This is a genomic window from Secundilactobacillus similis DSM 23365 = JCM 2765 (assembly GCF_001311075.1).
GTDB classification, from domain to species: Bacteria; Bacillota; Bacilli; order Lactobacillales; family Lactobacillaceae; genus Secundilactobacillus; species Secundilactobacillus similis.
This window is the reverse complement of sequence record NZ_BBAD01000004.1, coordinates 1-57,671: the sequence shown is the minus strand read 5'-3', so window position 1 is coordinate 57,671 and position 57,671 is coordinate 1. Positions and strand designations below refer to the sequence as shown.

The following is a 57,671-nucleotide window of genomic DNA, read 5'->3' as shown; positions in this document are numbered from 1 at the left end:
CGCTCACGCTATCGCACTGGGCACCACAAGCCGCTACGGGCTACCACTACCTTGGTTCGCTCACCACACCGCCACTTACCGAGGGCGTTGAATGGCTGGTGATCACTAACCCGGCCCTAACAGTAAGTGCCGAACAAGTGCAATGGTTCAAAACCCACTTCGGTGCTAATCAACGCCAACCACAAAATCGAGCTGATCGGCCAATTATTTATTACGGCGCATGATCAATGATTGACATGTCCTCAAATCCGAATAAGTTAAACATAACGGCCACGGTATAACCCACACCATACCCGCTAGAATAACCAAAAGGAGTGTTTTTCATGGCAATTGTTGAAACTGATTTTCAAAAAATTCTGACTAGTCGTCATGCTACCCGGCAATTTGATACCAGCGTTACGATCAGTCGCACCGAAATGTTACAAATGCTAGACGAGGCAATGACCGCCCCTTCGGCATTAAACCGTCAACCTTGGCGCGTTGTTGTTATCGACAGTGACGATGCCCGCAAAACCCTCAAGCCACTCATGGGGACTAACGGGACGCAAAACCCAACTGCTTCCGCCTCGTTTTATTCCTGGCAGATCTCAAGACAAGTGAACACATCGGTTCCGTTTTTGACGCTGCCGTTTCTGCAGATAAAATGAGTCAAGCTGCTAGAGACCACCTTGAACCCATCATTAATAAGATCGAACAAGCCTCACCGAAACCAGCTTTGCAAGCCGCATTATCCATGGATACCGCTTTGGCAATCATGCAGTTTATGCTAGTTGCTCAAGAACACGGCTACGATACTGGCGCAATGACTGGCTTCGACCATGATCATATCGTCAGTGCGTTAGATTTAGACGCTAACCGTTACGCCCCCGTGATGTTGATTGCAGTTGGTAAGGCCGTTGGTCAATTAAGCGCTTCTTACCGGGAACCAGCTAGTCAGATTACGACGTTTAAGTGATGATTGACTAAATACGACTGGCTTCCAAGTCTTGCTGGTCACGTGATAAAGCTCGGGACTCGACCAGATCAACGACCTGCCTTCTGCCACGCTTAGGCGCACTCTGGCATCGTTTGTTTCGGCTCGGTTTTAACTTTTTTAATTCCAGTTAACTTATACCCAGTGAAGTTTGGTACTTAACCGATTTCGGGCTGCCACGCCGAAACGTGGGAAATAGCGCAGATTCCGGCCATATAACTAAATAACGCAGTAGCTCGCCGGTTTTTGGCGAGCTACTGCGTTATTTAGTTATATTCTGGAATCTAACCGCGCTATCTGCCACTCTCTATTAAAAACCAGTCCGAACATCACATCCGGGCTGGTCATTAATTTACAGATTTCATTAATAGCATAACATTATCATAGCACTTTTTGACGGATTCGCCAAATGGTAACGTGCTAATGACGTTATTTAACGATTAATTGGTTCAAATCACCTAAGCGTAAGATCAATTGAGCTAATTGGCTCAATTGGCTTAAGCGGTTGTTCTTGACCTTTTCATCGTCAGCCATGACCATCGTTGCTTCAAAGTAAGCGTTGATAGCTGGTTTCAACCCAGCTAAGGCGTTGTAGTAGGCTGGAATGGCTAAACCGGCTGCTTTGGCAGCAACTTCGTTAACGGCGTCATACAAGCCCTTTTCACTATCGTTTTCAAACAGTGCTGGATCAACGGCAGTCACCTTATCAGCATCCGCTTTTTGGGCAAGCCGCAAGACCCGGTTCAAGGCTTCAATCGTACCCTTGAAGTCGTCATCGGTTTGGTGATCACTCAAGACTTGCGCAGCAGTGAAGTTATCCAGCAAGTCGGTGTTAGGCCCTTCAATCACGGCATCAACCACGTCATGCTTAACCTTTTCACCCAACAATGTAACTTTGATTCGATCCTTCAAGAAGGCTTCAACGGCACTTACTTGAGCGGCTTGATCAAGTTTAGGGGCAACGTTAGCGGCCGTTTCAGCAGCAATCGCAGCGTTCACCAAATCTTGATCAAAGTGCCAGTCATTGGCGCGAATGATCCGAACGATCCCGGTTGCTTGACGACGCAAGGCGTATGGGTCGTTTGAACCGCTTGGTACCATGCCGGCAGCGAAGAAGGTCAAGATACTATCCAACTTATCGGCAAGGGCTAAAACAGCACCTTCCGTTGAAGCTGGCAAGTCGCCATCAGCTGAAATTGGCATGTAGTGTTCCCGAACGGCTTGCGCAACGGCAGGGGTTTCACCGTTTAACAAGGCATACTTTTCACCCATGACCCCTTGAAGTTCAGCAAATTCACCGACCATCCCAGTCACCAGGTCAAACTTGTAGATTTGAGCAGCTCGCGTAACGTCCTTCAATTGGGCCTCAGTTAAGCCAAGCGTTTGACCCAACTTGCCAGCAATTGCGGTGACCCGTTGCATCTTCTCGTACATCGTGCTGATCTTGTCGTGGAAGCTAACCGTCTTCAACCGTTCAACGTAATCGTTGATGGTTTGCTTTTGGTCTTCTTCATAGAAGAACATGGCGTCTGACAACCGAGCTGCCAACACCTTTTCGTTCCCAGAGATCACGTTTTCCAAGTGGTTATCGTTCCCGTTACGAACTGAGATGAAGTGTGGCAACAACTTGCCGGCTTTGTCTGAAACGTAGAAGAAACGTTGGTGATCACGCATTGAAGTAATCAGTACTTCGTCAGGAATTGCTAGGTATTTGTCATCAAAACCACCCGCGAAGGCCGTTGGCCATTCAACTAAGTTGGTGACTTCTTCCAACAGGTCTTCGTTGATCTTAACGACCCAGTTGTTGTCAGTAGCTAACCGGTCGATTTGCGTCCGGATCTCGGCTTTACGCTTAGCAGCGTCCGCGATCACAAATTCACTCGTTAAAGCGGCTTCGTAATCGGTGGCCGTGTTCAAGGTCACAGTCTTGCCCAAGAACCGGTGGCCGCGAGTTTCACGATCAGTGGCTACGTCCAAGATTTGGAATGGAATCACTTTGTCGTCCAACAAAGCCACCAACCATTTGATTGGGCGGATATATTCAAAATGGTAACTGCCCCACTTCATCATCGTTGGGAAAGTCATCCCAGTGATGACGTCCTTTAAGCCGGCAAGCACTGATTCAACGGGTTGACCCGCGATGTGCTTGTTGACGTAGACGTATTCAGTCCCCTTCAATTCCTTGAAGGTAATGTCGTCAACGGTGACGCCTTGACCGCGAGTAAAGCCTTGAGCAGCCTTTGACCAGTTGCCGTCTTTATCCAAGGCGATCTTCTTAGCTGGGCCCTTCACTTCTTCGTCAACGTCGGGTTGCTTATCAGCTAAGCCCGTCAATTGAATGGCCAAACGGCGTGGCGTTGAAAATGACTTGATGTCATCAAACTGATCCGTTCGTCCTTCAGGTATTTCTTGGTCTTTTGAACTAATTGTTTGATGCTGGGCGTGACCACGTGCGCCGGCATTTCTTCCAATCCGATTTCGAGTAAAAAGGTGTGTGCCATTATTTCTCGTCCTCCCCGTCTGCTAATAATGCTTGTCGCTTAGCTTCATCTTTAATCAATGGGAAGCCAAACTTCTTTCGTTCAGCAACAAAGGCCCGCGCGATACTCCGTGCCATGTTCCGGATTCGTGATAAATACCCGGCCCGTTCAGTAACGGATACGGCACCACGCGCATCCAACAAGTTAAAGGTGTGTGAACACTTCAACACGTAGTCGTAAGCTGGGTGCACGAGGCCGTTAGCGATTTGCTTTTTAGCTTCAGCTTCGTAATCGTCAAACATCTTCAACAACATCGCTTGATTGCTTTCTTCAAAACTGTAAGTTGAGTGTTCAATTTCAGGTTCACGGAAGATATCACCGTAAAGCACACCGTCGCCCCATTCAAGGTCGAACACGTTATCAACGTCTTGGATGTAAGAAGCCAGTCGTTCCAGACCGTAAGTGATTTCTGAGGTCACTGGGTCAACTTCAAGACCACCGACGATTTGGAAGTAGGTAAATTGGGTAACTTCCATCCCGTCAAGCCAAACTTCCCAACCAACACCGGCACAACCCATTGATGGGTTTTCCCAGTTATCTTCAACGAATCGGATATCATGTTCCAAAGGATCGATGCCGAGTTCCTTTAAACTGTTTAAGTAAAGTTCTTGGATGTTTTCAGGTGATGGCTTCATGACAACTTGGAATTGGTGGTGTTGGTATAACCGGTTAGGGTTTTCCGCGTACCGACCATCGGCTGGCCGACGTGAAGGTTCCACGTAAGCAGCGTTCCAAGGTTCTGGTCCAATTGCCCGCAAGAAAGTGTAAGGACTCATGGTCCCGGCACCCTTTTCAGTATCGTAGGCCTGCATCAACATGCAACCCTGTGCGGACCAATATTGTTGCAAGGTCAGAATAATTTGTTGCATTGACAATTTCTTGGTCATAAAACAAGTTCCTCCTAAGATAATGTGACGGGTAAGAAAGTCAGGGGTAAACCAACAAAAAAACGCCCCTATGTAGTCTCGTCGACTCACATAGGGACGAAAAAATTTTCGCGGTTCCACCCTACTTCTGGGTGACCCCAGCAGCTTCGTTTGATTCAGCTCTAAAAGTGCCAATCAATTCACCGTTTTCTCCGGCTTACACCAACCCCGGAGTCGCTAATAAGCGGTTGAACTGACCCTCTTTTTTCAATGCCAATCACTATTCAATTCTGTTTTATCATAAGCGTTGCGGGAGGGGTTGTCAAGGCAGAGCGTGGAAAGAAGCGATTAGGGAGCGGCACATAAGTGACTTCTGCCAGAATCCCCGGTCTTGGGGGATTGTGGTAGAAGGTCCTTATGTGCAGTTCCCTGCTTCTTTCCGCGCGTTTCGGTGCGGTAGCCAAAAAGTACCGGGATGCCAAGTTGGCCCAATTACAGAAAAGCCAAGAAGACTAATTGACCTAGCGCCGAAATTTGTTGCCTACACGCACAAGGTGTGGAGAAAAACGTGCATCTTTCAGTTTTTTCAGAACACATTTATCACTCCCGCTTCTCCGCAATCAACCGGTTCAACTGCCGCACCCGCCGTTTCGCCTGCCACATAAATAAACACCATAATGCCACGTAGATTACTGCCAATTCAACCGTATAGCTCAATAGCCACATCAATTTCAGCGGAAACCAGCCAGCCAGTATAGCTAATGGCGTGAATAACAGAAAAGTCAGTCCAGCATGGATACTGGTTTGCTGGACAATACTCAACCGTTCCGCTTCAAACACAACGGCCGAACCGCTGAAAACAACGCCCATTAAAAACCACAACCCGGCCGAAGATACCGTTGCCCATAAATTCGTACTAAATTCTGATACAAAAGATGGACTAGAAGGCATAAAAACGTCTGCACCATAGCCTACTGAAAACGCCAACGCCATCATAAATCCAATCGCGATACCAATGATGCCTCCTGATACTAGTCTTGTCAGCCATTTCATCATTTCAAAAACGCCTCCCGAATATTTTTCATATACCGCCGCGATGTATACGTTGCATCTCCCGTAATCAGGTGAATTTGATAGCTCCCTTGTTTGGTCAGCGAAAAAGATTCAATTGCCGTTTTGCTCACGATTTCAGAGCTAGAAATGGCGATGAACGACACCCCCGAAAGTCGGTCACGTAGTTCGTACAACCGTTCCCGCATCCGATAAACCCCATCCGCCGTTTCACACATGACCACCCTAGACTGCGTGTAGAACCGAATGACCCGGTACAGCGGGACCACGATTCGTTGTTCTTGCTGATAACCAATTAACGTGGTTTGATTCACCAATCGATCAATTGAGACCGCTAATGTTACTAAATCAGGTGTTTTTTCCGATGCATTGATCGTAATCATCGGTTCCGTGAACCGTTGTGCAATGTTAAAAAGAATGTTCATGTGGCTCCCCCCTATCTCTGACTAAAGTGTACCTAATTTCTAACTCGTTAACTAGGCTGGTAAACTAACTGGTCGTTTTTGGTGACCAATCGGCGCTAGCCCGTTTTAAAGCGCACACGTAAAAGCACCAAATAACGGGCCTCATCTTGCCCTTTACTTGGTGCTCCTACGTGCATTTTTCAGTTTTTCAAATACCTTTAATCACATCATCAACGAATTCAGTCTAAGGACTAATCCTCATCGTGTTTCCGGCGACCAACACCCAAGGCACCCAAAGCACCCAAGATACCCAGTCCCAACGCAGCCCACGCACTAGGCGTTTGTTCATTAGTTTGTGGCAAGGTCTTAGCAGCGGCCTTGTTTGAAGCCTGTTGCGTTGCGAGCCGTGGTTGTCGCACTGGCGGTTGATTCACTTTCCGATGTAGCAGTGGCGTTCGCAGAAACCGTCGTCGTAGTCGGCTCAGTCGCTGTTGCTGCTGACTGACCAGTGACTTGTGGTTCGGTTGCTGTAACTGCGTGACTTGCCTTCGACTCATCGGTCGTTACCGCTGGCGTTGTCCCGGTCTTACCAGTCTCTGAGGTTGTTCCAGTTTCCGGTGTTGTTGCCACCGTATTTTCCGGCGTGGTCGTCGTGGTTGTCTCCGGCGTGGTTTCAGGAGTGGTCTCCGGTGTAGTTTCAGGTGTCGTTTCTGGCGTCGTTCCCGGATTGTCAGTCCCACCATTGCCGTTATCGCCACCGTTACCCGGATCAACAACTGCATTTGCTTGGTAGTAAATGGTTGTTGCGCTATCCGCTGGCGTTGCCACTGGTGCTGGATAATCAGCCGCAACCTGCGCCGTCAATGGTGTGTAACCCGTTACCGTTGGTGCAGTTTGTTCACCGTATGGTTGTTGCGCCGTGGCAACTTGTTGGTGGGTCACTTGATCCGTTGTAACCGCCCAAGTGATCGTCTGAGTGGTTGCCTCGTGAACCGGCGTGGTCGTGCCGGCAACCCAGTAGTTGATCGTCCGGGTCGTGGTAACCGTGTCGTGAGTCAGTTCATGGGTCAAATGCACGGTAATGGCATCCGCATCCCCAGGTTTAAAGGTGTACGCAACCGTAGCAGACTGGCCGTCACTCAGTTGATAACCGGCCGGCACCACAACGGTGTACGTCCCGGTTTCATCGGTCTTACCTTGCAGCGTATCCGCTAAGTCGGTGAGTGGTTGTTTCGTCACATCATCTACATAGCTCACAGTCAAGTCCTGTGGGTCAGCTTGGTAGTAGATTGTTGCCGTGCTATCCTTCAACTGATCAGTCGACCCTTGAAGCGCACCCGGATAATCAGACGTGACACTGGTTGGGGTTGCCGTGTAGCCTGCCACGCTTGGCGCAGTGACTTCAGCGTAACTCGTTTGTGGTGTCATCACTTGATTACCAGTCACATCATCGGTTGACACATTCCAGTTAACCGTTTGAGTCGTCGCATCATGAACCGGCGTTGTGGTTCCATCAAGGTAGTAGTTGATCGTCCGCGTGGTGGTAGCCGTGCTGTGAGTGATCCCGTGAGTTAAGTGAACGGTAATCCCATCCGCGTCACCAGGTTCAAACGTGTAGTCAACGGTAGCAGTTTGACCATCACTAAGTTCATAACCGGTTGGTACGACCACTGCATAAGTTCCAGTTTCATCGGTCTTACCTTGCAGCGTATCTGCCAAATCTGTGAGCGATTGTTTCGTCACATCATCAACGTACGTTACACCAATGGTCTGTGGATCAGCTTGGTAGTAAATCGTTGCCGTACTATCGGCTAATTGATCAACTGAGCCTGAGCAGCACCTGGATAGTTAGCATCGATGCTAGCTGGCGTTGCCGTGTAGCCCGTTACACTTGGTGCAGTTACTGCGGCGTAACTCGTTTGTGGCGTCATCACTTGATCACCGGTGACATCGTCAGTTGAGACATTCCAGTTAACCGTTTGAGTCGTGGCGTCATGGACTGGTGTCGTTGTGCCGTCAAGGTAGTAGTTGATTGTTCGCGTGGTGGTAGCCGTACTGTGGGTCACGCCATGGGTTAAGTGAACGGTAATACCATCTGTATCACCGGGTTCAAACGTATAGTCCACTTCAGCAGTTTGACCATTACTAAGCTCATACCCGGTTGGTACAACAACCGTATAAGTCCCAGTTTCATCAGTCTTACCTTGTAGCGTATCTGCCAAGTCCGTCAGTGATTGTTTCGTTACGTCATCCACGTAAGCCACGTTGATGGTCTGTGGATCAGCTTGGTAGTAAACCGTTGTGGTACTATCTGCCAACTGATCAACCGAACCATGAATTGCATCTGGATAACTAGCAGCGACACTGGCTGGCGTTGCTGTGTAGCCCGTTACGCTTGGTGCAGCTACTGTAGCATAACTCGTTTGGGCCGTCATCACTTGATCACCCGTCACATTGTCAGTTGAAACGTTCCAGTTAACCGTCTGAGTCGTGGCGTCATGAACTGGCGTTGTGGTCCCGTCAAGGTAGTAGTTGATTGTCCGCGTAGTGGTAGCCGTACTGTGAGTGACGCCGTGAGTTAAGTGAACGGTAATATCGTCTGCATTTCCGGGTTCAAACGTGTACGCAACTGTCGCTGGTTGATCATTACTCAAGACATACCCGGTTGGCACAACCACCGTATAGGTCCCAGTTTCGTCCGTCTTACCAGTCAATGTCGTCCCTAAATCAGTTAATGGTTGCTGAGTAGCATCATCACGTAGGTCACAGCCAAATCTTGAGCAGTTGGTGTATACGTCACCGTCCGACTTTGATCAGTTGGGGCAGTCGTGGTGGTGTCAAATGCAAATACTTGGTTGCCAGCATCAGCTGTGTAACCAGCCACCGTTGGGACGTTAACCGTTACCGTGGTCTTCGATGGCGTGTAAGTGATCACTTGGGTCACTTCATCTTGATCCGCCGTCCAATCTACCGTACCGGAAGCCGTAGCCACCGCTTTATCAGCTGGTAAGCCCACGTAGTTGACCGTGTAATTGGTCGTCTTCGAATCCGCCACCGTATGCTTATGAACGAGGTGAATCGTAATCGCATCCGAATCATCTGCCGTCAACGTGTAGGCCACGCTGGTTGCTTGATTAGTTGCGAGGTCGTAAGTCGTTGGGTATTTAGTTGCATCAACTTGGTACGTGCCGGTTTCGCCAGCAAAGTCAGCAGTCGTTTCATCTTGACCTACAACAGCCTCAGCTGCATCATCATCCACGTAAGTGACGTTTGCCGTATATTGATTTTCTGCAAGTTCGAATTGCAACGTATCGCCGTCAAAGTAGTACTGCGACACATCGCCGACCGTTGCTGTGCCGTTTGGTTCGTTAGTCCCGTAGTCACCGTGGGTTGAGTTAACAACCGTTACAACCGGTGCGCTGGTGCTATCGGTTACCACGTGATACCCGTCTGGAATCAATGCTTGATCATCGTCAGTTAACGTTGGTACGGTCAACGTGTCTTTATTGTCCGTTAACGTTTGGGTCAAATCAGGCAGCGCAATCGTGTGGTCGTTGCCATTCCGGTCAGTGTAGTGGTATTGGGCCGCTACTGTTGAGGTACTGGTCAAGGTAAGACTAGCCGTTTGGTTAGCAATCACCGGTGCGCCATCGTTGGCGTAGAAGTTGGTTTGCAAATACCCAACCTTGCCACTTTGCGCAATGAAGTCTGACGTTGTCCCGGTCATTTTGATTCGACCAGAAGTACTGTTCACTTCAAGGTTACCCGCTTCAACGATCACTGACTGGATCGTTGACCAATCCGTAACCTGATCTGCGGTGACATAACCGGTTGTATCGATGGCCGTAGTACCTTGGCCGTTATACCGAGTTGTACCGTACAACACCGTCGCGTCAATTGGTTGACCAGTGCCGCCAGCAACCGTTGTGTTCGTTGGCACCGTTACCGGGCCAGTTAGTGTGTAGGTGAAGGTTGAGCCTTGGTCATCGCCAACAGATGGTAGGTTGATTGCAACCGAAACGTTGTCGGCAATGTTATTCGTTGTATTTAACAAGTTGGTGTAAAAATCAAGTTCTGAATCGCCTCGGGTGTCTGCACTCCCCGTCTTGGTTGGCGAAATGTCTTGGTTACCGGAAGCGAAGGAAACAGCGGCGGTCATTTGGGCGCTTAGAATTGTATACCCAGCAGGTGCACCGTCCACTAAAACGGCATTGGTATCACCATCGGTTAACGTTGCATCGGTCACCTTAGTTTGGTTGGCTAGTACCGTTGTTGGCGACGTCACATACATGGCAACACTATATGTGCCAGATGGTGCATCGTCGGCATTTTGTAACCAAACACCGTACCGGCCAGTTTGGTCCGTTGCCATCGACAAACCGGTTCCTGTGAAGTCTAATTTGACACCAGTTTGGTCCGTATCCGTTTTATAGTATGAAACTTTTACACCAGCATCCAACTCGTCTTGCGGCACCACGACTGATGTAATAATCGTTTGGTTAGGAACAACGAAATAAAGTACTGGTTCATAAACGTGATCAACGTTATGTTGCGTTAACCCATTCGCAGAAATATCGACGACCCCAGTACCCCCAGGATTTCGATCATATTGGTAGTACCACATTCTAACCCGGCCAAGTGCCGATACCACAGTCTGATCGTTCGTGCTATCATCTAACACCATCTCAGTGCCGTCCGCTGCGTTGCCAACGCTAAGTTCTTGGCCAAATGTCAGCTTATCGCCAACTTGAATTGCGCTACCATCATCATACGTTGTTGCAAGGGTCCCTAAAATGTCAATTGAATCCGTTGCCACTGCGGAACTAATACCAGTTTGAGTGACACCATTCCCGGTATTTGCGCCAGTCGCAAGAAAGTTTGGTATCAACTCAATTGTCCGAATGGCCTTATCAGCTGTCCCATTAATGATTGTCCCAGCTGCTGCAGTCCCCGTTGATTGACTACCATCAGCATACGTCAACACGTAACCGTAATTTTCAGTACCATCCAAATAAATGCCATCTACCATCGAAATTTTCTCCGTTGGTAGCTGAACACCGGTCGCTGTCACACCATCAGGAATCGAAAGTGTAAATTTAGCGTCTGTTAAATCCGTTGCCGAATTGACGTCAAAAATTACTTTGTTGATAATCGCTGGTGAATCAGCTTTATCCACCCCCAACGCTAATTGGGTCGTACTCCCTGAGCTGTTTCCTCTACCAGTAATGGTTGCCGTAGGGTTTACTGAATTGCCTTCCGTTCCCAGCATATTTTCAGTCCAAGTTGGGCCAGTTGCCGAAATGACATAGTCGCCAACTTGCTGAGTAGCAGTAACTTCACCGACAGCTGGATTCGCTTCACCAACAGGTGTACTGGCTGCATCGTAACTACCAACTAGATAGTAAGGCGTATTATCGGACCCGCCGTTACCAGAACCCGCTGGTACCGTAATAATAATGTCGCTACCCGTTCCAGTCTGGGTGATGGTCGTTTGATCCTTATCACCAAAACTGTTGAGTTGTGTAGTCAAATCACTATCTAACGTAAATCCAGTTGGAACAGGAATCGTAACCGTCGTACCACCTAAATTAACGTTCGCATTAACACGACCAGTCCCCTGATCATCAATAACACCATTGGAATTATTCAGCTTTAAGACGTAAACGTAATCCGTGTCCGTGGTTACTGCTGGAATAATCGTTTGATCTGGCTGAATCCGGGTCAGTGATGTAACCGTTAACGTGGGGTTAGTCGTCTGAGTAAGCGTTTTGGTTGCAATAACCGTTCCATCAACTGCCGCTGTCACATCACGCGTCACCGTTTTGCCCATTTGATCTGCAATCATCGTTTGGCTCTGCCAATTACCGTTGATTTTAACGGTAAATGTTTGTGTGTAATTGCCTGCATGACTAAACGTATCCGTTACCGTAGTTGAACCATCTGTGTTACCAGTCTTAGCGATTGTAACACCTGCGCTGCTAGCCCAAGTATCATAACTGAGGTCACCTAACGAGACGAGCTCCGTTGGAATATTAATTGAAACGGCGTCACCGTCGTGATTAACGATCATTTGAACTGTAATTGTCAACGGATCCGTTGCACCGGATTTATAACCCAACGTCGTTTCAGAAGCATCAATCGTGATGCTCGTAGTCGTTGCATCACCAACCGCCGTCAATTTCTGTGGTTGCCCACTAAGCTGATATAACTCAGCTGCGATTGTTTTAGCAGTGGCAAGTTCAGCATCCGTTGGATCAACCAACTGCTGTGTCAGTTGCGCTTTTAGCTTAGCAATTTCAGCAGTTTGATCAGCTGTCAGATCAGCCGTAGCGACAGATTGCGCTTTGGTTACCGTTTGAGCAGTTTGTTGATCAGTCGCAGCATTGGCCCCCATATCAGTTGTGGTACTCGTGCCTGAATTATTGCTTGCCACATTTGTATCAGTCGTTGAATCTGCTGCAGCAACTGTTGTCGACGTTGCTGAATCCTTAGTACTGTCAGTCGTTGCTTTGTTCACAGTTGAAGTTGCTGTTGAATCAGCCGTTGTCGCATCGCTATCAGTAGCCGTGGCAGTGGTTATTTGCGTTGAATCAGCCGTTGCCGATGTTGCCGATTTAGTCGCAGTATCAGTATTAGGCGTTGCGTCATCACTGGTCTGATTGCTGTCCGTTGAATCAGTCGTTGTCGCTTTGGTTGAATCACTAGCTGTTGAAGCATCATCTGTTGCCGTTGTGGTAACTGTAGCTGCTGAACCAGCTGTCTGCGTTGCTTCGCTATCAGCATCACTCTGATCAGTTGCCGTATCACTCGATGCCGTACTACGAAGAACCTGTTCGTTCGTCGCTGACTCAATACTACTATTGGTGTCAGTGGTACTCGTTGCATCAGTTGTCGCAGTTGACGCGTAAGTCGTCACGCTGGACCCCAAAAAGAGGCTTACACCAAACGCTAAACTGGCGAAAACCCATGTTTTTCCAATCTTATATGCTTTATAGTGCTTTTTTTAAATTTGATTGCACTATCTTCTGCCGGTTATTTTTACCAACCATAGTGAATCCCCCCGTTAAGTAAAATTAATATGCCATTATTAATCAATGTTTCCCATTAATATACCCAATTCGATAATTTAGTTGTTAGGGCCCCCATTTCCGTCCAATACTGACATCAGCTCCTACCCCAATATCAAGTATTCTATCGCCTTACTTACCCATATTTTTACACAATTATCTAATAATGTACACCCTAAATTTGAGAAAATACTTACCTTTTCAACAATTAGCAAGTGTTCACATTTAAAACTTATTTTGGTATTAATTACTAATATTTTCCAGTAAAAAAGCCATATGCTCGGTATGCACATGGCTGGACAACATTTATATAATATTCCGCAACGTCATTATAGCATCATAAAAGTCACCATTCCGAGCAGCACGCTTACTTTCCCAACGATAACTCGCCTTGCCTCAGCGACAACCCCAACGCCCCAACAATCAACCCAAATGAAACGATAAACGCCACGTGCATCCCCGTCACAAACCAGCCCGGTTGCGTTGCCACATACGTTGTTACTTTAGTTCCTGCAACAACGCTCATCACCGCAAATAAGACACTAGTCGCCAAAGCGGTCCCGGAAACCATGCCAATATTTCGGGCTAAGGCGTTGATACTACCAGCACTCCCCAACTGGTCCTTAGCGACCACCGACATCACAATGTCGCTGTTGGGCGATTGAAACAGCCCGGTCCCAATTGCCATGACCACGGTAATCCCAACGTAAAGCCACATTGAACTGGTTAATCCTAAAAAGAACACGCCTAACTGAGACAACGCAACTAACGATAACCCAATCGTCACAATTTTAGCTGGGTTAAAGTGATCCGCTAACACCCCGCCAATGGGACCAATGATCATCATCACGATTGGAAAAATCACCAGCAGTAACCCAGCCTTGCCAGCGCTAAAGCCACGCACATCTTCTAAATAAAACGGCATCAGCACCACCGTAAAAAAGTTGGACATAAAAATTAACGTTGCCGCGCCCACGCCGTAAGAAAACGGCTTAATTTTAAAAATACTCAGTGGCATCAACGGTGCGGCCACTCGGCGCTCAGTGCGAATAAACATAATGGCCGAGATGACAGCAACCATCATCAAGAGCCCCGGCACCGGCTTAAGATAGCCCACCTCTTGGCCAATCAGAATTGCTAAGAAAAAACTAGTGATTAGTGCAGTAAACGCCACAAAGCCTCGCCAATCAATTTGTTTGTCGGTAGCAGCCACCTCTGATTTAGGCAATACTAGCTGTCCGAGTAAAACTGCTAAGATGCCAATCGGCACGTTGATCCAGAAAATGTACCCCCAACTTAACTGTGATAAAACCAAGCCACCAATGCCCGGTCCGGCGACCGCACCAAAGGCCACGAAGGTACCAATCAAGCCCATCGCCCGCCCACGCTCGTTAACGGAGAAGGTTGCCGTTGTGATGCCGTATGTATTTGACAACGTCATCGCCGCACCGATACCTTGAATGACCCGACCGACTAACAGAAATGAAAACGTCCACTGCCAGTCCGAGAGAAATGAGCCTAAAATAAACACGACTGTGCCCAGTCGAAACACCCGAATTTTACCGTAAAGGTCCCCTAATTTACCGAAAAAGAGCAATAGTGCGCTGACGACGATCAAGTATCCCGAAACGACCCACTCAATTTGTGCCATCGACACCGCCAACTGCTTGGCCATGATCGGCATGGCGATGTTGACGATACTAGCGTCGAGGTTCGACATAAAAGCAAATAATCCAATTGAAATTAAAATCCACCAGCGTTTTGAATTTTCCCCCGTTGTTGTCATGTTGATTTCCCCCTAAGCCTTGACCTGTATGAGGGATTATAGCTTAATTGGTTTTAAAATACTGATATGATGCCCTAGCCAATTGTTGACACTGCTTAACTGGCCTTCATTTCCCGAGTTTGTTTTGAAACCGCTTCAATTCGCAGTTGAAAACCGCCCAGATTGTTGTATCCTATAACTAAGAACACTTAACTAGGGAGGCTGCCGTAATGAACGAAAGCGAACGTAAATTGGGCAAAGACGTCCAACGGATGAACCAAATCATGAACCACCTACTTCATGACTATCAAGCACCCGATAACCCTGAAGAAAAAATCGACCAAATCAACCGGGCTTTAGGGATTGGTGATCGTGAAATCATTTTAAAGAAGAGTAGTCGTAAGTAACAAAAAACGAGCGGGTTCCTAGTTCATTTGCAGAATTAGGAACCCGCTCATTTTGTCGTTATTGTTGATCTTTTTTCGGATCACTTAACGGTTTCAACCCATCATCCCACTGATTCATCTGGTCCAAAAACCGCTTACTACGAGGATAAACGCCAATTGTATCAGCGTAAATCACATCCAGTGCCCGGCGAAGATTCTTTTTGGTATCTTCCCGCACACTGATTGTCCCCAGTTTCGTCAAATCAATTGCCGAAAACTGACGCAGATAATAAATGGTACGCTGATCCAGCCTCAAACGGTGAGGGTCCAAATGCCAGTGTGCTTGACACAACAAACCACCATACGACTCCGAATAATCAAATGGCAAATCAGTTCGGCCACAGATCACACACTGCCGCAGGTTCGGTTCCACCCCGAACAAGCCCATCAATTGCACCTCAAAGATGTTGGTGATGATGGCCTCATCCAGACCGTTATCGATCAGTGATAAGCCCGACCAAAGTCGTTGATACCACCCACCTAACAACTCGTTATCCGGAATTGCGACATCCAGCAGCGACATCATGTAAGTGGCATGCGCATTTTTAACGATATCTTGGCTGATTGTTTGAAAATGAGCCGTTTCCTTGGCCGCGTTAATGTACGACAGCCCCGGTTCCCGGATATCACCAACGTATTGACCGTACGTAAACGGTAATAGGTCGGCGGTCATTTTAAACCCACGCTTCTTAGCCCCACGAATATAAAACATTCGTTTACCGGCTTCACGAGTGAAAAACTTGACCAGCATATCGCGTTCCCGAAAGTCCTTTTGGTACATCACCAGACCGTTAAATGTCATGATTCGGCTCGCCATTATATCACCTGATTCTAATAGTCATCCTTCCGATAACCATAGGATTGCAGAGCGGAAGCTTTATCCTTCCAACCTGGTACTACTTTGACCCAAAGTTCCAAGAAAACCTTATCACCCAAGAGATGTTCGATATCTTGGCGGGCCAACGTCCCGATTTTCTTCAACATCGAGCCGCCTTTACCAATTAAAATTCCCTTTTGAGTTGGGCGTTCAACGATAATGGTTGCTTGGATGTGAATTTTTTCTTCGTTTTGGCGTTTCATCGTATCAATGACCACCGCAACTGAGTGCGGAATTTCTTGACGGGTCAACTGCAAGATTTTTTCCCGAATCAGTTCAGAAACCACGAACCGTTCTGGGTGATCGGTCACTTGATCTTCTGGATAGTATTGCGGCCCATTTGGCAGTTTTTCCACGATTTCTTGCAGCAATTCTTCAACGTTATTGCCTTCCAACGCCGAAATTGGAATCACTTCTTGCCAAGGCAATGCTTCTTTGTATTGATCGATGACCGTCAATAAATCGTCTGGGTGAACTTGATCGATCTTGTTGATGATCAAATAAACCGGCTTCTTAACGCTCTTCAAGCGATCGATGATAAAGTTATCACCGGCGCCACGCTTTTGTTCCGCATTCACCATCATCAAAACAGCGTCAACTTCGTTCAGTGATGACAAGGCCGATTTCACCATAAAATCCCCTAATTGACTCTTAGGTTTATGGATCCCAGGCGTGTCAATGAACACGATTTGCGCGTCATTGGTTGTGTAAATGCCTTGAATCTTGTTTCGGGTTGTTTGGGCCTTATCGGACATGATAGCCACTTTTTGACCAACCACTCGGTTTAAAAGCGTTGATTTACCAACATTTGGGCGGCCAACAATGGCAACGAACCCTGATCGATAATTTGGATTATCCACTTGTTTGTTCCTCCTAGTTTAAAAAACCTGTAATAACTCCGGAATGAAGACGAGACAGCCAATCACGACCGCAAAAAAGGCCGCGATCAAGACCCCACCAGCTGCGACGTCCTTTGCCTTCTTGGCTTCTGCGTCGTAGTGGTGACCAACTAATAAGTCAACGATGGCCTCAACCACCGTATTAAGCACTTCAGCAACCACCACCACAAAAATGGCGAGGGTCACCCATAACCATTCATTGATCGATAACTGAAGCCAAGTGCCCAGTCCAAGCGCTAAAATCGCCATCACAATGTGCTTGCGAAAGTTGCGCTCAGTCGCCACTAAACTATAGACCCGTCATCGCATGACTAAAGGACTGTAGAAACGACTTATTCTTATTCAGTTGTTTATCGTGTAAGCCCATAGTCGTCTAAAATATCCCGTTGCAGTTTGAACATGACTTTTTCATCTTCTGGTTCCATGTGATCGTAACCGTTCAGATGCAAGAATCCGTGAACAACCAAGAAACCCAGTTCGCGTTCGTAAGAGTGTTCCAGATATTCGGCTTGTTCGCCAACTTTATCAACGGAAACGAAAATATCACCGATGTTTTCGGGAATCTCTGCTGCCAGTTCATCGTCCATAACGATTGGAAAATCATCGTCAGCCGCACTGTCTTCAATCGCAAAACTGATGACGTCGGTTGCCCGATCAACGCCCCGGTATTCCTTATTGATTTCTTGGATCCGGTCATTGTTCACGAAGGTGACAGACATTTCGGTGTTTTCCTTCAACTTAATGTACTGACCCGCATAGTCCAACACTTTTTGAACCAACTTAACGTGTTCTTCGGGAACCCCGTTCTTCGTTTCATCGTAAATCTCTAAATCCATGTTTTCCGCACTCGTTTCTTTTAATTTGTTAATTAGTGTTTTTCAGTGCCTTCGTAGGCGTTAATGATGGCCGCAACCACTGGGTGCCGAACCACATCGTCAGCCGTAAACTGAACAAACTCAATGTGATTAACATCTTTCAAAATGCCCATAGCTTGAACCAAGCCGCTACGACTATTGCTTGGCAAGTCGATTTGAGTCACGTCACCGTTAACGATCATCTTAGAACCAAAGCCTAACCGTGTCAGGAACATCTTCATTTGGGCGTTAGTGGTGTTTTGGGCCTCATCCAAGATGACGAAAGCGCCATCCAGCGTCCGCCCACGCATGTAAGCCAACGGTGCAATTTCAATCACACCACGCTCCATTAATCGGTTCGTGTGCTCAGCGCCTAAAATCGCATATAACGCATCGTAAATTGGCCGCAGGTAAGGATCAACCTTATCTTTCAAGTCACCAGGTAAGAACCCGAGACTTTCACCGGCTTCAACGGCTGGCCGCGTCAAAATAATTTTTTCAACGTCGCCGCGCTTCAAGGAAGCAATCGCCATTACCACGGCAGATAGGTTTTACCAGTCCCGGCAGGCCCAACCCCGAAGGTAACGTCATTATGCTTGATTGCATTGACGTACTGGCGTTGACCATAGTTCTTAACCCGAACAGCTCGCCCCTTAGCGTCTTTGATCAAAATCTCAGTGTATAGATCCAAGAAATAGTCCAACGTCCCTCGATCAGCCATCTTCATCGCACTGACCACGTCAGTACTGTTCAACTGAATGCCTTGTTGAACCAGTTGCGTCATCTTTTTGAGAATCGCCATCGCTTTTTGAACTTGGAACGGTTCGCCTGCAACTTTAATCGAATTGCCAAACGGACGAATCGTCACGCTTAAGCCTTCTTCCAAGATGGCAATAAACTGATCTTGAGCCCCTAAAATCTGAACTTCTTGTTCTGGGTTCTCTAAAATAAATTCTTTTTCGGTTTGTGTCGTGTCAGCCAAATATAATTGACTCCTTTACTTTAGAATAGTCTCTAGTATATTATACGACAAGCTTTCGGAAAAAGCTTGCTCTTGTTACGGCGACACTGAAACTGACTTGATAGTTGTAAGTGACAATCAACTTGAGACAGCATCGATAATGATTCAGCAGCCATTTAATTGCCTATGCAGTTACTTTGACGGTTCAACTGCTAACGACAGGTCATCATGATAGAATCGTGATTAATCACTAATTTGCATATTACAATAATACTTTTCAACCTAAATTAAAATTCGATTGCTCGTCAAAAAATACACTTCGTCATCGACGTCTAAAAATCGTGCGACTTAATGCTACTGTTTCAATAATGAATGCGGTATCATATTGCTAATAAGGAGGCGATCACGTGAAAGTTTTAGGCATTCTTGCGAGTCATCAACGCGATGGCTTAACGGCCGAGTTGCTAAAAACCGTTTTAGCAGCGGTACCGGCACCGCATACCACCGAAACCATTTTTCTCGACGACTATCCGTTTCATCCTGACCAACTACACCGACCAGATCCAGTGCTGGATGAATTAATCGACAAATTACTTGCCAGTGACGTCTGGGTTCTGGCCGCACCTACTTATTGGGGCGGTTTAGCTGGCAGTATGAAAAATTGCTTGGACTGTCTCCGAGGACGACTGGTTCGGTTCGACACTCGTGGTGATCCGCATCCTGATCGATTTGAACATAAACACTACCTCAGCATTACCAGTTGTTACGCCAACACCCCAACGAACTTATTGACCGGCGTGACCGATCCAACTTTTCGAACGCTCGACAAAATCATGACGACGGCCGGGTTAATCAAAATTCATGAAATCGTCTTAACCAATACGCAGCACATGACAACCGTTCCACCCGCTAAGCTTCAGGAATGCACCGATTGGGGCCAACGCTTAGCCACTAAAACGAAACGAGATGATCAAACGATGCGCCGCTACCTGCAATTATTTCTCATGGTTGCCATCATGGCCTTAATCACGATGGGGCTTCAACTGTTATTTCACGTCATTACCACAACCAATTTTTGGCTGATTTACGGCAGCTTTGTGATCATTTTCTATGGTTTATTAGCGATGATATTGCACTTTTTCACTGTCGTTAAGCACCGCCGTCATTGATTCTTGTATACAGCAGTTATTAATTCAGTGTCATCCGTAACCAACCGCTCGATTCGGCATTTTCGACACAAACAAAATGACCTTAAACGTTATCGATTAGTTCAACGCCAATCAATGATTTTTAAGGTCATTTGTTGTATACAATAACTAATTAACCAGCATTACGAGTGAACATGTCGTAACGCATGCGCCCGGTCGAGTAATCCGAAGATGCTCCGAACCATAATGGTACCGAAGAAGATCACCGACACCAATCGAACGGCAAATAACGCCGCAATCATGCCAAGTGAATAGTGCACGTACCCTAACCGGAATAGTTCATAGCCAAACGCAACAATCGTCGTGGTCACCGAAGACGTTAACAAACTGACCCAGTCCCAGCGTCGATACCGGTAAACCGTAAATCCTAATTCACTCCCGACGCCTTGAACGATACCTGATAGTAATGCTGAAATACCAAAAGTACCCCCAAAAATGACCTCGGCGGCCGCGCCAAGCACTTCCCCAACGATGGCTGAACCCGGAATCCGCGTCAAGTAAATCGCCAGTGGTCCCGCCATGATCCAAAGGCCAAAAAGAATTTCGTTTGCAAACGGACCAACCGCCACGAACAAAACGTTGTACAGGTAATCCGTACCGACAAAAATGGCCCCAAAAATAATGGCGATCATCGCAATCAGGATAATATCTTGAAGATGGAATTGTTTTTTCACTTGGAAAACACCCTTTCGTAAGTTGATTAGTCGACAATTTGACACCAATCTAAAACAAAGTTCGCAATGATTTTGGTATATGCAATTAACTGGTTTAACGACACTGATTCATTATCACTATGTGCCATCAACATCTCGCCTGGCCCGTAAGTGACCGCCGGGATGTCATACGCCTCGAACCAGCCCCCATCTGTTACTGACGTCGACATTTCGGTCTCGGGTTGCTGTCCGAGTTCAGCCTCGTGTGCTTGCCGTAATTGTTGAATTGCAGCCGACGTTTCGTCAATGGTCAACGGTGGGAAAACTTCTCCCTTATCCACCAGCATCGAATCGCCACCCCAGCTAAAAATGGGTGGACACTCCTTTAACCACGGATCCGCTTGTGTCGCTGCAATCACCTGCGTTTCAATTTCTTTTGTGATTTGCGTTGCCGTTTCGTTTGGATAGTAGTGGACGGTAATCCACAACCGACATTCATTGGCCACAAAGGCTGGGTGAATGCCACCTTCGATGTACGCTGGGTTGATCGTATCCGTGCCAGCAGGAAACCCCGGATACTGTTTCGTGACCGCCCAATAGTGTTCCAGCTTTTGAAGCGCCGTGATTACAACAGGCATTTTCTCAACCATACTGGCTGCTTTCAACCCACCACCGGCTCGAAGCATGTTGACCCGATTGCCATCATGGTAGGTGTGTGGACTGCGCAACGTGATCCAACCAGTGATCACACCACCCTGACCCTGAAACTTCAGGTTACTGGTATCGCCCACAATCGCAAAATCGGCTCGTTCGCCCTGTTCTAATAGCGTCTTCGTTCCGGCTTCGCCGGCCTCTTCACCCACGACCGACTGAAATTTCAAATCGCCGGCCAATGGTATCTCCAGCTGTTTAAGTAGCTTGAACAAATATAAGTAGCACGCCATGGCACCCTTCATGTCACTTGAGCCACGCCCCACTAATCGATCACCTTGTTGCACCAGCTCAAACGGATCTGTTTGCCACCGATCCGCATCCGTCACCGTTGCCACATCCACGTGGCCATTGAGTAATAAACTATGCCCTTGCTGGTCATTGTTTCCCGGCAACGTTGCTGACACCAATTGATCCGTTGTCTGAAATGCCTGTTGCTTGACCTGAAATCCTAATTCAGTTAACTGCTGAGCTAATTGCGTCTGTAACGGTGTGGTATTTCTCGCTGGTGGGGAAACCGTTTTAAACGCCACTAACGTTTTTAACTGTGCGACCAACTCCGCTTGTTGGGCATCAATTGCCGCCATAAGCGTATCTTTTACCGTTTGCGTTGCTACCATCCAACACGCTTCCTTTCGTTTGACCAATAAAAAAAGCTCCTGAAGGGTCTTCAAGAGTTAGTCAACGTGCGTGTGATCAGCTTTCCTCCGCGAGTCCTAACTCTATCAGGTTCAAAGGGTCTGGCATTGCCATCTCAGCTCATTTCAAGCACCCCTAGCTTTTTTTAATTGTGATGTTTATTTTTTGGTAACGTCAATCACCCGTTGCCGTAACTGCTGTGTTGCACTGAATGGGTCATCCGTCTTCATAATAGCGGAAACCACTGCGACACCATCGACCGCCGCCGGTTTGACCGCGTCAACGTTCGTTGCATTCAACCCACCAATCGCGTATACCGGAATCGGCACCGCCTGTTTAATGGCCGTCAACGTCTCAACGCTGGTTTGAACGGTCTCAACGTGGGTCGTAGTTGGGAAAATTGCGCCAACCCCCAAGTAATCTGCCCCTTCGCTTACCGCTGTTTGAGCCTGCGCCAACGTCTTGGTCGTTGCCCCGATAATAACATCCGGCCCCAACAACTGCCGAGCAACTGCGACAGGCAGATCTTTTTGACCTAAATGCACCCCGGCTGCCTGCACCGCTAATGCAATATCAAGTCGATCATCGATCAATAGCGGCACCTTGAACTGATCGGTAATGGTCTTCACCTGCTGTGCCAACTCGTAATAATCACGACTTGACAGCGTCTTTTCGCGTAACTGAACAAGATCAACACCACCTTGACACGCCGCTTTGATTCGCGCTAAAAATGCGTCATTGGTCAAGTCCAACCGGTCCGTCACTAAGTACAATGGCCGTTTAATCGCCATCTTATTCGCCTCCTTAAACTGGTCTAAGCCAATTTTAGCTTAAATCACGGTTAGTTTACCTGATTCAAATCGGGTTGTACAGTACCATTACTCAAGCACAATTATCATTTCGCTTGAACTACCGGTGATTCTAGACTGATTTTTTTATTTTTCGGTTAGTTTTTCCTGATGTTTGCGCATCCAATCGGTAATCAGCCTAAATTACTTAACGAACCAATTATTTTGTACCGAATTGTTCGGACTGCTTGACAATCGCCAAGAAATTGCTTATAAATAACGTATTGAGTCCAACGCGACTCACAATTCTCAAAAAATGGAATAGTTCGTCTGGGGTGCCGGTAACGGCTGAGATGATACCCATCGAACCTGATGTAGTTTGTACTACCGAAGGAAGACTGACTTAAATTTGATGGCGGCACTTATACCCGCCCGAAGTCCTTCCTCCGTCAACTTGGAAGGGCTTTTTTAGTTGACGGAGGGTGTGACTGACGCACCCATCAAGTTGACCGCACCCCTTTCTCGGTAGCCAAACTACTAAAGAAAGGGGCTTTTTTTATGGTTATGGTCAATGGCGAACCAGCGCAACAAGCAGCTGGTCAAACCGTCTTCGCATTCTTAACTGGTCGACAAGCACCAGTTGACAACATCGTGGTGGAATTAAACGGTGAGATTTTACACCGACCACAATTTGAAACCACTCAGATCCAACCGGACGACAAACTAGAATTGATCTCGTTTGTCGGCGGCGGTCGTTAGGAGGCCCCATTACATGACACAACCACAACTTCAGGGACTCGACATTAACGACGTTTATACCGGTATGAAGGCCCGCAACGTGGCCGACTCAACCGAAAAGCTTAGCGCGGCACACGTGACTATCGCTGGCGCTGGCGGTCTAGGTTCTAACATTGCCATTGCGCTTGCTCGAATCGGCGTCGGCCACCTCACGTTAATTGATTTTGATGCCGTCGAACTCAGTAACCTCAATCGCCAACAGTACAAGTTAAGTCAAGTTGGCATGGATAAAGTGACGGCACTCAAGCAAAACCTGCAGGAATTTAACCCTTTCGTGACGATTGATACCGCCATCGTTGAGATTACTCACGACAACGTGGCCGATTTATTTGCCGATTGCGACATCATCTGCGAGGCATTTGATAACCCCGCCGCTAAAGCGATGTTGCTGGATGCGGCCAGTGAGTTCTTCCCACATAAGCCAATCGTGATGGCAACTGGGATGGCTGGGGTTCATAGTTCGAACAGCATCACTACCAAACAGGTTCGTCCAAACGTCTACATCGCTGGCGATAACACATCAACCGGTGCTGAAGGCTTAATGGCGCCACGGGTTATGATTGCCGCCGGTCACGAAGCTAACATGATTACCCGATTGATTTTAGGTCACTCAACTATCTAGGAGTCATTCACATGACAACTGAAACTGATGTACTTACCATTGCGGGTCACACCTTTACCTCACGCTTTATTCTGGGATCTGGTAAATATTCGTACGAACTCATTGATTCAGCAATCAAAAACGCCAACGCGCAAATCATTACCATGGCGCTTCGTCGGACCAACACGGCCGAAGAAAACATCCTCAACTACATTCCTGAAGGCATTACGATCTTGCCCAACACGTCTGGTTCGACCAACGCTGAAGAAGCCATCCGGACCGCCCGGTTAGCCCGCGAACTCAGTGGCAGCAACTTTATCAAATTGGAAGTGGTACCGGATAAAAAATACCTGATGCCCGATAACGATGAAACGGTTAAGGCAACCGAAGTTCTCGCTAAAGAAGGCTTTATCGTGATGCCTTACGTTCTGCCAGATTTAAACGTTGCAAAGCGCTTAGTCGATGCTGGGGCCGCAACAGTTATGCCGTTAGCTGCCCCAATCGGGACTAACAAAGGTCTAGCAACCAAGGACCTTATTCAGATTTTAATCGATGAAATCGACGTACCAATCATCATCGATGCCGGAATCGGTCGCCCAAGCCAAGCTGCTGAAGCCATGGAAATGGGCGCCGATGCCATTATGGCCAATACGTCGATGGCAACTGCCGGTAACATTCCACTGATGGCTGAAGCCTTTAAGCTGGCCGTTGAAGCCGGCCGAAAAGCCTTTTTAGCTGAACCCGGCCGCGTAATTGAACACGGTGCCGTTGCGTCCTCACCTCTGACCGGCCTCAGTAAGAAGTCCTAGTTACGATGACGCCTTTAACGGTTAATTGGCAGACGTTTCTCGATCAGATGGATCAAATCAACGCCCTATCCGACGCGACACCGGGGCAAAACCGGCTGGTCTACACCCCCAACTGGGTCGCAGCGCAACAAGCGTTGATTCAATTTGGCCAATCGATTGGGATGCAGGCAAGGGTTGACGATTACGGGACCGTCTACTTAGACTTACCGGGTCAAACGAATGCACCTGCAATCGCGACTGGTTCTCACATGGATACAGTGGCAAATGGTGGTCGTTACGATGGTCTCTACGGTGTTTTGGGTGGTCTTCACGCGATTGCCACCCTGCAACAAACTCACGGGCAACCCAAACGACCACTTCGGTTAATCTCCTTTAGCGAAGAAGAAGGCAGCCGATTTCCGGCAACTTTCAGTGGTTCCAAGCACTATACCGGCTTAGCTGAAACGACCGCGATTACGGATCCATCGGGCGTCAACTTTGATGATGCGCGACAAACCGCAGTTCAACAATTGCTGACGTTGCCTGGCATCCGCCACGAACGACCAGCACTACCGGCTAGTTTTACTGAACTGCACATTGAACAGGGACCGCGTCTCGTCCAACATCAAGCTCAGATTGGGTTAGTGACTGGCATCGTTGGTCAACGCCGATTTACCGTAACGGTGTCTGGTACCGCTAATCACGCAGGAACGACCCCAATGGATCAGCGACACGACGCTCTTCAGGTGGCCGTTAATCTGATTCATGAACTTGCCCAGATTGCGAAAACGCTGAGTCCAACGCTTACGTTTACGGTCGGCCAGTTTGACGTTTCACCGAACACTGCCAACGTCATCCCCGGGCAGGTCGCCTTTACGATCGACTGTCGTCATACCATTGATGGGATTTTGGACCAGTTTGAAATGCAGCTCACTCATTTAACCACTAATCGCCCAGATCATACCTTAACCATCACTGTTGATCGTTGGGTGCATGACCGGCCCGTTCAATTAGCTGAGGACCTTTGCCAGCTCAATCAAAAGCTGGCTGATCAGCTTGGGTTAACCAGCATGCAACTCGCCTCTGGTGCGGGTCACGATAGTATGATCATGAGTCAGTTTGTTCCCACCACGATGTTATTTGTGCCAAGTATCAACGGCATTAGCCATGCGCCAGAAGAACGGACCGAATTTGCGGACCTTCAAACCGGCATCAAGTTACTCACTGCGAGCTTACACGCTCAAGCATACTAGGAGGCAGTTACTATCAAACGTTTAAACTTAACGACCCAAATTACATTAGGCATGCTCGTCGGCATGGGTCTTGGTATCGTCGGCGGCCATCAGCTCGCTAGTTTAAAAATCATTGGGGATATCTTTCTACGCTTGATTCAGATGTCCGTTGTATTCCTAATTTTTGGCGCCGTGATTGAAGCCATCGGTAGCCTCGATCATAAAGCCCTTTCCCGCTTAGGCGGTAAAACCGCCCTTTGGTTCTTCGTAACAACTGTGATTGCTGCGGCAATTGGGCTTGGCATGGGCCTCCTTTTCCGTCCCGGAAGTGGGCTTCAACTTGGTCAACTTCATGCTAAAAGCGCTGTCCAAACCGCCAGCGGTGACTGGGCAACCACGATTTTGAACTTTTTCCCAGATAACATTTTTGGCGCCCTAGCCAAGGGCGATGTGATTCAAGTCATTGTCTTTGCGCTTCTCTTCGGCCTTGTCCTGAACCACGCCAATCAACACCAACAGTTTGATGGTGTGCTAAACCTCGTTAAACAACTTAACCAGTTAACGGTTAACTTAGTCATGTTGGTTATGAAAGCCGCCCCAATCGGGATCGGCGCATTGATGATCGGCGTTACTGCCGACAACGGACTTCGTGTCATCTTGCCACTGATCAAATTCCTAGCGATTTACGGCGTCAGCACCGGTCTCTTTCTCGCTGCGCTTTTCTTGGGCATCAGTTGGTACGCCCACGTGCCGTTATTTGGTCTGATTCGCGGTTTTTCCAGAATTATGCTGGTTGCCTTGACGACCACTTCCTCCGCCGTTTCGCTACCAATTGAAATGACCGATGCGCACGAGCGACTCGGTGTCAGTGAACGCATTAATAAACTGGTGCTCCCACTTGGCATGGCGCTTAATAGTAACGGCCTTGCAATGTACCTCGCTCTAGTTTGCGTGATGCTCACCCAACTGTACGGCGTGGGTACCTCCGTTACGGGACTAATGCAAATCGTTGCCCTTTCCGTCCTAGCTTGCCTCGGCACCGTTGTCGTTCCCGGTGGTGGACTCGTTGCGTTAACCATCATCGTGCCAACGCTGGGGTTGCCAACTGCCAGCATTGCGCTACTTGCTGGAATTGACTGGTTCTCCGGTATGTTTCGAACGGTTGCCAATGTTGTTGGTGATACCACGACAGCGATTGCGATTGCGAGTGACGAAGACGAATTAGATCATTCGGTGTATGAGACGATTGTGCACCATGCTGTGAATAAGTAAGTTACTTTTCGATTTGTTTCAACTACCAGAAGACCGGTTTTCCTAAGCTCTAATTGAGAGAGTGGGAAAGCCGATTTTTTGTTGCTAGCGATTAATTGGCGGGGTAACCCGTTTCGTGCCAGTATACTGTCACAACAGCGGTGAATTATAACCATGTTACCACCTCAAATGAACTCAACGATGCTTAGTCGATCCATTTTAAATTCGTCCCAATAACTACCACGATTCGAAGCGTTAAGTTGATGCACCTTCATCATTACCTTTAGTTTGATAATTAACTTTAAAAAGGCCCCCAGTCGCAACCACACGCGCAACTGAGGGCCTTTTCTTACCTATTTCCCACCTAATTATAGGTGACTTAAATTATCATGAATTTAACGATCACGCTTCCGCCGCAGCTTCAATTGCCAGCCAAAGCCGGTCAGCATCGCTAATAAACTAGCACCAATAAAGGTTCCCTTGGTTGTTGCGCGTTCAGAAGTTTGCGGTAACTTCGTCTCGATGATTGGGTTTGTATCGCTCGGTAATTTTATCAGCTGGTTAGTCGTCGACACCGTACCTGACTGAGCGGGTAACGTGCGTTGTTGCTTGGCTGACTGCTGCTCACCTGATGTCGGTTGAGTGGCTGTTCGACCCACCATTGGCGTATTTTTAATGGTTTTCTCTGGTGCCGGAGCTACCGTTAGTTCAGGTGAACTCGACTTTGAGCTACCTGAATCAGTTGGGGTGGTCCTTACCGGCACCTCAATCATCGGGGAATCCGTTTCCGTCTCGCTAACAATTGGACTACCTGCATCCGTTAGTGGTGTAATGGCCGGCGTTGCCTGTTCCGGTCGGTATGTCAACGTCAGCGTCATTTGATTACCCTGGTACGTTCCGGTCACCGTTTGTTGGTTCGGATCAACCAATTGATAGTCTGTAATCGTTGGGGCAGTAATGGTAAATGCCGTCCCTTGAGTACCACTCTCATGCGTTGGTATCGCAATTGACTGGCCATTTTGATCAACATAGATTACCGTCACCTGAACAGTTGTCGGCACTGTCTCTGTTGGTTGGCGTTCGTACGTCAAGGTTAGCGTCATTACGTTACCGTGGTATGTGCCGGTTACCGCCGACTGTTGTGAATCGATTGGCCGATAACCTGCAATTACTGGTACTGCGATGCTAAATGGGGCACCTTGGGCGCCATTTTGCATTGTTGTTGGTGCGATTGGGTTGCCTAAACGATCGACATAATTAATGGTCAGCGTTGTGGTTGAGGCGACTTCTTCAATTGGTTTGGGTTCGTACATCAACGTCAGCGTCACCACGTTGCCATGATACGTCCCCGTTACCGCCGATTGCCGTGGATCAACTGGTCGATAGCCTGCAATCGTTGGTACTGCGATACTAAACGGGGCACCTTGGTTACCGCTTTGAATTGTTGCCGGCGCAATCGAATTGCCTAGGCGATCCACGTAATTGATTGTTAGCGTTACATTCGCGGTGATCTTTTCAATTGATTTCGGTTCATACATCAAGGTTAAGGTCATCGCGTTACCATGATACGTTCCCGTTACGATTGCTTGCTGCGGATCAACTAACCGATAACCATCAATTTCAGGTGCCGTTACCATAAAATCGGTATTTTGCGAACCGCTTTGAACACTTGGTTCTTGCAGTTTCTGTCCAGTTTGATCAACGGGGATAATCGTGAGAATCGTTGTTGCTGGAATTTCACCGACCTGGCCCTGGATGAAGTTGTACGTCACCGTTTCAACAGAATTACCGTCTTGTATTGTTACGGATTTTGCGATCATTTGCGTTAAATTCTGATCAGCAGCCGTCGTTTCAACGACTTCATAGGTCGGGATGGTTGGGTTAGTAACGTTGGTAAACATTCCGCTATCGCCTTGAATCCAGTTAGTGTCACTTGGCTGACCGGTTGCCGTTAAAGTTGGCGCTTGTTGCATCGCCCCCAAATAGTAGTAATTCGTCCCCGAAGCCGATGGGGTCGTTTGATCAATCACCGTCACAAAGGTTACCGATTGGGTTTTGGGGGCGGCGATGACTTGCCCACTCTTATTCACGTAATTAATTGTCCGAGTCACCGTTTGAACCGATTCCGTTTGGTAGGTGTGCGCCAACTTAACTTGGTATGTCACCGGTTGACCAGTATCCCCAAAAACAATCAGCGATTGCCCGTCAGCATCCTGCGTCGCATCACTAATGAGTTGGTACCCCTGCTGTTCATACACCGCAATCTGATCCTGACTACGATATAAACTCGTAGCCCCAGCAAGTCCAATCAGCGTTGGGTCATCCGTCGCCGTTACCGCTTTTAGCAGTTGCCCGGTAGTTTCATCAATGTAGTTCACCGTTGCTGTTTGGGCAACTCGATACAGCACTAAGACATTTTGATTGCCATCAATGAACGGGACTTGATTGGCATCGGCAGGTAGTGGCGTCCAACCGCTACCTGCCGAACTCACCTCAACCCCCGCAAAAATATAGCCAGGCAAATCGGCAACAATGCCGTTAACCCCACGTAGCGCAATCGGCGTTGAAAGGTTACCGTTAATGGTCTGCTGGAGCGGTTGACCATCGTCGCTCATAATTGCGGATGCTGAACCACCATCCGCGGAAAGCACGCCGTAGTTAGCCTGTACCTGCCACCTTTTTAGGAATAAAATCGCGAGCGTTTGCCCATCCGCCGTATAAGTGCCAGTTAGGCCAACCCGTTCTGCTAGACCGTTATTGGCGAGATAGTCACTATTTTGACCACTACCGGTCAAGATAACGCCGGAGAAATCCAATCCCTTATCACCCATAATTACCCGCAACGCCTGAGCAACCGTTGCATCAGTGTTCAGATCAAACGCCGCGTCCACATTTCCTGCTAACACCGATGTCGGGTAAACCGAAAGCTGCTGACCATCCGCTTGTAACAGCTGATAATTAACCGTAACGTTGCCAATACCATCTTTCAGCGTATAGGGTTGAATGATCCAACCTTCAAAATTAGCACTCATATCGGACCAAGTTGTGGTAAAGCTACCATAATTAGTTGTCGTATCAGGCAAAATATTGGACCAGCTGAGTGTCACATCATCCAAGTTGCCACCGTCTGCCGTACTTGGAAACAAACTTGGATACTCGTCTGATTTAGGATCAAATGCTAAAACTGGTACGTTATTACCCTGGAGATTTTTAACAATAAATGATGGCGTTGTGTAAGTCGTCGTGCCAGTGCTCAGCGTAATTGGCGTTAGCAAAAGGTGTTGGAATCTTAAGTAAGTTGACTTCGGACTCAATTTAGCGTCCGTTGCTAGCGGCGAAATATCTGAAATTTGGTTATACATCAAGTCAACACGCGTCAATTCTGGTTTATCCGCTAATGCCGAAATATCCGTGATTGAAAACGTTGAAATGGTCACCGTTTGTAATTTCGTCAACGTCGCTAGCGCTGAAATATCCCAAAGATTGCCATTCTGAGCGATATTGCCAAAAACTTCTTGGCTAATATCAGTCGATGGATGAAGGTCAATTGAGGTTAAATTCGTCGCATACTGTAAGCCTTCTAATGACCCCATACTCATTAACGCCGTATAATTTGTCAGGCTGCTTAAATTTTGATAGGTACCAACGTGTTGTGCCGCTTCAGAGGAGGCAAACGTCGTCATTTGTGCTAACGCATCCTTGGTAAATTGAGAACGAAATGTAGCAAAACTCGCGTACTGGTCCGTGTAGTTGTTGGTGTAAAGAAAATACTGGAAGATTTCATCCGGCATCCATTCATCAAGATACAACTGACCGGTTTTCGGATCGATTCCCTTGGCAGTTGTCGTAATACCTGCCGCATAGTCCGCCCCCTGCCAGGCATTTTGACCGATGACTTCACTTAAACTTGGGTTTTTGAAACTCCACTGAAGATTACCAACCTTGGGGACGTTAAATAGATTAGTTGCCTTAACGACGTTCGTTAACTCAGTTGACGTGGTTGATGCTGATGGCGAGTCAGCTAGATTCTCGGTCGCCGTTACGTTTTGGACGTCATCAGCTTGAGCTTCAACTGGCGCTTGCGCTTCAGCGGCTACAGGTTGCGCCGTGGTGGTCTCACGTAGCAAATCAGCCGTGACCGGGTTGTTAGTTGCCGATTTCGCGCGATTATCGCTGATCGTTACCGGTACAGGTTGCGATTGAGTCTGATCATCATTAGCTAATGATGGTAATTCTGCAGAATTGGCAATTTGTTCATCACTAGGCGCTACCGTTATCCCTGATTGTTCTGGTGCTACGGTTACCGATTGCGCTTCTGTTGGTATCGTTGGGGTCGCCTGTGTCAAATCATCACTCGATCCCGAATCTGGTTGTACGTCGCTTAAAGTTGACACTTGAGTTGAAGCCGTTGTACTCGTTATCATGCCCACCGATGTCTCCGCCGGAGTAGCTGCGTGCGCAATTTTCATTGGTGTTAACCCAATTGTCAGTCCTACTGCCATCGTTGTTATTCCCGCAACAACCCATCGTCGACCGTCCTTATACATTTTAAAATGCGTCTTTGTTTCCATCTCAATCCCCTCCAAAGTCGCTCATGCTGACATTATCCCAACTATTGCCACTTATAGACAACCAGAGTTTAACATTTTTTTCATCATTCAAGCTGAATGACGTCTTACTTTTTAAAAAGCACATCAGCAGTCAGGTACGTTTTTCTAAAACATGGTTATTTCAAGTGCTTGAAATCAAAAATAACGGATTAAGTCGCCCTAAATCGAGTGACCTAATCCGTCATTACTTTGCTCGCGGAACATCAAATCAGTGACTGTCGCACAATAAATTCACTAGGTACTTGCACGGTCGTCGGCGTTGTATCCGGTTCGGACAATGTCGTCAACAACACCTCTGCAGCCCGTTGCCCCATTAACTGTGGATTTTGCTGAATCGTGGTAATTTGAGGCGTTGTTAAAGTTGCCCAATCCCAATCATCGAATGCGGCTAACCCTAGTGATTGCGGCACCTCAACTGAATACGTTGATAAGATATGAACGATTCGCATTAATAAAGTGCCCTTTAGTGCGTAAACTGCAGCTTTTAATTGAAGATCATCCGTAGCAGCCACCAGTTGGGTATACAACTTTTCGTCGCTTATTGTCGAATCAATCTCAATCAATTCGAAGGGAATTCCCTGCTTTTCGCAGCTATCCTGCACGGCATGGTAACGAGATTGCCGAGCTGTATTATCATCAACAGCTTCACTTACAACGATCACTTTTTGATAGCGTAATCGAATCATGTAGTCTACCAATAACTTGGAATAATGGTAGTTATCAGTAACGACCATGGGCCAGTTTAACTGATCAACTTGGCGATCTACCATCACGGTTGGAACGTGATTATCCAATAAAATCTGATAATCTGCAGCTCGTTTACTCATGGGTTGCAAAATCAAACCGTCCACTCTTAAGCTTAATAAACGTTCGATTTGTGACCGTTCTCGAGCAATTGAGTTATCTGAATTCATCAGCATTAGCTGATATTGCTGATTTTCAAAGACGGCGTCCGCACCTTTAAAAAGCATCGACGAGAAAATGTTTTCCACGTCAGCCACGATAACCCCAATCACAAAAGTCTGCTTTTTAGTAATCGCTTGAGCTTGTCGGTTCACATGATACCCGGTTTCCGTGATTGCCTGAGTAATTTTAGCACGAGTTTCTGCAGACATTTTCCCGTAACGTCCATTCAAGTACCGTGAGACCGTCGTCTTTGAAACCCCTGTTAACTTAGCAATATCATTGATAGTTGGTGTCGTCTTTTTTGCGTTAATGGTGCTCACCTCGGTTAACTTGTTTGCTTAATTATACGCTGAATCGCAATGTTAGGAAACCGCTACCCCATCATCAAGCATGCACCATAACCCTAATACTGATTTAACGTTTCAATTTTCTTCAGTAATTCGTCAAAACCTAGCTTTGATAAAGCAACATCGTTATTGTTCGTTCCATCAAATGTTCGATTTTCGAGATCATTGAAATCATCGATCAGATATTTAGCCATCAAAAAAACCGTAAGTCGTTCTTTTAACTGGCGTTCATAATTGTCGCAGTCTCGAAAATGTATCGTATTTAGTGCAGTATACGCAAACTGATTGGCATCTATCTGAGTACGTTGGGTCGCCATAGTTACGCCCCCTTCACCGTATTAACTGGCCATTCTGGTGCTTTCCCATTTAAAACCCGAATGACTTCTTTAGCCGAATCTAATGCCATTCGATTCATACATTGTGTCGTATTAGACGCAATGTGCGGTGTTAACAAGACATTATCTAACTGGTAAAACGGACTGGTCAGTGGCAATGGTTCTTCATCGAAAACATCCAGCGCCGCACCACCAATCGTATGGGTGCGCAATGCATCTACTAAAGCAATTTGATCAACTAGCGCACCCCGACCTAAATTAATTAAAACAGCATCGTTTTTCATTTGACCAAATTCATGTTCGCCAATGCCACGGGTATTGGCTGGTGTAACGGCCATGTGTAACGTAATGATATCTGACTCCGTTAACAACGTACTTCGGGTAACAAGCTCGCCCACTTCAGTAGATTCAACATATGGATCGTAAATCAAGATTTCCATCCCTAATCCACTCACTAGTTTAGCTAACGCCTGACCAATTCGGCCAAATCCCATGATGCCGAGCGTTTTCCCAGCAAGATCAAACCCCATATGGCGACTTTTGTAACTAAAATCACCCCGCCGCATCGCTGCCGTGTTAGCGGAAAGTCGTTTCGAAACGTCTAAAATTTCAGCTAATGTTGTTTCTGCGACCGTCCCCGCATTCGCATTAGGTGTAATCGTTACCCAAACACCCTGTTCTCCCCAAAAATCTTCGTCCAAATTATCATATCCAACACCGTGCCGGGCGATTACCTTTAAATTAGGCATCTGCTGAGCAGCCGCATTGCTGAAAGGATCGGTCATCAAGATCATACCGTCCACATTAGCAGCCTGCTTAAGGATCGTAGCTTCATCCTGCTGTGGTAATTCAACTAATCGTGCGCCATGTTTTGTTAAGTAGTCTTTGCCAACCTGAGCTAAGCCGGCTGGAATCGCAACTGTTTTTGTCATTAAAAATTCCCCCTATCGTAATAAATAGCCACCATCGACTGGCACCGTAACCCCAGTCACATAATCAGAAGCCCGACTCGCCAAAAAAACCATGGTCCCCATCAGTTCCGATGGATTCGCCCAGTGACCCGCTGGAATATGGGCTAAAATTTCCGTATTTCGTTCTGGATTATTTTGAAGTGCCTTTGTCATCGGCGTATCAATGTAGCTGGTGCAATCGCATTGACTTGAATATTGTCCTTGGCAAGCGCATCCGCATAGGCCTTAGTCAAACCAACGACCCCATGTTTGCTGGCAGTGTAGGGAAAGATGTATTTCCCCGCTCTAAACGATTGCATAGATCCAACGTTAATAATTTTGCCAGAACCTTGAGCCGCCATTTTGATTGCCGCCTCATGCGCCAGATAGTAAGTCGCACTCAAGTTTAAATTGATTACTCGTTGCCAGTCAGCATCCTTGAAATTCTGCCATTCATTACGAATTTGAATACCAGCATTGTTAATTAAAATATCTAAGCGTCCAAAGGCCGCAATTACCGCATTAACAATGTCCTTTGCGGCGCCATCCTCCGTGATGTCTCGTTCCAAAAATTGAACTTCAGCCTTATTGTCAGTGGCAAATGTCCGAGTTTCGATCCAACCTTGTTGATCATAACTAACAATAAATACCTTCGCGCCTGACTTCAGCATTGCCTTAGTGTAATTGGCACCTAAGCCAGATGCGCCGCCAGTAATGAGTGCTACCTTGCCATCTAAACGAAAATAATCGGTACTAAACGTCATCTTAATTGCCTCCTAAAATCCGTAAATCATCCTGTAACGCAGTTAAAGTTGTTGGATATTCCAATGCTACTGGTAATGATGAATCAAATTGCTGTAATGCTGCTTGCCAATCAAGTTCTCCTTGATCAAATGGTACGGTTGCTGGCCGTCCTTTCGCATTCAATACGTAACTCTTTAGATGTACGAAACGAGTGTATGGCAGTAATGTTTTCGTGGCCATTTCAGCATCTCGGTTCACAAAAATCCAGTTTCCCAAGTCGTTTACAAAGCCAACTTTGATTTTAGTGGTATCAAATCGATCAAAGAAATCCTTTAATTTTTCTGGTTCAGTATGTTCTTGCGTTTGATCATTTTCCAAGTTCAGATGGATGCTGGCCGGTAAAATACTAGTCAATTGTTGGCTATCAAATTCTTGACCTGAAACGTAATCCCCCAACGTCATCTTGATATAACTAGCACCCAAAAGTTTGGCTTCCCCGATAATCTGTAATAATTGCGGGTTCAATTGCTGGTTAATAAAAAGGTTCTCTGGAACTGAATAAAAGTAAACTAGCTGATGCTGTAAACGAAGTGCATTTAGGGCGTCCAATTCGGCTAATGACCCATCGCCGAATTCTCGGCGTAGCTCAATCGCGTGACAATCGGTTGCTAAGAGTTGCTTGACTAGTTCAAGCTGTGATTTTCCCTGATTGTGTTCTGCTTGAAGTACGAGCGTGTTAAGTACAAGTAATGGTTGTGTCATGAAGTGTCACTCCTTATCTGATGATCTAAATGTGGCAATTTAGGAAGTCGATTGCTCTTTAGGTTTACCGGTTTCCTACAGTGACAATCATAATCATCTAACCGTAAAAGTCAACGCTTTTTTCGTCTGCTAATCATCAATTAACGCCAGTGTTCCTATAATATGTCCGCTAATTGAGGCGGTTCAATTTATTAATAACATCGATATATTCAGCCTTTTTCACTTTAAAGGCGCTGGCAATTGCGGCCTTTTCGATAAACTAACCACCTCTACCAAACAAGCAAAATGATTAATTTTTAAATTTATGTTTGACAGTGAGCAAAGTTATCCTGTATACTAAAGTTACTTTTTAGGTTTACCGGTTTCCTTAACGATAAAAGACACCCAGTTAAGGAGGACTAGCTATGTTAAACACCATCATCGGGTTATTATTACTACTCACATTCGTGGGCTTCATCATTTTTGTTATGCGTGGTGGTAACATCATGATTGGATTTTTGGTTATGGCGCTACTATGGACGGTTATCGGAGGCATCCCATATAAAGAGGCCATTAACAATATCTTCTCACAACCTGCATTGGATTATGGTTCAACGATCATGGTCATTGTTTTTGGTTCATGGTTTGGTCGCGTGTTAGTAGATACAGGCATCGCGGGCGAAATCAGTGAGCAAACTGTTAAGGTGAGTTATAAACGACCAATCACCGCTACTATTCTGATTTGTTTTGTAACCGCTTTTATTTTTACAAGTTCTTACGGTGTTGGCGCCGTAATTGCAATCTCTGTTATTCTGCTACCCATTCTAGAATCTCTCGGATTATCTGAGAATGTTGCTATTACGGCTTTTGTAATGTCAATCGGCGCACCAATGTACGTCAACATTGTAATTATCAAGCAACTGCAATTATTCTTTCCTAAAGTCATTTACGGTGCCAAATACCTGACTTACGGATTCTCTGCAATGTTCATTCAAATGCTGGTCGTTGTTGTCTTTATTCTCTTACACGCAAAGTCAATTCATAAAAACGAAGCACCATCTGAAGCTGCAACGTCTACCGAACCAGACAAAAAAAGAGTACCCAAAATTGCGTATATCTTACCTATTTTTCCAGTTTTCATGAACTTAGCCTTTCAATGGCAGCCCATTCCGGCATTAATGATTTCCATCTTCTTAGTCCTATTAATTACTGGCAAACTAAAGAGTTATAAAAGTGCCATGAAAATTATCAACGACACTATCAAACAAGCGATTACCGACATTTCAGGATTGATCATCATGTTACTTTTTCTAACCATGTTCAGTGCTGCGGCTGTAAAAAACACGGCCCGCTTTAGTGGCATTCTTCAAGCCATCGTTCCTCATAATCCATGGGTCTTAGCAATCGCATTCGGTATCTTAGCACCACTGGCACTATTCCGGGGACCCTTAATGGTTTGGGGCGCCGGTTCTGCCACTGCCGCCGTATTAGCAGCTACTGGTTTCTTTAATCAATACTTTGCCTTCGCCGTAATCTTGGTGCCTGGCGTCTCGATTGCGATTTCTACTTGTATCACCCAATCATGGAATTTATGGATCGTTGAAAACTACCAGTTGGAAGTAAAACAGTTCTTGAAAACTGGTGTACCGTTCGGCTGGATCAGTAGCATTTTAAATCTACTGTTGGCTGCTGCGATGTTTAATTAGGAGGCACTTAATGCAACTCATTTTTGGAACTTACACCAAAGGCTTATTTACTAGCAATCTAAATCCGGAAACGGGTCAGTTAACAGACCCAATCAAAATTAGTAATTTAGAGGAACCAACCTACTTCGACCTCACCACTAACCAACAATTACTGACAGTGGGTCGTATCGGCCAACGTGGTGGCGTCTTTAATTACAAAACTGAAGATCATCAACGTTGCTACCATTAGATCAAGCTACAACGGACGGCCCCACTCCCGTCCATGTCCAGGTAATAAATAATTTAGCGTTGGTCAGCAACTATCAAACTGGCGTTGGTCAAATCTATCAATTAACTCCAGATGGCCAACTCGCTCTAACCGATCAGTTCCAGCGAAGTGGAAGCAGCGTTCTCCCGCAGCAAGCTACCAGTCACGTGCATTTTATGACTTTAGCACCCGATGGACGGTTATTAGTATTAGACCTAGGAACCGATGAAATACTGACCTACGATTTTGATCGAAGCACGGGTCAATTAGGTAATCAGGTTGCCAGCTTCCGAACACGTCCCGGTTTCGGACCCCGACAGCTCTATTTTGATCGACATAACAGTAATGATGCGTATGTATTAGGTGAATTAGCAAGTCAAGTGGCAGTATTACACTACTCATCGGATACCGGCACGTTTACTCAGCGACAACTTATTAGTACCCTACCTGATGACTGGATTGGCAATACTGGTGGAGGTGCCATTCAATTATCGGCCGATGGTCAATTTTTGTACGCTTCAAACCGCGGTCATGATTCAATCGTCATCTATCAAATTCAACGAATCAGCACTGGCCCTCACCTTCAATTAATTGATATTATCAGTTGTCACGGCGTTTTTCCACGAGATTTTTGTTTAACACCCGATGGCCAGTATCTCGTTGTTGGTAATCAAAAAAGTAGCTCAGTAGTAACGTTTTGGATTAATAACACCACTGGTCGCTTAACCATTATTGATAAAATCAATGTACCGGAACCTGTTTGCGTTAAAGTAAATGCATAACCGTTTAATGAATGAAAAAAATTGACCTTAAACTAGCTCATATATCTGAGTAGCTTAGGTCTTTTTTAGGGCCAACGTTATCACACACCATATTCAAAATGATAAGCAATTATAGTTGTTTTACGTTGTTCAGTGGCACCAACTCATTAAATTTTTAAACCATCTCGGTTAATCGTTGATTTTTGACGGACAAAATTGATAATCCAAAACTAATGTTAGATACCTAAAATTCTACCTTTACCCTACATCCTTCCCAGATTATACTAAAACTATCTACCGAGGAGGATTTTAACATTGCAAAGTAAATTAGTTTTAGGAATTTTAGCTTTCGGCCTAACATTAGGGGCGCCTACTTTTAGTACTACAACCGCTCAGGCTAAACAAAAGGTATATCACACGACACCGTCTTATTTACGTGGAACTTGGTATTACTATAACGGTGGTTGGCAACGGGCAAAAATCACCGCGCATACCTTTCGCTATAATGATTATGTATATGGCGGACATCAATACGTTACCAGTAACCATCTCGAAGTCGATAGCTATAATCGGGCTCACCATAGTTGGAGCATTATGGATTCTCGCTCCGAGGGTGGTAACAGTGTTTACCGTGGTGGCAAGATGAAGATTAACGGTAAATATCACCAGGTCATGATTGTTGATGGCACTATGTTATTCACTCATTTTAAAACGAAGCATCATAACACCATTCCAAAACGATTACGTTCATTTTAATTCAAAAAAGCGGATGTCCTCCATCATTGAGAACATCCGCTTTATTAATACACTACAATTACATCCGCAATCTTTCTTTACGTTTATAACGTCTAGAATTCAATCTCTTATACAGTGAAAAGGTCTGGAACCACGATCAACGATCGTTGTTCCAGGCCCCTCTAAAAGTTAATTCTAACTTACTTGCTCAACAGTGCCTTAACCGTCTTGTTAACGATAGCGCCATCAGCGCGACCCTTTAACTTAGGCATTACGGCACCCATGACCTTACCAAAGTCGCCCATTGAGCTGGCGCCGACTTCAGCAACCGTATCGGTCACGATTTGCTTCACTTCGTCTTCGCTCAATTGCTTTGGCGCGTACTTTTCAACGAGTGCGATTTCAGCATCCAACCCGTCAACTAAGTCTTGGCGGTTGGCAGCGGCGAATTCTTCGCGTGATTCTTTACGTTGCTTGAGTTCCCGTGACAAAACGGTTAACTCATCGTCGTCGGTCAAGTCATGACCCAACTTTACCCGTTCGTTCGTTAAAGATGCTTTGATCATTCGAATCACGTTCAAAGCAACCTTATCGTGGGCCTTCATGGCCGTTTTCAAATCTTCAGTTAATGTATCTGATAATGACATTGTTGGAACCTCCCAAAAATTTTCATGATGACTTGTCACTCCTATTATACCCGTATTTGGTCAAATAGGACACTTCACGCTTCAATCGTTCAAAGCCATCAAAAAAGTCCCCATTGAAACAGGGACTTTTTAAAAGCAATTAGAAACGCTTCTTGTTCTTACGTTTTCTTGCTGCTTCTGATTTTAATTTCTTCTTAACACTTGGCTTTTCATAAAACTCACGTTTACGGTATTCTTGTAAAGTACCGCTTTTTGAAACGGTTCGTTTGAAGCGCCGAAGAGCATCGTCAAGAGACTCGTTTTTGCGAACGACTGTCTTTGTCATGTAAATCCCTCCCTCCGAGCTCAAGTAGTAACCGTCTGAAATCAAGCAACACAAAAGCACTCGTTCCAACAGTTCTTTTTAATTATACCTACCAAAGGTCTCCCCGTCAATAACTGTTCACATTTTATCTCAACTTTTTATAACTTTTATTAACGGCGTTCACTTAATGGTCTTTTGATCGCCAAACCACTGTAACCCGCTGTCACAATCCACCGATTATCGTCGACTATGGTAGAATAAAGTTAAACGCAATTTATGGAGGCATCAGCTTTATGGCAGAGACACCCGAAATTGAAATTTTTCTGATTTCCGATTCATCTGGTGAAACTGCACTGACCGTTGCACAAACGGCAGTGGCACAGTTTCCCGATTTAAAAGTGAAGTATCAACGGTTTCCGTTCATCCAAACCGCATCGATTCTGAGCGGCATTTTAAACCTCGCTGCTAAGAATAACGCTGTACTTTACTACACACTTGTAACCCACCCGCTCAGCGAACAGGTTGCCGACTTCGCAGCCAAGCACAACCTGCAATCATTTGACTGTATCCAACCGGCGATGGCCGTTTTGGCAAACCGGAGTGGCGTCAAACCCGCCTCAATTCCAAGCATGAACCATAACCTGACCGATACGTATTTTGACCGCATCAGCGCCATGGAATTTGCAGTGGCTTACGACGATGGTAAGGACCCCGCTGGTTTGTTGAAGGCTGATCTTGTGATTCTAGGCGTTTCCCGGACATCTAAAACCCCATTATCGCTTTTCTTAGCCAACCGGGGAATCAAGGTGGCCAACTTACCACTCTCGCCAAAGTCGCAGTTGCCTGATGAAATCTGGCAGGTCAACCCTAAAAACATCATCGGTCTCACCAATAGTCCCAAAGTACTTCGGCGCATCCGGCAACAACGGATGATTTCATACGGTTTACCAGCCGAAAGTGCTTACTCTGACACTGAAAAAATCAAGCAAGAACTGGAATATGCCGATGAAATTTACAAGAAGATTGGTTGCCTAAAGATCAACGTTGCTAACAAATCCATTGAGGAAACGGCGACCTTGATTCTCGAAAGTCTTAACCTTGAACCAGCAGAAGTTGACACCATTCGCGACTAATCACACATGAAGTAGCAGTTGTTTGTTGAGCAACTGCTATTTTTTATGGTTCCTTAGCGAATTTTTGTTAAATTCCAGCGAAGCCTACTCAAATCAGCTTAAATCGAGTAAAATGAAAGCGGTTAATTAATTCGATTTCTGATTCATTGTAGCCATCATAAATCTAACGTAGGAGTGATGATTTTGAAAAAAATTGGCTTTTTAGTTGGGAGTTTGCGCCGCGGGTCCTACTCTAAAAAATTAGCGAAGACGCTGGCAACATTATTACCTTGCGACATGCAACCAGTAATGCTTGATATCAGCCAACTGCCCTTATTTAACGACGACCTCGACGTTGAAGGACCAACGCCAGCAGCTTGGGTGACTTTCCGGGAACAAGTCGATGCCATTGACGCGATGGTCATCGTGACCCCAGAGTATAACCGATCTATTCCAGGGGTACTTAAAAACGCTATGGATATCGGCTCACGGCCAGGCAATCATTTTTACGGTAAACCAGCGCTAGTTGTCTCTAATTCAATTGGATCAGCTGGCGGTTATGGGGCCAACCACCACCTTCGCCAAACCTTCACTACCTTAAACATCATCCCGGTTCAACGACCTGAAATGTATATCGGTCACACCAACACGATGTTTGATGAGCACGATTTAGTGAAAAATCAAGGCACCTTAGACTATCTGCAATCCGGCATCCGGGCTCTGGTTCGGGTATTAACGTTGACGTCACTGGCTGACAGTGTGAACAACGTTTTGGAAGAAAGTACGGATCCCCTGTCACTGCAATTAGAACCCGGTCACTTTTTCCACAAAGACGATAATGATCAAATTGTTGCCGAAGTTAAATTTGAGTATCAAGACGACACCACAATTGTCATTAAAAGTACCGTGGTTGACGGTCAATTCCGTGGCAAGGGCATCGCCCGTCAACTCATTGCGCGTGTAATCACCTTTGCGCAGGTTTATGATTTGAAGATCGTGCCAGAGTGCTCGTATGCTAAGGCGTTCTTTGAAAAGAATCCAGAATACGCTAACTTGTTGCGTTAAGCACGAACAACTTTAAGCCTTAACCACCAAAAAAGCACGTTACAACTTCTTAACTGAAGCTGCAACGTGCTTTATTCATTTTCAAATTATTACTAATACAACGTTTTAACGTACGGTTTCATCGCCGTCACCAACGTTCCACTGTCAGAATTCTCCATCAAACTCACCGTCAAATACGTGTTTTTATCAGCATCCATCACCGCTAAGAACCCGTTCGTCTTACCGTTGGTATCTTGTGTTTGCTTCAACTCCGCCGTTCCGGTTTTAGCCGCAATGGTGTGGCCGGACAACACTAAGCCGTGAGCGGTACCAGTCGCATCGGAAACAACGTGGGTTAACGCCGTTTCAACCTTAGCCGCATCCTGCGCTGCAAAGACTCGCGTTCGTTTGGCCTTAACCCCCTTAATCAAGGTTGGCTGCTGCATGATGCCGTGGTTAGCAATGGCCGAATACATGGTTGCTTGTTGAATCGGCGACAGCAAGAGTTGCCCTTGACCATATGCAGTATCGGCCAGTAAGGTATCGCGATCAAGCTTCCCAGAATTAGAAATCTGCGCTTTGGCCATCGTGAGTGGTAAGCTACTCTGCGTCTTGAATAACGGATCAAGCCCTTTCAAATAAGCACTCGCTCCCATCTTCAACGCAACCTGAGCAAACCAGATATTATCGGAATTCACCAACGCCTGCGTCATGTTCTCACGACTATCCGCCACCGTTCGTGTGACTTGATAACTCCCCCAACTGGCGTCCTTTTGCCACTTCAAGCCATTGATTGATTTCGTTGTTTTAGACGTAATCGTTCTATTCTGTAGCGCAATCGCCGCCGTTAGCATTTTAAACGTTGACCCCGGGGCGTACCGTTGGGCAAACCGACTCACGAACGGTAAGTTTTTATCGTTGGCGTACTGATCATAGTCGGTTTGCGAAATGCCGTTCACAAACTTATTGGGATCATAGCTAGGACTGCTAGCCAAAACGAGTAATTGCCCATTATTTGGATTCATCGTGACAACACTACCAGCCTTGCTACCAAGTTGTTGATAAGCTTTCTTTTGCTGGGTAGCGTCAATCGTTAGCGTGAGGTCCTTGCCTGGCCGAGCTGAGTCTGTAATAAGGTGGTCGTTTCATCCCCATTTTGCAGATAGAGTACCCCGCCATCGGTCCCTGAAAGACGCTTATTATAGGTTTGCTCCAACCCCGCTTTACCGATTACATCGGCACTCGTCAGTTGCGGATCCTTTTTAATATCATCCGCCGTCACTTGGCCAACGTACCCAATTAACTGGGCAGCGGCCGACCCGAGCGGATAGGTGCGTGAATCAACGGTTTGATAATCGACCCCCGCTAGTGTCGGCGTCTTAGTGACCACTTTAACTGGCACCAACGTTTTCGGCGTAACCCAGGATTGGTTGACCAACGTTTTGAGGGTTGCGAGTTTTACGTTCCAAGCTGTAGCGATTTTTTGTAAGTTTTGATTTCGTTTGGCGCCACTTCCCAGATTACCGGGAATAATACCAGCCTGAACCCGTTTCCCATTCTTCGCTAAGAGTTGGTGGTGCCGATCATAAATCTGTCCCCGCGTGGCCGTCACCGTTCGAAGCTGAATGACGTCCTTGCCTGACATGCTGGGTAAGATCATTTTCGGTGACCAGCGAACCCGCCACTGTTGGCCATCTTTAACAATGGTGGTGCGGTAATGTTGCGGCTTTAACTGCCCAATTTTAGTGGTAATAGCCGCAGTGAACCGCAAACTGTACGTGTCGCCAGACTGCTTTTTGACAGTTTGATTGGCAATCTTGATTTTGCTGACGCCCATCCGCGTGAAGGCAGCGGTATTTCGCGTTGCTAGTGATTTAGCTGTATAGCCCTTCAAGTGCTTGGTATCAACTTGCTGTGCTAATTGCGTTGATTTTTGGTTTGCAAATGCCGTGACGTAGCGCGTTGCGGTTTGCTTAACCGCGTGTTCAGTTCGATAGTGGTCGTACGTCACCCCACCTGCAATGGCTAAAATGACAACGCCCGCTCCAGTGATGATGGCGAGTTTCTTATTCATCTGCTTATCCTCGATTTTATAAGTTATCGTTAATTGCAGTTATTATACTGCTTTTAGATCCCGGTTAGCGTAATATTTTTCGATAAATTTCACTTACCGAATTGGCTGTGTGCTTCAATGCTTACGCCGACCAATTTTCATTCAGTAAAACTCAAAAACCGGCCAGTCTCACGTCAAACAGAGAACTAGCCGGCACTCACAAACGCTTACGACAGCCCTTCATCAAAGGTTGCTTGCGCAATCACATTCGCTTCAATATTTGGATTAAATCGTTGTTGCCGCAACATCGCCACTTCGTAACCGTATGGCGGTAACTTCTTTTTCTTGTTTTCAGGATCAGGAATGACCCACGGTGTTTCCATGATTTTAGGTACGCTGGTCAAAGCTGGGTGATGGGCAACGGCATTTAGCGCCTCAAACCCAATCGTCCCAAGTCCGAGAAGTTCATGCCGGTCCTTGTGACTCCCTTGTGGATTCTTAGAATCATTCAGGTGAACCACCTGAAGCCGATCCAAGCCAACCACGTCATCAAAATGCTTCAAAACACCATCAAAATCACCAACAATATCATAGCCCGCATCGTTTGTGTGACAGGTATCAAAACAAACCGACAGCTTATCATTATCGTCAACTTGTTCAATAATTTGAGCAAGTTGTTCAAAGGTAATGCCAACTTCAGTTCCCTTACCCGCCATGGTTTCCAACGCAATCTTAACCGTTTGATCCGGGGTAATAATTTCGTTTAAACCGGTTGCGATTTGCGCGATGGCCGCATCTGGACCGGCACCAACGTGGGCTCCCGGATGAAGCACGATTTGCGTTGCACCGAGCGCTTGGGCACGTTTGACTTCTTCGCGTAAGAACTCAACGGCAAACGGGAAATTTTCGGGTTTGATCGTGTTGCCTAAGTTGACCACATAAGGTGCATGAACAACAACTTGTTCAATACCATGCGCCTTCATGTACGCCTGACCCGCATCAATATTTAACTCGTCAATTGGCTTGCGACGGGTATTTTGTGGTGCCCCCGTATACACCATCATCACGTTTTCATCGTAACTCGCTGCTTCTTTGGCTGAACCAAGGAGCATCTCCTTACCCTTCATGCTGACGTGTGACCCAATTAATAATGTCATTTTTGAAATCCCCCATTCATGACAGCAACCACTTGTTGGGCTGCAGTGCCGGTTTCCCACTCACAGTATTTTTGTTGAAAGGCCGCTAACTTTGGTCGATAAGCCGCAAAATCATTGGCTTGTGCAAACTCGTCCAACGCCTGCATCATCTGACCCTCATCCGTTGCCAAAGGTCCCGGAATCTCAGCCTGATAGTCAAAGTAAAAGCCTCGCAGTTGATCCCGATAATGGGATAAATCATACGCATAAAACAACATTGGTCGGTCTAGGTTCGCAAAATCAAACATCACCGATGAGTAATCGGTGATCAGTAGATCGGTAATCAAGTACAACTGGGCAATATCAACATCCGCTAAAATTTTAACCCGGTCTTCGAACCCCCGAATATCAATGTGATCTTTAACGAGGTAGTGTGGCCGGATCACCAACACCGTTTCCGCACTCACATGGTTGAAAAAGGTTGCTAGATCAAACGGTAATTGGAAGTGATACTGCCCCGTTTTAATCGCATCATCATCCCGCCAGGTTGGCGCATACGTCATCACCGTGGCGTTGGCATCACCCACCAATTGAGATTTCAGCTGTGCTACCACTTCGGGTCGGTTATCCCGGTATAACACGTCATTTCGAGGATACCCCACGGCTAAGAAGTGGTTGTTGAATCGAAATGCGGACTTAAAAATTTCGCGTGAATAAGCATTTGGCGCAATCAAGTAGTCCCAACGACTGGCCTCTTGCGTAAACTGCTTCGCGTAGTTTTCAGTAGTGGTGCCCGGTATCGCCACGTGCTCAATGTCGGCCCCCAACCGTTTCAGCGGGGTGCCGTGCCAAGTTTGAATGTACGTGGTACCCCGGTTCTTTCGCCACCAATTGGGTAACCGGGAGTTTAGCACCCAGTACCGGGCGTGGGCCATTAACCACACCCACTTCAACGAAAACCGCTTCACCAGCTGAATATCCGGATACTGTTCTTGTAGTCGCCGATAGTGCCGTGGCTTGACGCCAAAGTACGCTGTTTGCGCCATTTCTGGGTGTTCTGCCACTAACTCTCGGTAAATTGCGGCCGGGTTGTCGTTGATATCGTTACCGTTAAAGCTTTCAAACATAACTAACTTCGGATTTGTCGGGATACAAATAAACCCATCGTTCAACACGATGAGTCCATAACGGATCACGATCTTCAATCCCTGAATCACTTGACGCTTCAGTTGTCTGATTGACATCGTTCTCCTCCTAAATTAAATTAAATCAACGAACCGTGACCGGAACTTGTAGTGCAGGTGCGACCCAACGAGCAGGAAGAATAGCACGAATAACCAAAATTCCAAGGTCAACGTTGGCCGTTGCCAGAACCAACCTTGGCCCATCAATGATTCCCGGAAGCCGGAAACCACGTAGAAAAATGGGTTCAGTTGTAAGATTCGCGTCACGATTGGTGGAAAGGCGCCTGATTCAAAGTTAAACAGCACGCCAGATAAGTAAAACAGCATCCGCATCACGGATTGTAAGAGCACATGATAATCCCGAATCAACACGGAAACGGCTGAGTTAAAGATCCCAAACGCCAGTAAGAACACAAGCATGCAGATAAAGTAGTAGATGGATTCAAACCAGTAGATGCTTGGCCGAATCCCGTATAACAGACTCACGACAACTGAAATCACTAACATCGTCCAAAACGAACTCAGGTTAGACACGATTTTAATCGTTGGTAAAGCCGATACCGGGAACTTCATCTTTGACACCATGCCGACCCGCTGGTAGATACTCTTTGACGCATCCAAGGTAGCTCGGTTCATGAAGAACCAAGGCGTGATCCCAATCATCATCCAAGGCAGGTAATCAACACCGTTACTTTGACCGTGCTTTAACCCGACCCCGAACACTAACCAGTAGATACAAATTTGAATCAACGGGTAAAGGTATTCCCAAACCATCCCGAGATAATGGCTTTGATAACTTGCCCGGTCTTCGTAACTCGAAATCCGGAAAATGATCCCCAAACTGTGAAACTGCTCTTTAAATAAGGTTATGACCTCTTTCAAAGGTTAACACTCCTTCAAGTTCACTACTCGTTCAAATACCGGTCGTAATGGGCAACCACACGTTGCGTTGCGTGACCATCATTATAGGTATTCCAATAGCGATTAAATTTTGAAACGTCAGTGGCCTGGTCCGCCAGAATCGCCTGTTTCAACTCAGCAGGCGTTCGTAGCGGTGCCGCGGGTAACCAGCGCAAAAAGTTGGGCTGGATACCGGGATTGTGTTGATAGTCCTCTAAATCTGACATGTAGAATAGCAAACTATGAGCGGTGGGTAACAGACTATAGTCAAAAGCAACCGACGAGTAGTCCGTAATCAGTGTTTCAGCAACGGTCAACAGATCCGTGGTTGATAACTGCGGGTAAAACCGAATCCGCGAATTCGCCATCTGCTGACATTGTCGTTCAACTTGCTGCATCACGGGGTGGAGTTTCACCACGACGACTGCGTTATCATCTGCCATGAGCGCTTGTTTTAGGGCTGCTGACAGCTCAAAAGTTCGGTCTTCACGGTAAGTTGGCGCGTACAAAATGACCCGGTGGTGCCGTAAATCAGGCGCCACTTGGTCAATGCGCTCAATTGCTGCATCTCGCCATTCTTTTGACAAAAACCGGTCTGATCGCGGATACCCAAGTAACTGCATTCGGGTCGCCGGTACCCGGTAACTCTCTTGAAAAACCGTTCCCATCGCTTCTGACGCCACCACATAGTCATCAAACTGATCATAAACGCGTTGAAACCGCCGTTGATCAGCTGAAGACCGCAGTTTTGTTTGAGGATCCCCCCAACCAAACTGTTTAATGGCGCCGTTTGCGTGCCAGAGTTGCACGATTTTAGCGTGCCGCGGGTGCAATAAACCACCTAAGAAAGCATAGTAGTTATCGCAAAAAATTAACTGCGCCCGCATTAACACTGGCACCCCCGTCGCGATAAAGTGTAAATTATCACTAAAGGGTACTACCTCAACCCCGTTAGCCGCCAACTGCGCTGCCTCAACCGCCACGTTGTCGGTAAAAGACAATCAAATGTTGACGTTGTCCTAATTGTTCCGCCAATTTTAGGATAAAGCCTAAGTTATTACCGAAACTCATGAGGTAAATAACGGGGCGTCTTTTGGTACGGCCGAAATACGTTAACATCGACATGAACCGTACCAACCAGATATAGATTACTTTCAATACAAATCACCAATTTCACTGATTTTCATTCTACTCGTTCCCACAAGTGAAACGGGCACAACATGGTATTATACCACACGGGTAACGGGACTTGAGGCTCTTTAGGAAATTATAATCTAGTGGTGTGACGTTAACTTCATATTCAGGGCATCATCCGCATTATCGCCTGAATAGATTGCATGCTTCAAAAACGCGCCGCATCACGATTTAATAGCGCTTATCTCAAAAAAACGGTCGACCCTCATTTAGGTCAACCGCCAATATCGTTTATAATTTAGGCTCATAAAAATGGCCCAGTACTTTATAAATTTCTGAAACACTCACGAACGCTTTAGAATCCGCCTCTGACATGGCTTCCTCTAAATCAGGCATCTCATAGCGCGAAATCACCGTAAACAAAATCGTCTTGGTGTCGTGGTGATAAGCCCCTTCCGCATCGTGAACGATCGTAATCCCCCGCCGAATGTGATTTTGAATCGAATCAATCACCGTTTTCGGTCGGTCGGTAATAATCATGACCTGCATCAATTGCTGTCGCGTATAGGTCATATCCATGACCCGCGCATTCACCACTAAGCCAATCGCGGAATAAAAGGCGTAGGGCCAACCATACAGAAAACCGGCCGCAATAATGATCAGTGAGTTAAAAGCAATGTTGATCGTCCCAATCGAACGCCCGGTTTTACGGCGAATCACGATACCTAAAATATCAAGGCCCCCGGTAGAGATCCCGTTCTTCAAAGCTAAACCGGTCCCGAAACCGTTCACGGCGCCCCCGAAAATTGCACAGATAATCGGATCAGTCGTCAAGTGAACTGGATGAATCATCTTGATCATCAAACTAGCCAAGAAAACCGTGATCACCGTATACACCGTAAAATTATGGCTGATTTGCCGCCAAGCTAGAATAAATAATGGCACGTTCAATAGGAACAGCCCCAACGCCGTTGAAATCACGATTGGCGATTGACGTTCCGTTATCGTGGTCACCAATTGCGCTAACCCAGTGATTCCCGATGAATAAATGTGACCCGGTGTCCAGAAAAAGTTCATTGCAACAGACACTAAAATTGCGTAAATAAAAGCAGTCGATAGTTTACCAATTGACTGGTGGCGCTTGATCAAGCGCTGTACGTCATCCATAATATCTCCTTTAATCTTTACGAAAGTGACATGACATCACTCCCCGTTACTCGTTACCTTAAATTAGTCTATCACAACTCCTCTAAGGTCGCCGACTAAACCACAATTTTTAGCGTTCTATTATCATGGAACCGGTTACTGCCAGTGACTTTTAACAAACCCTTCGCGTCCAGCAGCTTCTTCCATCGCAAAACGTTCGGAATTTTTGCGATAAAATTCTTGGTGTTCTTCCTCAGCTTCATAAAATGGTTGGGCATTCTCAATCGTCGTCACGATTGGGGCGTCAAACCGACCACTTTCTTCAAGCTGCCTCTTGGAGGCTTCCGCAACTTGACGTTGAGCAGCATCCTTCACAAAAATCACTGGCCGGTAGTTATCACCCGGTCTTGGAATTGGCCCATCGCATCGGTTGGGTCAGTTTGTTGCCAGTAAATTTCAACCAATCGTTTATATGACATAATCGTTGGGTCAAAAATGATTTTAACTGCTTCGGTATGCCCCGTTTCATGGCGCTTCACTTGATCATAGGTTGGATTAGGCACTGTCCCACCCGTATACCCCGAGATTACTTTCTCAATGCCGGGTTGGGTATCAAAGGGTTTGACCATGCACCAAAAACACCCACCCGCAAAAATTGCCGTTTCACGCGATTCACTCATTCTAATCACCTCTAAAGTTAATGATTCTATCATACCGTAATTAACCGAGAACTACCAGAATTTCACCACTAGTAGCACTCTTGATACAGTTGCGCCATTAACACCTGAACCCCGTTTTCTAGTGCTTCGGGTGAGGTATATTCTGCAACCGAATGGCTAATGCCCCTATGACTCGGGACAAACAGCATCGCGGTTGGCACCTTGGCGTTCATCATCTGAGTATCGTGAGCCGCCCCGGATGGCATGACCCGGTACGCCAACCCGCGTTGCTGACAGATTTGTTCAAATTGACCCATTAATCGAGGATCCATTCGAACTTCTGGATAACTAGCTGTCACCCGTTTCAAGTCAACCCGAACCTCATTTACATCCGCTAACAGTTGTCGAATCACTTGTTCAAATTCATCAACGACTCGGCGTTGCGGGTGCCGAATATCGATCGTAAACCGTACTTGTCCCGGAATCACGTTAGATGATCCTGGACTGACCTCAAGCTGACCAACTGTGAAAACGAATGGTTCACCAACCTGATGTGCTTGCTCGTCCAATTGACTGATGACCTGAACAGCAGCCATTAACGCATCATGACGAAGATGCATCGGCGTTGTGCCTGCATGATTCGCTTCACCCGTAAGCGTAACGACAAACTCCTCTAGTTCGCAGATCGTCGAAACCACCCCAATATCGTCATGGGTCGACTCAAGTAATGGGCCTTGTTCAATGTGAAGTTCCATAAATTCATCGGGAAGCGCCTGTTCAGTTTGATTAAAGTGCTCGCTTAACGATTGAACCGCCTGTTGCCGGGCATCGTTAAAGGTCACGCCTTTTGCATCCGTTAATGTGTCATCCGTTTCGGCAACCCCCGAATAATGCCGTGACCCAGTAAAGCTAACTGGAAAACGACTACCTTCTTCCTCGCTAAACGCAATTGCCATCATCGTTCGCTGCGGTTGACCTAATCGTGCCACCAACCGCGTCATTGCGAGTTGGGCAGCAACGATGCCGTATGCGCCATCATAGTGGCCGGCGTGCTGCACTGAATCAATATGCGATCCAACAGCAACCGTTCCCGACTGACTGCCTGGATAGGTTAAAAAACCATTGCCATAACTGTCAATCGTTGCCTGCATCCCCTGCTGTTGTCCTTGACGCAACCACCAAGTCATTGCCGCAACCCAAGCATCATCGTAAACTAACCGCGTTACTGAGCCATCCGGCAATTGTCCGAACTGACTTAACGCTTCTATATTTTCCGTAACCGACCGTTGACCTGACATTCCGCATCACGCCCTTAGTTATTTTTAATCTTCTTTAGATTACCGCTTAGTACAATTCGGTTCAACTGTTGTTTTTTAATTCAATTTCAACAGATTGCTCAAATTCATCATCTACTTTACATAACAAAAATTATTCAAAGTAATATTGGCAATCAATTAAACTACTATCGTTTGTGTCCAGCGTAAGTGTGCGGAGCTTGTGAAACTTGGCTTCGTTGGCGCGTTAATCATGGGTGCTATTGTGGGCACAACCGGTCGGTCAGAAAATTTGGGCTGGAACGCCGTGGGCACGATTCTGAGCCGGAAAAACACGTCTCAGAATTCGGCCTTTCACTAAGCTGGAAGTTCACCAACTAAGTGAAATTTCACGGCTGAGCCTAATTTTCTGACCGACCTCTTGTTTGCGGGCTGTCGGCATCGGAAGCGCACTCCCGAAAATTTATCATGAAGGGTTAAACTGTCGGACGATGACAATTGCAAGCATCTCAGCAAATGTTGAATGGCAACGTAACGACGTCGGGTCAGCCGTACGTTCAAGCGAGTTGAGTCAATGTTCAGGCTAGACTTGTTCATCACGGAAATGACAACTACTGAATGATTGTGTTGTTTACCGAGTTAACATCAATCGCTGTCATACTGTAGCATGACGTCCAGTTAAGCACTTGAGATGGTCTACAATAGTGCCGAATTACGCCAACGTAAGATTTCGGTAAGCGGCTAGGTGGATGCTGTGTCGCGATAATTGGTGGTTGTTGGTGCTTTTCCCAACAACCGCCAATTATCGGGGACGAATTGAAGACTCGCACGTTTTTTGGCGTGGCTTCAATTCGAGGACTGAGACCGCCTTTTGGCTCAGACCGGCCCCATAGCAGGAACCTACCGCTTACCGGAATCGACAGTTTAAATAAATCACAGCATTTCACAAACTAACAGCAACGATGCTTACGCTGGACACAAGCAATAGCATAACACGCAAAAAAAACGGTACCCGCAAAAGAGCAGGTACCGTTTCAGAAATCAAATTTAGTCTTCAGTCTTGTTCACAAACAAGCTCAAGTCTTGCAATTGCTTATCAGACACTTCAGTTGGTGCTGAAGTCAATGGTTCAACGGCCTTCGAGTTCTTAGGGAAGGCAATGACATCGCGGATGTTACCACGCTTAGCTAACAAGCGGGCAAACCGGTCCAAGCCGATTGCGAGACCACCATGAGGTGGGAAACCGTAATCTAAGGCATTTAGCAGGTAACCGAATTGATCTTCGGCCCGTTCCTTGGTAAAGCCAAGGGCCTTCAACATCTTCATTTGTAACTCGCGGTCGTGGATCCGGATCGAGCCACCGCCCAATTCGAGACCGTTCAAGATGATGTCGTAACTTTGAGCGTAAGCCTTATGTGGATCTTCGCCTTCGTCCAAGTAGTGTTCATCGCCAGCCTTTGGCATGGTGAATGGATGGTGCGCTGGGACCCAACGCTTCAAGTCAACGTCGTAGTCAAACAGTGGCCAGTTAACGACCCAGAGGAACGCAAACTTGGATTCGTCGATCAAGTCTAAGTCCTTGGCAATCGTGCGACGTAGGTAATCCAAGGTTTGGGCAACAACCCGCTTTGAATCACAAGCAAACAACAGCATGTCGCCAGGCTTGGCGCCAGTCCGTTCAGTGATGGCCTTGTACAGGTCAGCGTTGTCCTTGAAGAACTTGGCGATTGGGCCGGTGAAGTTGTCTTCAGTGACCTTCAACCAAGGTAAGCCCTTAGCACCGAAACGATCGATGTGTTCAACGAACTTGTCGATGTCTTTACGTGAGTACTTATCAGCCCACCTGGTACGGCGATGGCCTTAACTTGGCCACCGTCAGCTAACACGTTTGAGAACACGTTGAAGCCAAGGTCGTCAACTAAGTCGCCCAAGTCCTTCAATTCCATACCGAAACGAACGTCCGGTTGATCGGTCCCAAAGCGCGCCATTGAGTCGTCCCAGTCTAACCGTTCGAATGGTAACTTCACGTCAACGTCCAACGTTTCCTTCATCACTTTAGCAATTAAGCCTTCAGTTAAGTCTTGGATTTCTTCGGCGTCTAAGAATGAGGTTTCCATATCGATTTGGGTAAATTCTGGTTGACGGTCCCCACGCAAATCTTCGTCACGGAAACAACGTGCGATTTGGTAGTAACGGTCAAAGCCGGCACCCATCAACAATTGCTTAAACAATTGTGGTGATTGTGGTAAGGCGTAGAAGTGACCTGGGTAGACCCGTGAAGGCACTAAGTAGTCCCGGGCGCCTTCTGGCGTGGATTTGGTCAAATCAGGGGTTTCAATATCAATAAACCCTTCTGAATCAAAGTAACTGTGAACTGCTTGAGTGATCCGGTTACGAATCATCAAGCCGCGTTGCATCTCTGGCCGACGCAAGTCTAAGTAACGGTACTTCAAGCGAAGTTCGTCTGAGACGTTGATGTCGTCTTGGATGTAGAATGGTGGGTTCTTTGCCTTGTTCAACAAGTTGATGTCGGTTACCCGAACTTCAATTTTCCCAGTCTTCATCTTGTCGTTGATTTCGTGTTCGGCACGCATCACAACGTGACCTTTGATTTCAATGACGTACTCGTTCCGAAGTTGATCGGCAACGGCCAAGGCGTCCTTATCGTATTCTTCACTGAACACGAGTTGAACGATGCCTTCGCGGTCCCGTAAATCAATAAAAATCAAACCGCCTAAGTCCCGGCGCTTTTGAACCCAGCCTTTAAAACAACGTCTTGATCAAGATATTGTTCGTCAACTAGGCCAGCGTATGTTGTTCGCTTCATAGTTGTGTGTCTCCTCTAAATTAGTTTTTAGTTAGTGCTGGCAATCACGTTCGCAAAGTCAGTTAACACATCATCGAGTGGTGCACTGACTTCGTTCCCGGTTGCCATGTTTTTAACGTGAATGGTGTTAGCAGCTAATTCGGCTTCCCCAAGGGTCAGCGTGTAAGCCGCGTTTAACCGGTCAGCCGTCTTAAATTGGGCCTTTGGCTTACGTGCAAGGTAATCACGATCAGCCGCAAAATCTTGTGAACGCAAGGCTTGAACCACTTTCAGCGTTGCAGCATCGGCAGCATCGCCGATACCAACCACGTAAGCGTCCAATTTCCGCGTATCAGGGAATTCGACCCCTTCCGCTTCCATCAACAAGATCAGCCGTTCCATTCCGAGACCAAAGCCAACCCCAGAAACTTCTGGACCACCCAATTCCTCAACCAGACCGTTGTACCGACCACCGGCACAAACCGTGGTGTAGCCGTGGCCTAACGCCTTTGAATCCACCATGAATTCGAAGATGGTGTGGTTGTAGTAATCTAATCCACGTACCATGGTTGAATCAACTTCATAGTCGATACCAAGGGCGGTTAACAATGCCTTCACCGTTTCAAAGTGGGCTTTGGCATCATCCGTCAAGTAGTCCAAGATCGATGGCGCATCCGCCACAAATTTTTGGTCCTGCTTATCCTTGCTATCAAGGACCCGCAATGGGTTCTTGTGCAAGCGAACCTGTGAATCTTCGCTCAATTCGTCAAAGTGAGGTTCCAGGAAGTCGATCAGCGCTTGCCGGTAATTCTCCCGGGTTTCCTTATCACCTAACGTGTTAATGGCGAGACGCAGATTGTTGATGCCGAAGTGCTTAAATAGGTCCATGCCCATTGCGATCACTTCAACATCCAGTGCGGGTTCGTCACTACCGAAAGCTTCCACCCCAATTTGGTGGAATTCCCGTAACCGACCAGATTGTGGCCGTTCGTAACGGTACATTTGACCCATGTAGTAGGTCTTGAAAGGCTTTTGAACTTCTGGGCCGTACAGTTTGTTTTCAACAAACGCCCGCACAACCCCCGCAGTGCCTTCAGGCCGCAAACTAATGTGACGATCTCCTTTATCCTTGAAATCGTACATTTCCTTGGTCACAATATCCGAAGTATCCCCAGAAGTTCGGGAGAAGACCTCGAAGTTTTCAAATAACGGCGTCCGAATCTCTTCGAAACGGTATTTCCGGAACACATCGCGGGCGATATTTTCGACGTACTGCCAGTGTTGCTTGCGCCGGGAAGAATGTCCGCCGTTCCCTTTGGTCGTTGGTAACGCATAGTAACTTCCTTTCTGATTATCGGTTCCACCGTGAAAAAAATAAAAAGCACCCTTGTTTTCACAAGGGTGCTTGGCACGGTACCACCTTAAATTTACTCATCCATAACGTTGGACACGAATAATCTGCATTATTCACCTCAAAAGTGTCTTCGTGACGCCCCCTGCTGTTTCCTTTCAGCTAACGGAAACTCTCTAAAAGTCGGCGTGTCACTACTGATCTTCGTCATCGGTGTTTCAATATTTGACTATAGACTAGATTAACCAGTTCCTAACTAAAAGTCAAGCAGATTCGCAAACCCTCAGTTACTTGGCTGCAAAATAGTTTGCTAATCCGCGCGTCACATCGACGGCAACCCGCTTTTGATAACTAGGACTTTGAATCGATTTAAAATCCTTAGCTGTGTTGATATAGCCCATCTCCAGTAGTAACGCTGGTCGTAAATTATCCCGAATGACTTCAAAGTTTCCCACCGCGATTCCCCGATTAGTTAACGGTAATCCAGTCAGACTGTGATTGACGGCTTTCGCTAACTTAAGCGAGGTATCGGCGTGGTAGTAGTACGTGGTAAACCCAGAGCCAAGGTTATTACTGGGGCTGGAATCAAAGTGGAAACTGATAAAGGCATCCGCATGGCGGTCAGTGGCCATCTCGGGTCGCGCGCCCAGTGATACCGTTTGATCACCAGTCCGCGTCATGATGACGTGCGCGCCCTTTGCCTCCAATTGCCGCTGAACCTGCTTTGCAATCTGTAATGTATAAGTTTTCTCATCGTGCTTTTGATCAATCGACAATGCCCCTGCATCACTCCCGCCATGACCAGGATCCAGAACAATGGTGGCATCGGACAAATTAGTCGCCGTTTTTACCGACTGCGTTTGGTTGATCAGCCAACTGGCAACCCAGCCAAAGTGGTGGTCATCGTAACGGATCTTGTACCAGTTATCCTGCTTTTTAACGATGTAGACCGCTTGGCCCTTTTTTAAAGTGGCCTTTTTTTGATAGTTAATGTTAGGTCCCGTTCGAACGTTAATATTATCGATCGGTGCAGTGAGCCGATCTTTACGAACGGTTTGAAACAGGGTGATACCCACCAACAGCACAACGATTGCGGCGATGGTCATCGGCACCCAGTATTTTTTTAAATCTTTCAACAGTTTGCCTCGTTTTCACGTTTTCTCACCATTATACGAGATAGTACTGGGGCTTGACAATTGCCAGTCGCTAATTATTACAAAATCATTAGTGTTTTTAGTTAACGTCCGGTTAGTGTTGGACAGCCCCAGTTTTGATTGTCGTTTGTGTCCAGCGTAAGTGTGCGAAATTTGTGAAACTTGGCTTCGTTGGCGCGTTAATCATGGGTGATATTGTGGGCACAACCGGTCGGTCAGAAAATTTGGGCTGGAACGCCGTGGGCACGATTCTGAGCCGGAAAAACACGTCTACAGAATTCGGCCTTTCACTA

The 57,671-nt window shown here is 46.7% G+C and carries 41 protein-coding genes, 11 pseudogenes and 2 riboswitches (1 of these 54 running past the window's edge); of the genes and pseudogenes, 16 read left to right on the top strand and 36 right to left on the bottom strand.

The genetic code is table 11. The annotated features are described in order from the left end of the window. From JCM2765_RS01845 to JCM2765_RS01835, 3 genes are all read left to right on the top strand, one after another. Positions 1-224, top strand: the final stretch of a protein-coding gene (locus tag JCM2765_RS01845) for a carbonic anhydrase family protein (RefSeq protein WP_054733042.1). The gene continues 409 nt to the left of window position 1, outside the view; only the last 224 of its 633 coding nucleotides appear in the window; the start codon falls outside the window, past its left edge; the stop codon is at positions 222-224. A 99-nt stretch (positions 225-323) separates the two neighbouring features. Further along, a complete protein-coding gene (locus tag JCM2765_RS01840; RefSeq protein ID WP_054733040.1) occupies positions 324-647 on the top strand; it encodes a nitroreductase family protein in 324 nt (107 codons plus the stop codon). Continuing rightward, complete coding sequence (locus tag JCM2765_RS01835) at positions 644-955, top strand: nitroreductase family protein (RefSeq protein WP_054733037.1); 312 nt, start codon at positions 644-646, stop codon at positions 953-955. Before JCM2765_RS01840 ends, JCM2765_RS01835 begins: the two co-directional genes overlap by 4 nt. 447 nt (positions 956-1,402) lie before the next feature. On the opposite strand, the pseudogene glyS reads toward JCM2765_RS01835, so the two are convergent. The 9 genes and pseudogenes from glyS to JCM2765_RS01795 form a co-directional block, all read right to left on the bottom strand. Beyond that, positions 1,403-3,474 (bottom strand): annotated as a pseudogene (gene glyS, locus JCM2765_RS01830) (glycine--tRNA ligase subunit beta). After that, positions 3,474-4,400: a glycine--tRNA ligase subunit alpha gene (gene glyQ, locus JCM2765_RS01825; RefSeq protein ID WP_054733034.1), complete on the bottom strand. Its 927-nt coding sequence runs from the start codon at positions 4,398-4,400 to the stop codon at positions 3,474-3,476. Before glyQ ends, glyS begins: the two are co-directional and overlap by 1 nt. Before the next feature lie 579 nt (positions 4,401-4,979). After that, positions 4,980-5,435: a DUF3021 domain-containing protein gene (locus JCM2765_RS01820; RefSeq protein WP_057152212.1), complete on the bottom strand. Its 456-nt coding sequence runs from the start codon at positions 5,433-5,435 to the stop codon at positions 4,980-4,982. Continuing rightward, positions 5,432-5,875, bottom strand: a complete 444-nt coding sequence (locus JCM2765_RS01815; protein ID WP_054733029.1) for a LytTR family DNA-binding domain-containing protein — start codon at positions 5,873-5,875, stop codon at positions 5,432-5,434. The genes JCM2765_RS01820 and JCM2765_RS01815 overlap by 4 nt, the downstream gene beginning before the upstream one ends. 230 nt (positions 5,876-6,105) lie before the next feature. Beyond that, positions 6,106-6,216 carry an LPXTG cell wall anchor domain-containing protein gene (locus JCM2765_RS17390; RefSeq protein WP_162231383.1) on the bottom strand — a complete coding sequence of 37 codons (111 nt, stop codon included), beginning with the start codon at positions 6,214-6,216 and terminating at the stop codon, positions 6,106-6,108. Positions 6,217-6,220: 4 nt separating this feature from the next. Further along, positions 6,221-7,597: a mucin-binding protein gene (locus tag JCM2765_RS17385; RefSeq protein WP_054733027.1), complete on the bottom strand. Its 1,377-nt coding sequence runs from the start codon at positions 7,595-7,597 to the stop codon at positions 6,221-6,223. 68 nt (positions 7,598-7,665) lie between these two features. Beyond that, on the bottom strand, positions 7,666-8,568 hold the full coding sequence (locus tag JCM2765_RS01805) for a mucin-binding protein (protein ID WP_054733025.1): 903 nt from the start codon (positions 8,566-8,568) through the stop codon (positions 7,666-7,668). A 17-nt stretch (positions 8,569-8,585) separates the two neighbouring features. Then, positions 8,586-12,854: pseudogene (locus JCM2765_RS01800) on the bottom strand (KxYKxGKxW signal peptide domain-containing protein); the annotation flags it as partial. 434 nt (positions 12,855-13,288) lie between these two features. After that, positions 13,289-14,707 carry an MFS transporter gene (locus JCM2765_RS01795; RefSeq protein WP_054733021.1) on the bottom strand — a complete coding sequence of 473 codons (1,419 nt, stop codon included), beginning with the start codon at positions 14,705-14,707 and terminating at the stop codon, positions 13,289-13,291. Positions 14,708-14,916: 209 nt separating this feature from the next. Here JCM2765_RS01795 and JCM2765_RS16965 point away from each other — a divergent pair, with 209 nt between their 5' ends. Next, on the top strand, positions 14,917-15,093 hold the full coding sequence (locus tag JCM2765_RS16965) for a hypothetical protein (RefSeq protein WP_156301636.1): 177 nt from the start codon (positions 14,917-14,919) through the stop codon (positions 15,091-15,093). 58 nt (positions 15,094-15,151) lie between these two features. Here JCM2765_RS16965 and recO read toward each other — a convergent pair whose 3' ends face one another. The 5 genes and pseudogenes from recO to JCM2765_RS01770 form a co-directional block, all read right to left on the bottom strand. Beyond that, complete coding sequence (gene recO, locus JCM2765_RS01790) at positions 15,152-15,949, bottom strand: DNA repair protein RecO (RefSeq protein WP_054733020.1); 798 nt, start codon at positions 15,947-15,949, stop codon at positions 15,152-15,154. 14 nt (positions 15,950-15,963) lie between these two features. Next, on the bottom strand, positions 15,964-16,869 hold the full coding sequence (gene era, locus JCM2765_RS01785; protein WP_054733019.1) for a GTPase Era: 906 nt from the start codon (positions 16,867-16,869) through the stop codon (positions 15,964-15,966). 18 nt (positions 16,870-16,887) lie between these two features. Then, positions 16,888-17,275 (bottom strand): annotated as a pseudogene (locus JCM2765_RS01780) (diacylglycerol kinase family protein). Next, positions 17,259-17,744 (bottom strand): rRNA maturation RNase YbeY, encoded by a 486-nt coding sequence (gene ybeY, locus JCM2765_RS01775; protein WP_054733018.1) that lies wholly within the window; start codon positions 17,742-17,744, stop codon positions 17,259-17,261. The pseudogene JCM2765_RS01780 and the gene ybeY overlap by 17 nt, the downstream one beginning before the upstream one ends. Positions 17,745-17,776: 32 nt before the next feature. Continuing rightward, positions 17,777-18,744, bottom strand: a pseudogene (locus tag JCM2765_RS01770) (PhoH family protein). Between the two features lie 386 nt (positions 18,745-19,130). On the opposite strand from JCM2765_RS01770, the gene JCM2765_RS01765 reads away from it, so the two are divergent. Continuing rightward, complete coding sequence (locus JCM2765_RS01765; RefSeq protein ID WP_054733016.1) at positions 19,131-19,892, top strand: flavodoxin family protein; 762 nt, start codon at positions 19,131-19,133, stop codon at positions 19,890-19,892. Between the two features lie 161 nt (positions 19,893-20,053). On the opposite strand, the gene JCM2765_RS01760 is transcribed toward JCM2765_RS01765, so the two are convergent. The 3 genes from JCM2765_RS01760 to thiE form a co-directional block, all read right to left on the bottom strand. Next, positions 20,054-20,605: an ECF transporter S component gene (locus JCM2765_RS01760; protein WP_054733013.1), complete on the bottom strand. Its 552-nt coding sequence runs from the start codon at positions 20,603-20,605 to the stop codon at positions 20,054-20,056. A 26-nt stretch (positions 20,606-20,631) separates the two neighbouring features. Continuing rightward, a complete protein-coding gene (locus JCM2765_RS01755; protein WP_054733010.1) occupies positions 20,632-21,915 on the bottom strand; it encodes an acetylornithine deacetylase in 1,284 nt (427 codons plus the stop codon). Positions 21,916-21,980: 65 nt separating this feature from the next. Next, a riboswitch (TPP riboswitch) is annotated at positions 21,981-22,081 on the bottom strand. Between the two features lie 11 nt (positions 22,082-22,092). After that, positions 22,093-22,725 carry a thiamine phosphate synthase gene (gene thiE, locus JCM2765_RS01750; RefSeq protein ID WP_054733006.1) on the bottom strand — a complete coding sequence of 211 codons (633 nt, stop codon included), beginning with the start codon at positions 22,723-22,725 and terminating at the stop codon, positions 22,093-22,095. A gap of 318 nt (positions 22,726-23,043) precedes the next feature. After that, positions 23,044-23,135, top strand: a riboswitch (TPP riboswitch). A 145-nt stretch (positions 23,136-23,280) separates the two neighbouring features. Between thiE and thiS the strand changes: the two genes are divergently transcribed. Genes thiS through JCM2765_RS01725 form a run of 5 tightly spaced genes read left to right on the top strand, consistent with a single transcriptional unit; the run spans position 23,281 to position 27,413 of the window. Continuing rightward, on the top strand, positions 23,281-23,481 hold the full coding sequence (thiS, locus tag JCM2765_RS01745) for a sulfur carrier protein ThiS (RefSeq protein ID WP_054733004.1): 201 nt from the start codon (positions 23,281-23,283) through the stop codon (positions 23,479-23,481). Between the two features lie 13 nt (positions 23,482-23,494). Continuing rightward, positions 23,495-24,142 carry a sulfur carrier protein ThiS adenylyltransferase ThiF gene (gene thiF, locus JCM2765_RS01740; RefSeq protein ID WP_054733003.1) on the top strand — a complete coding sequence of 216 codons (648 nt, stop codon included), beginning with the start codon at positions 23,495-23,497 and terminating at the stop codon, positions 24,140-24,142. Positions 24,143-24,153: 11 nt separating this feature from the next. Next, positions 24,154-24,930 carry a thiazole synthase gene (locus JCM2765_RS01735; RefSeq protein ID WP_054733002.1) on the top strand — a complete coding sequence of 259 codons (777 nt, stop codon included), beginning with the start codon at positions 24,154-24,156 and terminating at the stop codon, positions 24,928-24,930. 5 nt (positions 24,931-24,935) lie between these two features. Next, positions 24,936-26,162, top strand: a complete 1,227-nt coding sequence (locus tag JCM2765_RS01730; RefSeq protein ID WP_054733001.1) for a M20 family metallo-hydrolase — start codon at positions 24,936-24,938, stop codon at positions 26,160-26,162. Positions 26,163-26,174: 12 nt separating this feature from the next. Next, positions 26,175-27,413, top strand: coding sequence for a dicarboxylate/amino acid:cation symporter (locus JCM2765_RS01725; protein ID WP_054733000.1), 1,239 nt, complete (start codon positions 26,175-26,177; stop codon positions 27,411-27,413). Positions 27,414-27,787: 374 nt separating this feature from the next. Here JCM2765_RS01725 and JCM2765_RS01720 read toward each other — a convergent pair whose 3' ends face one another. From JCM2765_RS01720 to JCM2765_RS01695, 6 genes and pseudogenes are all read right to left on the bottom strand, one after another. Further along, positions 27,788-31,963, bottom strand: a complete 4,176-nt coding sequence (locus tag JCM2765_RS01720) for a MucBP domain-containing protein (RefSeq protein ID WP_054732998.1) — start codon at positions 31,961-31,963, stop codon at positions 27,788-27,790. A gap of 242 nt (positions 31,964-32,205) precedes the next feature. Next, positions 32,206-33,228 carry a LacI family DNA-binding transcriptional regulator gene (locus JCM2765_RS01715; protein ID WP_225351913.1) on the bottom strand — a complete coding sequence of 341 codons (1,023 nt, stop codon included), beginning with the start codon at positions 33,226-33,228 and terminating at the stop codon, positions 32,206-32,208. Between the two features lie 83 nt (positions 33,229-33,311). Next, positions 33,312-33,572, bottom strand: coding sequence for a hypothetical protein (locus JCM2765_RS01710; RefSeq protein ID WP_054732996.1), 261 nt, complete (start codon positions 33,570-33,572; stop codon positions 33,312-33,314). 2 nt (positions 33,573-33,574) lie between these two features. Continuing rightward, positions 33,575-34,522 (bottom strand): phosphoglycerate dehydrogenase, encoded by a 948-nt coding sequence (locus tag JCM2765_RS01705; RefSeq protein WP_054732993.1) that lies wholly within the window; start codon positions 34,520-34,522, stop codon positions 33,575-33,577. A 12-nt stretch (positions 34,523-34,534) separates the two neighbouring features. After that, positions 34,535-35,304: pseudogene (locus JCM2765_RS01700) on the bottom strand (SDR family oxidoreductase). Between the two features lies 1 nt (position 35,305). Continuing rightward, entirely contained in the window at positions 35,306-36,046 is a 741-nt protein-coding gene (locus JCM2765_RS01695) for an apurinic/apyrimidinic endonuclease family protein (protein ID WP_054732990.1), read from the bottom strand. 404 nt (positions 36,047-36,450) lie between these two features. Here JCM2765_RS01695 and JCM2765_RS01690 point away from each other — a divergent pair, with 404 nt between their 5' ends. The 3 genes and pseudogenes from JCM2765_RS01690 to JCM2765_RS01675 all read left to right on the top strand — a co-directional run bounded on the left by JCM2765_RS01690 (position 36,451) and on the right by JCM2765_RS01675 (position 39,495). After that, entirely contained in the window at positions 36,451-37,731 is a 1,281-nt protein-coding gene (locus JCM2765_RS01690; protein WP_054732989.1) for an SLC13 family permease, read from the top strand. A 10-nt stretch (positions 37,732-37,741) separates the two neighbouring features. Next, positions 37,742-38,760 (top strand): annotated as a pseudogene (locus tag JCM2765_RS01680) (lactonase family protein). A gap of 294 nt (positions 38,761-39,054) precedes the next feature. Continuing rightward, positions 39,055-39,495 (top strand): hypothetical protein, encoded by a 441-nt coding sequence (locus JCM2765_RS01675; RefSeq protein WP_054732983.1) that lies wholly within the window; start codon positions 39,055-39,057, stop codon positions 39,493-39,495. A 179-nt stretch (positions 39,496-39,674) separates the two neighbouring features. Here JCM2765_RS01675 and JCM2765_RS01670 read toward each other — a convergent pair whose 3' ends face one another. Continuing rightward, a complete protein-coding gene (locus tag JCM2765_RS01670; RefSeq protein WP_054732980.1) occupies positions 39,675-40,121 on the bottom strand; it encodes a GatB/YqeY domain-containing protein in 447 nt (148 codons plus the stop codon). A gap of 139 nt (positions 40,122-40,260) precedes the next feature. Continuing rightward, positions 40,261-40,446, bottom strand: coding sequence for a 30S ribosomal protein S21 (gene rpsU, locus JCM2765_RS01665; protein ID WP_054655423.1), 186 nt, complete (start codon positions 40,444-40,446; stop codon positions 40,261-40,263). 272 nt (positions 40,447-40,718) lie between these two features. Here rpsU and JCM2765_RS01660 point away from each other — a divergent pair, with 272 nt between their 5' ends. From JCM2765_RS01660 to JCM2765_RS17740, 3 genes and pseudogenes are all read left to right on the top strand, one after another. Beyond that, positions 40,719-41,558 (top strand): pyruvate, water dikinase regulatory protein, encoded by an 840-nt coding sequence (locus tag JCM2765_RS01660; protein WP_054732977.1) that lies wholly within the window; start codon positions 40,719-40,721, stop codon positions 41,556-41,558. 180 nt (positions 41,559-41,738) lie between these two features. Then, a pseudogene (locus tag JCM2765_RS17745) lies at positions 41,739-42,263 on the top strand (NADPH-dependent FMN reductase); the annotation flags it as partial. Between the two features lie 33 nt (positions 42,264-42,296). Then, a complete protein-coding gene (locus JCM2765_RS17740; RefSeq protein WP_225351916.1) occupies positions 42,297-42,602 on the top strand; it encodes a GNAT family N-acetyltransferase in 306 nt (101 codons plus the stop codon). Positions 42,603-42,694: 92 nt separating this feature from the next. On the opposite strand, the pseudogene pbp4 reads toward JCM2765_RS17740, so the two are convergent. From pbp4 to JCM2765_RS01600, 11 genes and pseudogenes are all read right to left on the bottom strand, one after another. Further along, positions 42,695-44,655, bottom strand: a pseudogene (pbp4, locus tag JCM2765_RS01650) (penicillin-binding protein PBP4(5)). A gap of 206 nt (positions 44,656-44,861) precedes the next feature. After that, a complete protein-coding gene (locus JCM2765_RS01645; RefSeq protein WP_082404945.1) occupies positions 44,862-45,791 on the bottom strand; it encodes a deoxyribonuclease IV in 930 nt (309 codons plus the stop codon). After that, entirely contained in the window at positions 45,788-47,014 is a 1,227-nt protein-coding gene (locus JCM2765_RS01640; protein ID WP_054732976.1) for a CDP-glycerol glycerophosphotransferase family protein, read from the bottom strand. Before JCM2765_RS01640 ends, JCM2765_RS01645 begins: the two co-directional genes overlap by 4 nt. A 15-nt stretch (positions 47,015-47,029) precedes the next feature. After that, positions 47,030-47,836, bottom strand: coding sequence for an ABC transporter permease (locus tag JCM2765_RS01635; protein WP_054732975.1), 807 nt, complete (start codon positions 47,834-47,836; stop codon positions 47,030-47,032). 23 nt (positions 47,837-47,859) lie between these two features. Further along, on the bottom strand, positions 47,860-48,855 hold the full coding sequence (locus JCM2765_RS01630) for a CDP-glycerol glycerophosphotransferase family protein (protein WP_369404026.1): 996 nt from the start codon (positions 48,853-48,855) through the stop codon (positions 47,860-47,862). A 424-nt stretch (positions 48,856-49,279) separates the two neighbouring features. Beyond that, positions 49,280-50,155 (bottom strand): YitT family protein, encoded by an 876-nt coding sequence (locus JCM2765_RS01625; protein WP_054732974.1) that lies wholly within the window; start codon positions 50,153-50,155, stop codon positions 49,280-49,282. A 135-nt stretch (positions 50,156-50,290) separates the two neighbouring features. Next, positions 50,291-50,814 (bottom strand): annotated as a pseudogene (gene msrA / locus JCM2765_RS01620) (peptide-methionine (S)-S-oxide reductase MsrA). A 68-nt stretch (positions 50,815-50,882) separates the two neighbouring features. After that, a complete protein-coding gene (locus JCM2765_RS01615; RefSeq protein ID WP_054732973.1) occupies positions 50,883-52,091 on the bottom strand; it encodes a Zn-dependent hydrolase in 1,209 nt (402 codons plus the stop codon). Positions 52,092-53,114: 1,023 nt separating this feature from the next. Then, positions 53,115-54,894 (bottom strand): annotated as a pseudogene (gene aspS, locus JCM2765_RS01610) (aspartate--tRNA ligase). A 27-nt stretch (positions 54,895-54,921) separates the two neighbouring features. Further along, a pseudogene (gene hisS, locus JCM2765_RS01605) lies at positions 54,922-56,207 on the bottom strand (histidine--tRNA ligase). A gap of 304 nt (positions 56,208-56,511) precedes the next feature. Then, a complete protein-coding gene (locus JCM2765_RS01600) occupies positions 56,512-57,360 on the bottom strand; it encodes an N-acetylmuramoyl-L-alanine amidase family protein (protein WP_054732972.1) in 849 nt (282 codons plus the stop codon). Between the last annotated feature and the right edge of the window lie 311 nt (positions 57,361-57,671).

Coding starts and splice junctions, on each gene's coding strand:
- thiF (WP_054733003.1), top strand. CDS start 23,495: ATGACACAACCACAACTTCAGGGACTCGACATTAACGACGTTTATACC.
- JCM2765_RS01735 (WP_054733002.1), top strand. CDS start 24,154: ATGACAACTGAAACTGATGTACTTACCATTGCGGGTCACACCTTTACC.
- JCM2765_RS01690 (WP_054732989.1), top strand. CDS start 36,451: ATGTTAAACACCATCATCGGGTTATTATTACTACTCACATTCGTGGGC.
- JCM2765_RS01720 (WP_054732998.1), bottom strand. CDS start 31,963: ATGGAAACAAAGACGCATTTTAAAATGTATAAGGACGGTCGACGATGG.
- JCM2765_RS01645 (WP_082404945.1), bottom strand. CDS start 45,791: ATGACATTATTAATTGGGTCACACGTCAGCATGAAGGGTAAGGAGATG.
- recO (WP_054733020.1), bottom strand. CDS start 15,949: ATGGCGAGCCGAATCATGACATTTAACGGTCTGGTGATGTACCAAAAG.
- JCM2765_RS01625 (WP_054732974.1), bottom strand. CDS start 50,155: ATGGATGACGTACAGCGCTTGATCAAGCGCCACCAGTCAATTGGTAAA.
- ybeY (WP_054733018.1), bottom strand. CDS start 17,744: ATGGATTTAGAGATTTACGATGAAACGAAGAACGGGGTTCCCGAAGAA.
- JCM2765_RS01695 (WP_054732990.1), bottom strand. CDS start 36,046: ATGACACAACCATTACTTGTACTTAACACGCTCGTACTTCAAGCAGAA.
- JCM2765_RS01705 (WP_054732993.1), bottom strand. CDS start 34,522: ATGACAAAAACAGTTGCGATTCCAGCCGGCTTAGCTCAGGTTGGCAAA.
- thiS (WP_054733004.1), top strand. CDS start 23,281: ATGGTTATGGTCAATGGCGAACCAGCGCAACAAGCAGCTGGTCAAACC.
- JCM2765_RS01795 (WP_054733021.1), bottom strand. CDS start 14,707: ATGACAACAACGGGGGAAAATTCAAAACGCTGGTGGATTTTAATTTCA.
- rpsU (WP_054655423.1), bottom strand. CDS start 40,446: ATGACAAAGACAGTCGTTCGCAAAAACGAGTCTCTTGACGATGCTCTT.
- JCM2765_RS01840 (WP_054733040.1), top strand. CDS start 324: ATGGCAATTGTTGAAACTGATTTTCAAAAAATTCTGACTAGTCGTCAT.
- JCM2765_RS16965 (WP_156301636.1), top strand. CDS start 14,917: ATGAACGAAAGCGAACGTAAATTGGGCAAAGACGTCCAACGGATGAAC.
- JCM2765_RS01710 (WP_054732996.1), bottom strand. CDS start 33,572: ATGGCGACCCAACGTACTCAGATAGATGCCAATCAGTTTGCGTATACT.
- thiE (WP_054733006.1), bottom strand. CDS start 22,725: ATGGCGATTAAACGGCCATTGTACTTAGTGACGGACCGGTTGGACTTG.
- JCM2765_RS01835 (WP_054733037.1), top strand. CDS start 644: ATGAGTCAAGCTGCTAGAGACCACCTTGAACCCATCATTAATAAGATC.
- glyQ (WP_054733034.1), bottom strand. CDS start 4,400: ATGACCAAGAAATTGTCAATGCAACAAATTATTCTGACCTTGCAACAA.
- JCM2765_RS01815 (WP_054733029.1), bottom strand. CDS start 5,875: ATGAACATTCTTTTTAACATTGCACAACGGTTCACGGAACCGATGATT.
- JCM2765_RS01730 (WP_054733001.1), top strand. CDS start 24,936: ATGACGCCTTTAACGGTTAATTGGCAGACGTTTCTCGATCAGATGGAT.
- JCM2765_RS01660 (WP_054732977.1), top strand. CDS start 40,719: ATGGCAGAGACACCCGAAATTGAAATTTTTCTGATTTCCGATTCATCT.
- JCM2765_RS01755 (WP_054733010.1), bottom strand. CDS start 21,915: ATGGTAGCAACGCAAACGGTAAAAGATACGCTTATGGCGGCAATTGAT.
- JCM2765_RS01640 (WP_054732976.1), bottom strand. CDS start 47,014: ATGTCAATCAGACAACTGAAGCGTCAAGTGATTCAGGGATTGAAGATC.
- JCM2765_RS01820 (WP_057152212.1), bottom strand. CDS start 5,435: ATGATGAAATGGCTGACAAGACTAGTATCAGGAGGCATCATTGGTATC.
- JCM2765_RS01615 (WP_054732973.1), bottom strand. CDS start 52,091: ATGTCAGGTCAACGGTCGGTTACGGAAAATATAGAAGCGTTAAGTCAG.
- JCM2765_RS01670 (WP_054732980.1), bottom strand. CDS start 40,121: ATGTCATTATCAGATACATTAACTGAAGATTTGAAAACGGCCATGAAG.